We start from the raw sequence: 57,671 nt of genomic DNA on the forward strand, positions 1-57,671 counted from the left end.
AGTTTAGGATACTATGTTTAAATTCACAATGAATGAAAAAGGGATGTGCTATATAGTCTCTTAACTTATAAATTATTTTACTGTTCCTGCATCTTTATCATGTACACCATGACGATAATAATCAATATGTTCAGGTTCTAATAGTTTTTTACCTCTGATTACATCAGCAGCTCTTTCAGCTATCATTAATACTGGAGAATGGATATTACCGTTTGTCGTGCGTGGCATAACTGAAGCATCTACAACACGTAAATTTTCCATACCATGTACTTTAAATGTATCAGGATCTACTACTGACATTTCATCAGATTTTGGTCCCATTCTACAACTACAAGATGGATGTAATGCTGTTTCTCCATCACGTTTTACCCATTCGATAATTTCTTCATCTGTTTGAACTTCAGGTCCTGGTGAAATTTCTCCACCATTGAAAGGATCTAAAGCTTTTTGAGACAAGATATTTCTAGCGACCTTAATTGCTTCTACCCATTCACGTTTATCTTCTTCAGTAGATAAGTAATTAAAGACAAAATCAGGTTTTTCAAATGGATCTTTAGATTTGATCTTCAAGTGACCGCGTGAATTAGAGTACATTGGACCAACATGCACTTGGTAACCATGTGCTGTTGGCGCTTTAGTGCCATCATATCTTACTGCAATTGGTAAGAAGTGGAACATTAGATTTGGGTAATCTACTTCATTGTTAGAACGCACAAAGCCGCCACCTTCAAAATGATTGGATGCAGCAGCACCTTTACGACCTAATATCCATTGCAAACCAATAAATGGCATTTTCAATTTATTCAAACTTGGTTGCATTGATACAGGTTGTTTACATGCATGTTGTACATATACTTCTAAATGATCTTCAAAGTTTTCCCCAACACCTGGTAAATGTAAACGAGGTTCGATACCTACAGAACGTAAATGTTCTGAATCACCAATACCTGATAATTGTAATAATTGTGGTGAATTAATTGCACCACCTGATAAAATAACTTCTTTAGCATTAACTGTATGTTCTTTACCATTTTTCTTGAATGTAACACCAGTTACTTTATTTCCATCAAAATTTAATTTAGTAACAAAAGCACGTGTTTGTACGTCTAAATTTTTACGTTTCATAGCTGGATGTAAATAAGCTCTTGAAGCTGAAACACGGCGACCATTATGAACTTGGCTATCAAAAGGACCAAATCCTTCTTGTCGGAAACCATTAACATCTGGTGTTTTATTATAGCCCGCTTCTACACCTGCATTGAAAAATGCTTGGAATAGTGGATTTGTTGCTGGACCTCTTCTTAACTTAATCGGACCATGATGGCCACGATATGGGTCATCTTTACTTGAACCAAATGTTGTTTCTAAACGCTTAAAGTATGGTAAACAATGTGCAAAATCCCAATTCTCCATGCCTTCAGGTTTTGCCCATTTTTCATAGTCCATTGGGTTACCTCTTTGATAAATCATGCCGTTAATAGAACTTGAACCGCCAAGCACTTTACCACGGGCGTGACCTACTTTTCTACCATCCATATGTGGTTCTTCGTTAGTTTCATAAATCCAGTCATAAAGCTTATTGCCTGCTGGATACATTAAAGCAGCTGGCATTTGGATTAATAAATCCCAAGGGTAATCGCTACGTCCTGCTTCAAGTACAAGTACATTATTAGATACATCTTCACTAATTCTCGCACCTAATACTGATCCGGCACTGCCGCCTCCAATAATAATATAATCATACGCTTCTCTCATTTTTATAGCCTCCTGATATATATTTCTAAGATTCATAGTTAATTTTAGTGATTAACGTTACGCTTTACCGAACCAATTCACAGGCTCTGGATTTGTGTTACGAAGGATATGTTTCTCAACTTGATACTCTGCTAGACCTTCTTTTCCAAGTTCTCTACCAATACCTGATTGCTTATATCCGCCCCATGGTGCTTGCGCAAAATATGGATGGAAATCGTTAATCCAAACTGTACCCATTCTTAATTGATTAACGACACGTTCTGCTTTACCAACATCGTTAGTAAATACACCACCAGCTAGTCCATATATAGAATCGTTAGCTAATGTGATTGCCTGTTCTTCTGTATCAAAACCTTCGATTGTTACAACAGGGCCAAACACTTCTTCTTGAACGATACGCATTGAAGTATCACAATCAGTAATCACTGTTGGTTCAAAGAATAAGCCATCTTGTAAGTCTTCACGTTCTGGTCGTTTACCACCTATTGCAATAGTGGCATTTTCTGATTTAGCTACTTCCATATATTTCTCTATTTTTTCTCTATGTTCTACAGAGATTACTGGACCCATTTCAGTTTCTGGGTTAAAACCGTCGCCTAATTTAATGTTTTTGATTCTTTCAATTAATGCTTGTTCAAATTGGTTTTTAATTTTGTTATCTACTAAAATTCTGGCACCAGCTGAACAAACTTGTCCTGCATGGAAAAAGCCACCATTTAGCGCTTGATCAACTGCAAGCTCAAAGTCTGCATCACCGAATATAATATTAGGATTTTTACCACCTAGTTCTAAAGCAACATTCGTTACATGATCTGCCGCTTGTTTCATAATGTGTTTACCTGTCTGAATACCACCTGTAAATGATACTAAATCGACATCTTTATGTGCTGATAGTGGTTCTCCTACTTCAGAACCCTTACCTAATACTAGATTAATAACGCCTTTAGGGAAGCCAACTTCTTCCATCAATTCAAACACACGGATTGTTGTTAATGGTGTAATTTCACTTGGTTTCATTACTAAAGAACAACCAGTCGCTAATGCTGGCGCAATTTTCCAAGATGCTTGAAGTAAAGGATAATTCCAAGGTGTGATTTGTGTTACTACACCTACTGGTTCTTTAACGACTTTACTTTCTGTATTTGGGATTGGAGAATCAATAATTTCTCCTCCATCTTTATCTGCTAACCCAGCGAAAAAGTTAAATACATTTGCAATATCGTCCATATCAGCATAAGATTCTTCTAATGTCTTACCTGTATCTAACGTTTCAAGTTTCGCTAATTCTTCACGATGTGTTTCGATTAAATTAGCTATTGCTCTAACTTTCTTACCTCTATTTTCACTTGTTTCATTAGCCCATGTTCCTTCTTCAAAAGCACGTCTTGCTGCTAAAATTGCACGTTCACTATCTTCTGCAGTTCCTTCTGCTACTTCAAGAATAACTGCTTGATTATATGGATTAATAATCTCTCTCGTTTGCTTATTTGAGCTTTCCACCCATTCTCCATCTATATATTGAAGACGAGATAAATGATCTACAAGTTCCATTAAAATTACCTCCGTTAAGTTTGTTAAATTTTTATTTAACGAATTTTATGAACTTTATGTTATCATAGTAGTTGAAAAAGTGTCAAATGTGTTTAAATATGATAGGGGTTTATACATGCATCTTTTGAGTATGGAATGTAAACTATAGGAACTCACTATTTATTTTTCACTTAACTATATATGGACTTGAACGGAGGTGGACAATTGGTACATTCGACCAACCCTGATTATCAATTAGAAGAAGCTAAGGATATCGTTATTAATGCTATAGGCGAAACCATGGATCTATATGGCATCAATAGAAGTGTAGGAAACTTATTTGGAACAATGCTTTTTGAAGACAGTATGACACTTGATGAAATGAGAGAACAGTTACAAATGAGCAAACCCAGCATGAGTGCTGGTGTTAAAAGACTTCAAGAATTTGATATTGTTAAGCAACAATTCACACGTGGAAGTAGAAAACAACATTTTGTCGCTGAAAAGGATTTCTTTAATTTCTTTAGTAATTTCTTTTCTCGCAAATGGCGTCGGGAGATTGTTATTAATTCAGAAGGCGTTCACGATGCAGTAGCTATACTTGATAAGATTATTGATAACAGCAAAGCAGACGAAGCTACAAAATCGGAAGCAGAAGAAGTTAAACAACAATTACTTGATACTTTGCCTTATTATGAATGGCTAGACAATTTAAGTAATGCATTAGAATCTGGTGAAATATTTAAATATTTCCCAATTCCAGAAAAAAAAGACTAACAAAAATGTTACAAGCTTATTTTTAACATTTTTGAATAAAAGCTGAGACAGTTCATTATGTCTCAGCTTTAAGTATGTGTTCATACGTATTGAAATATCGCGAATACACTCACTTTACAAAGTTTGTCTAATCGCAGTTATTATAAAAAAGCGCACTAAAATCTTACGGTAAAATAAGATTTTGGTGCGCTTGTTACTTTTTTATTCATCATTTTCTCTACGTTCTCTTACTTGTGTTATGCGTAACGAACGTCTTTCTACTTCTCTATATTTTTCTGCTCTATCTTCAAGTTTCAATCTATCTTCGGACAATGTTCTTAAGAATGAAATCATCATCATGACAAATATAGCCAACAGAGGGACACTTGCCAATAAAGAAGCTGTCTTTAAGACTTCTAAAGCTTGTTCCCCACCTACTAACATCAATCCAAATGGTAATAGACATAGAGCAAAAGCCCAGTATAATCTATTTGCTTTTAATGGCTCGCCTATGACTTTCTTTTGAGAAGCCGCAGCCAATATATAAGAACCTGAATCAAATGTTGTTGCTAAGAATAAGAATGCAGATAACAAGAATAGCACAATGATTAAATTAGGGAACGGCAATTGATGCATAACTTCTATAATAGTAGCCTCTGTGCCATGCGTATTTAAGAAATGTATCACATCGAATGAACCAGTGATTTGTAAATAAACTGCATAGTTACCAAAGATACCAAAGAACAGTGCACATCCTAATGTTCCATAAATGATTGTCCCAAGCACAATTTCTTTAAGTGTACGCCCTTTAGAAATACGTGCAATAAACAATCCTATAAATGGCGCATATACAATCCACCATGACCAATAGAAAATCGTCCATTGTTGTGGGAAATTCGTTTCTTTACGACCACCTATACCACCAAATGGTTCAATCCATGTAGCCATTTGGAAGAAGTTTTTAATCATGTTACCCATGCCTGTAATAGAGGTTTCCATGATGAATACCGTTGGTCCAACAATAAATACAAAGCCTAATAATACAAAAGATAAAATAACATTTGCATCACTTAAAACTTTAATTCCCTTTTTCAAACCAGAGTAAGAACTATATGCAAAGACAGCTGTAATTGTGAATAGAATAATACTACGCATCAACATACTGTCTCCTATACCTGTTAATTTTTCTATACCTGCAGAAATCATTGGTACACCAAGTGCTAGTGAAGTAGCTGCGCCACCAAGTAGACCAAAGATAAATAGAATATCAACTATTTTTCCTATAATGCCATCTGTCTGACCTCTTAAGATCGGACGCATTGTTTGACTGATTTTGTAAACTGGTTTTTTCTTGATAAAAACAAGATAACCAATTGCTAATGCTGGCAGTACAAATGTAGCCCAAGCAATTGGGCCCCAATGGAACATGCCATACATAGTAGCGTAATTCAATGCACTATCCGTCATTCCTTTACCGCCATGTGGTGGATCTTGATAATAGAATGCCCATTCAATAACGCCCCAGTATAAGATATCTGAAGCAATTCCGGCACAAAACAGCATAGCTGCCCAACTAAAATTATTAAATTCTGGCTTATCTGTCGCTTTACCAAGCGTTACATTGCCATATTTACCAAATGCGATGTAGAGTACAAATATTAACGTTGCAAGTCCAATCAATAAATATACTGAGCCGAGTGTACTCGACACGACATCATTTAAATGCGTTATTATGTCCTGACTGGCCTTAGGAAAAACCATCATCGGAATAACTGCAATAAGTAATATCAGTGAAGACCCTATAAAGGTCGTCCAATCCATTACTTTTACTCTTTCTTTTTTCACAATAGACACCCCTTATTGTTAGTAAAATATGTAAAAAATTTGCTAATTAGTATAATTTTTTAGCAAAACCATTTATTAAATTACAAACATGAGCCTAACGAACTTTTAATAATAATGCAAATTACATTCAAAAATCACAAACTCAAAAGATGAATAAATATATAATTTTTATAACATCCACAGTCTTGAAATTCGTTCTAATCACAGTGTTAAGTTTAAATTTAACGAAATTAACAAATGGAACAAACTTTCTTTTTGTATCATTATTCATAAATAATGTATTAATATTAGTTTTATATTTTTTCAAAAAGTTGTTATTTTCTTTTTGATATCACAAATTTAATACGTTTTTAAGTTGCGATAGATTTTAATTTTGTTAGAATAATATTGTTTGTTATCAATATTTGACAAGGGAGTTTATATCATGTGGCATTATTATAAATTGTATTGGCAAAATGCGTTTAATTTTAAAGGGCGTGCCAGAAGAAAAGAACTGTGGTTCCCATTTTTGGTCAATGTGTTAATCTCTATCCTATTGGCTATACTATTAGATCATATTTTCAAAATACCTATGTCGATGAGTGACGCAATTAGCGCTTTATTTACAATTATTATCTTTATTCCAGATTTTTCAGTAGCTACAAGACGCATGCATGATATTGGCCGAACAATGACTTTTCCAATTATATTTAGTATCTTTTTCGTATTATTTTTTATTGGTTCATATACCACATACGGCGAAGGCATATTTTTCAATATCTTAGAAGGCTTTTTAGGCATTGGCAGTATTATTTTCTTCATTTTAAATATCGTCGCATTCTTTTACATGATTACTGACAGTGACAAAGCAGGTAATCAATACGGTCTACCACGTAAGTAATTAGAATAGACGCACATAAAGAACGGGACAGAAATCATGCTTTACAAGCAATTCCTGTCCCGTTTTTCCTTTTACAAAAAATATTAAGCCCATACTTTTCAGCTAAAATAGCTTATAATCCATATATAGTGTATTTATAATAAATGAGGTATTTATCATGAACAAAAATAAAATAATTAATTATTGGAATAAGCGTGCGTCATCCTTCAGTCAAGATAAACAAGCAGAACTAAAAAGTGTGCACGCAGAAAGATGGTTAGCTGAGATAAATCAGATTATAACAATTAGACCTGGTATGAAAATCTTAGACATTGGCACAGGTGCAGGTTTTTTGGCAATACTATGCCAGCAACAAGGCGCACAAGTTACTGGCATTGATCTTTCCCCTGAAATGATTCAATCTGCAAAGCAAAATGCTTTACGTTTTAATATGAATGTCAACTTTCAAGTCATGGATGCTGAGCATTTACACTTTGACGACGCATGTTTTGACCTAGTCATTTCTAGAAATGTCACTTGGTTATTGCCAGATACAAAAGCTGCCTACCAAGAATGGTTACGGGTTTTAAAACCAAATGCTACACTCATTAATATCGATGGAGATTATGGAAAAGTTGCTTTTACCGATTATAGTAATTTACCAAATCACCACGCACATCATGCTTTAGAAGACACGATGTTAGCGGAGAGCGAAAATATAAAGCAAAGTATTTCAATTAATCACTACAGCCGCCCTCAATACGATTTAAATATCCTTAAGCAAATAAATACGAAGTCCATTCATGTAGATACGACTATTTATCAACGTATTTATCAAACACAAGATGAATTTTATAATCCAACACCTATATTTTTAATAGCACTAACGAAATAATATGTGCCAATGAACAATAAAACATCGCTTATCCTATTAAAATATGAATAATTCGTTTCACTTAGAGCCTACAACTTGCGTTGGCATCTATTTTTTATCATACTATATATGAATAAAAGTAAAAGGAGTGGTAAGAATGAATAAAGAACAATTTGATAAAGTAAAAAATGGCAAAGGTTTCATTGCTGCGTTAGACCAAAGTGGTGGAAGTACCCCTAAAGCATTAAGTGACTATGGTGTAACTGAAGACCAATATAACAGTGAAGATGAAATGTTTAAACTTGTGCATGATATGCGTACACGAATTGTTTCATCACCTTCGTTCAGTTCTGATAAAATCATCGGTGCAATTCTTTTCGAACAAACAATGGATCGTGAAGTAGATGGTAAACATACTGGTGACTATTTAGCTGATAAAGGTGTCGTTCCTTTCTTAAAAGTAGATAAAGGTTTAGCTGAAGAACAAAACGGCGTACAGTTAATGAAGCCAATTCCAGACTTAGATAAATTATTAAGCCGTGCAAATGACCATAAAATTTTTGGTACAAAAATGCGTTCAAATATTTTAGAATTTAATAAAACTGGTATTGATCAAGTCGTACAACAACAATTCGAAATCGGAAAACAAATCATCTCTGCCGGTTTGGTACCAATTATCGAACCAGAAGTGAATATCAATGCTGATAACAAAGCAGAGATTGAATCATATTTAGCAAGTGCAATCTTAGCAGAGTTAAATAAATTAAATGACGATGAACTCGTAATGCTAAAATTAACAATCCCAACTAAAGCAAACCAATATCAAGAATTAATCGCACACCCTAATGTGGTTCGTGTCGTTGCTTTATCTGGTGGTTATAGCAGAGAGCATGCTAACGAAGTTTTAAAACAAAACAAAGACTTAATTGCTAGTTTCTCTCGTGCATTAATCAATGACTTAAATGTCAATCAATCAGATGAAGAATTTGATAAAATTTTAGCAGATACAATCGACTCTATCTATGATGCATCAGTAAACAAAGCTTAATGATTAATCAGTAATACCTTTATATTTCCCAGGAAAAGTAGCAAACATAAAAAACATTTAAAACACACACTGACCTTTAAAAGTTAGTGTGTGTTTTTATATAGTAATGTTTAAATGCAGTTCTATCAACGATTTACAAATTCAACCTATATTTATTGTCCTCTGTACGCAATCTAACGTACACATATGTCATTTATCAAAATAGTGAGTACTTTATTAAAAAATGTTTGCACCCCGAATCTATACCTTATTTCATCAATACTTTCTTAGTAAGTAAAATCAATGTAACTTTATGAGAAATCGATAAATAGTCTAGCCATAAATAACAACAAACTATATAATTATATTAATTTGCTAATTACCAATGATTTTAAGGGGAGGAAATATGAAAAATTATTTACATAGATGGATTATTGAAGCGCTAAGTTATATGGCTTTAGGTTTATTTGGCTCTTTGATTATCGGCTTAATTTTAGAAACGCTTGGAGAACAAACATTACTACCACAATTAAATCTGACATTTCTATCAGAAATCGGTAAAGTAGCAATGTCCATGACGGGTGCTGCCATCGGTGTGGCGATTGCTTACGGTTTAGGCGCAAAACCACTTGTTACATTTTCTTGTGTTATTGTAGGTACCTTAGGTTATACGACTTTTGATGGGGGTCCAGTAGGCGCTTATATTGCTACAGTTATCGTTGTTGAACTGAGTAGATTATATGCTGGAAAAACTAAAATCGATATTATTTTATCTCCACTACTAACGATATTAATAGGTGGGTTTATCGCAAAAGCTTTCGGCCCAGCATTAAATCAATTTATGACAGGCTTAGGTAAAATTATTATTGCATCTACGGAGCAACAACCTTTCATCATGGGCATCTTAGTTGCTGTTATCTTTGGTTTAGCTTTAACTGCACCGATATCTAGCGCAGCATTAGCGTTGATGTTAGACTTAAATGGTCTCGCTGCAGGGGCGGCAACAATCGGATGCGCTTCACAAATGATTGGTTTTGCAGTCACTGGTTATAAAGATAATGGTTGGGGTGGTGTGCTTTCAATAGGTATTGGTACAAGTATGCTGCAAGTCCCTAATATCATTAAGCATCCAATGATTTTACTACCACCTACTGTTACCAGTGCGATTGTCGCACCTATTATGACAACGTTCTTTCCTATGACGAATAACGCTGCAGGTGCTGGTATGGGGACGAGTGGACTCATCGGTCAAATTATGACGATCAATACAATGGGTGGTTCTATACAGACTTGGTGCTTAATCATTACTTTCCATATTTTATTGCCAGCCATCATTAGTTTCCTTCTTTATAAACTTTGTTTAAAAAAACAATGGATAAGTCCTGGCGACCAACTCATTCACATTGCAAAGTAGAAATGATATTTAAAATAAGACAAAGCCTGAGACGCATAAATGTCTCAGGCTTTGCTTTATTTTGATTAATTTAATTATGCTTAAATTTCACTCATCATTTTCATGCGTAATCTTTGCCAAAATCAACATAACTATTTTCAACAATAACGTTGTGATCATTGCTTTATTTCATTCTACTCTTTATCCACATGTGCATTTACAGGCACATTCGTAGTAGATTTTCTTGTTTGTGTTATATATAAAATCGCTGCTATAACATACCAAGCCAATACGATAAGCCATTCAGAAGGCCATGCCAACGATGATGGCATGCCTGGCAAATAGATGACTATAAACAAAACACTTAAAATAATAGCTATACTACCAACGAGTTTGCCATTTTTTATACGATAAGGTCTAGCTAAATCAGGTTGCACTTTGCGTAATTTCATAAATGAAATCGCTACGAGTAAATAGCCTAATACCACGCCAATACCGCCAGCATTAACGATCCATACAAGTGCTGCTCTACCTAAAAGTGGTGCAACGAACGCTAATACACCAAGAAATAAAATACCGTGTGTAGGTGTTTTATACTTAGGATGAATAAATGCAAACCATTTAGGAATCATGTGATTTTTTGCCATAGCATACAAAATTCTACTACCGCCAATGATAAAAGCATTCCAACTTGTAATTATGCCAGCTACACCGCCTAATACAAGTAAGACACCAAATCCACTATGGCCAAATAAGTTGGCCATTGCATCTGCTGTTGCCAAATTACTGTTGCTTAAAGCTTTAGGTGATAAGCCTGTTGCCACACCAAATACAATGAGCAAATAAAAAATTACAGAGGCGATAATAGATAATATTAAAATACCGCCGATTTTTTTCGCAGGTGCTTTAACTTCTTCTGCGATTTGCGGAATGACATCAAAACCAACAAATAGAAATGGAATCATCATTAATACAGACATTGTTCCACTAACCCCATTTTCAAATGGTTGTAAATTGTTGAAATTACCATTAAAGCCCGCTCCAAATACAAGCAATAAACCAACACCTACAATAAAAATTGTAAAAACAGTTTGCATAATTGCTGCAGGTTTGACACCAAAATAATTAAGTGAAGTTAAAATGACACTTCCAATCGAGCCAATGATAACCCATGTGAAATATACATCCCAACCTGCGATATTCCACATCAATCCTTGATGTTGAAATGGAATGACGTAGTCGATCACGGTAGGCAATGCAACCGCTTCAAATGTAATTACAGAGACATAGCCAAATAATACGGACCAACCTGATATAAAGGCAATTCCTGGAGTGAAGGCTTTTTTAACAAATACAAAGCCTCCACCAGTTTCTGGAATTGCAGCAGCTAATTCTGCATATGTAAGTCCGATAACAATGACTAAAAATCCACCGAGTAAAAATGCCACAATACTTCCTATAAAACCTGCTGTTGATACCCATTCTCCTGACAATACGACCCAGCCCCATCCAAGCATTGCGCCAATTGCCAAAAATAAGACATCAGCAATATTCATCGTCTTATTAAATTGAGATTTCATTTTACATACCCCATAACATTCATTGAATTAAAAGTGAATGAGTTTAAATTTCCAATATTGGTTTCAATCTAATCATCACTTTCTTGTTCGTTTAGATTCAAAGTTTTGCTTTATTTACGACTAGTACTTCTTCGCTTGCACTTTAAATACCTATGGATAAATATTTCGTTTCTAAATATGGCTCTATACCTTCAATACCACCTTCTCTACCATAGCCACTTTCTTTCAAGCCACCAAATGGCGCATGGGCAGCTGAAGGACCACCATCATTCCATCCAACAACACCATATTCTAATTCATTATAAAGTTTTAGTCCTGTACGATAATCATTTGTAAAGAAATAAGAAGCTAAACCAAATTCTGTATCGTTTGCCATTTTTATTGCTTCATCTAAATCTTCATAAACCATAACTGGTGCAACAGGACCGAAAGTTTCTTCATGCATTACTTTCATATCTAAATTCACATTAGAGATAACAACTGGTTTTAGGAAATTTCCTTTTAATGCTTGTATATCATCCACTGTCCGTGATAATTTCCCACCTTTAGCTTGTGCATCTGTGATATGTGTCATTACTTTTTCAACTGCAGCCTTATCAATTAGCGGTCCAATTTTAACGTCCTCTTGAAAACCGTCACCGACAGCTAGTTCGTTAACTTTCTCAATCAAGCGCGTTGTATATTGATCAGCAATATCTTGATGTACGAAGATACGATTTGCACAGATACATGTTTGACCAGCATTTCTAAATTTAGAGGCAATGGTGCCATCTACGGCGCTTCAACATCAGCATCTTTATGCACAATTAAAGGTGCTAAACCACCTAGCTCCATCGTTACATTTTTTACACTTTGCGCAGATTGTTCAATCAGTGATTTTCCTACAGCAGTCGATCCAGTAAATGTCACTTTATTAATCAGTTTATGAGAGGTGAAGATATCACCTGCATCTTTACCAGACGCAATAATATAAGATATCGCACCTTCAGGTATGCCTGCTTCATGTGCTAGCGCAACAAGTTTAATGGTTGTTAATGGTGTTTTGACAGCAGGTTTACAAATAATCGTACATCCAGCTGCCAATGCAGGCGCCATTTTACGCGTTATCATCGCTGCCGGGAAATTCCAGGGTGTAATTGCACCTACGACACCTACTGGAAATTTATCAATCATTATTTTTTTAGATGGCGTGTTTGCTGGTATCGTACGTCCATATACTCGCTTAGCTTCTTCGGCATACCACTTAACATAAGCATTAGCATAGATGACCTCCCCTTTGGCTTCTGCTAGTGGTTTTCCACCCTCAAGTGTAATCAGTTTCGCAAGTTCATCCTGATGTTCATCAATGAGATTCGCCCATTGATACAATTTTGCTGAACGTTCGTGTGCATCCACTAATTTCCATTCTTCAAATGCTTTATGTGCACGTTCAATTTTCGAATTAATTTCATCATGGCTCGTGTAATTCAAACGTTCTATAACTTCATTTGTAGAAGGGTTATAAACTTCTAATTGACCCATTTTTATTCTCTCCCTTACATTTATTTTTGTTATGAGGTATGACTTATCTATACCCTCTATTTAAAAATAAAATTTTAAGCGTTTGTATGTGCTTCTGTTATGTCCACATTTTTAAAAGTCTCAGATAATATTTCTAATCCTTGTTGTAATTCATCGTCTGAAATAACGAGTGGTGTTAAGAAACGTAAAACATTACCTTTAATACCAGCAGATAATAATAACAAACCATTTTCATTTGCCGTTTGAATAATTTTTCCAGTTAATGCTTTATTGGGTTCGCCAGTTTGATCATCGATGATTTCGCAGGCTACCATAGCGCCAAGTCTACGAATATTCGTGATAAATGAATGTTGTTCTGCGTTGTGATATAAGAAATCTTCAAGTTGCTTTCCAATTTTTTCTGCTTTATTGTTTAAATCTTCCTCTTCAATGATTTCAATGACTTTTAAAGCAGCTTCACACGCTAAAGGATTACCAGCATATGTGCCACCTAGTTCCCCTGGAGATGCACTATCTATGATTTCCGTTTTGCCAACCACACCACTTAAAGGAAATCCTGCAGCTAATGATTTAGACACAGTTATTAAATCAGGTTCTATATCAAAATGTTCAATCGCAAATGTTTTTCCTGTTCGAGCAAAACCTGTTTGAATTTCATCCGCCACAAAAATAATGTCGTGATCTTCACATATTTTTTTAACTGCTTTCACGAATTTTTTGTCCGGAATAATAAACCCACCTTCTCCTTGAACAGGTTCCATCACGATACAAGCTACTTCACTAGGATCTACTGTTTCAACAAAGAAATCATGTAACTTATTAATCATTTGATCAATATAAGCTGTTTCGGATAAAGATTCGGATTTTTCTGAAATATTAGGATATGGTGCTTGGTAAACTTCTGGTGCAAAAGGACCAAACCCAAGTTTATAAGGTCTCACTTTACTTGTCATAGACATTGTTAAATTTGTACGGCCATGAAAGCCTCTTACAAAAGATACAACTGATTGCCTTCCAGTGTGTTTTCTAGCAATTTTTACAGCATTCTCTACAGCTTCTGCACCTGAATTAAGTAAAATCACTTTTTTATCAAAATCACCAGGCGTAATTTCAGTTAATTTTTGTGCTAAGTTGAGATAACTTTTATACATGATGACATTGAAACCAGGATGTATAAACTTGTCCAATTGTTCTTTTAAATGTTTGGTTATCTTAGGATGTGTGTGTCCAACATTTAATGTACCAATAGCTCCCGCGAAATCAATGAAACGTTCACCGTCTACATCTGTGACCGTAGCACCTTGTGCATAATCTGCCACATGCAGATTGCCGTTTCCAACACCACGTGCTACATATTTATCACGTTGTTTTTTATAGCTTTCGAATTGATTTGTCATCAATAACCCCTCCTCTTTGTCCCCACGTAAGACGCATGGTTTTCTAAAATTTAAGGGATTATTGGTATAGTGTAAAGTACCAGTTATGATAATTTAATGGAACCAGATCATTCCCAAACGACTTCCTTTAATCTCTGAACTGCCTGGGGAATCTGGTCTTGCTTGATTTTTGAAAAACCTATGATAAGCGTTTTATATGCATTATTTTTTTCAAGCGCTTTCACGGAAAATCGATTTAACGTATAAAGCTCAAGTTTCTTTTCTTTAGCACGCGATTCAATTTCTTGGTAAGAAAATGGTGTGTTCACTTCTATAATAAAATGCAAACCAGCTTGTGTATCTTTAATTCGAATGTCATTTTTAAAGCTATTTGATAAGTGTGTGATGAGTGCTTCTCGTTTTTTTCCATATATCTGATGCATCTTTTTCACATATTTTTCATAATAACCTTCTTTGATCATTAAATTTAGTGTAAGTGCATGAATCGTTGAAAAATCAGGAATCATATTTAAATTAAAGCAATCAAATTTCTTCACTAAATTTATAGGCAAAATCATATCATGCGTAATCCTGGCATCAAAGTTTTTGAAAAAGTACCTAGGTAAATCACGCGTTCATTTTTATCAAAACTAAACAGTGAAGGTATATTATCTGTTTCATATTTGAATTCACTATCATAATCATCTTCTATGATATAACTTTGCGTTTGACTTGCCCAATTCAGAAGGTCAATTCGACGCGATACAGGCATGATTATCCCCATTGGAAATTGGTGTGAAGGTGTCACTATCGTGGCATCAGGTTGAGCTTGTTTAATATCTTCAATAGATATCCCCTTACGGTCTAAAGCAATCGGTTTTAACTGCGCAGATGTTTGATTGATTAATGTTCTAAACCTTGAGTATCCAGGGTTTTCCACTGCTATTGTGATTTCATCTGGTAATAATTGAATTAATTTGGTTAACAGTGTATTAGTTCCAGAACCAATGACAATTTGTTCCGGATGACATTGGATGCCTCTTTGATAAGACACTAATTTAGCAATCGATTGTCTTAACTCTATTGGACCTTTAATTTGAGGTATCGAAGACAATTCATAATCATAATTTTGAAATACACGTTTAACGAGTTTGGTCCATATTTCTACAGGAAATGCTGAAATATCGGTACTCATATGTGAAAATGAATAATCGTATGTAGCTTCAATATGATGTTCTTGCACATCCAGAGATATTTGCGCATTTGGATCGATAATCAATTTTTCTAAAGGCTCAATAAAATAGCCCTTTCGCTCTTCAGTATAAATATAGCCTTCAGCTAATAACTGTTCATATGCTGCTTTTACACTATTCACACTAATATTTAAATGTTGAGCCATATCCCTTTTGGAAGGCAACTTTTCATGACTCTCATATTTGAATGCGAGAATATCCTCTTTTAATTGTCTATATAATTGACGATAAATAAATTGACCGCTTTCTCGTTGCATCCAATCTCCCCCATTTCACTTCATCCATTCTCCTGTTATTTCATATCACTCATTATAATGAAAACGAGGACGGTATTGAAATCAAAGCGTAAATTTGATTTCATATTCCGCCCTCGTCAGACTAATCTTATGATTTAAAAACAACAATATGTTATTGAAACTTCAGTGGCACAATCGATTGCTACATTGATAAATACATGCAATCGTATGCACTGTCACTTCAATGTTCTCTATATTTTTATAGAATTGGTGACGCTAATTTAGCAATCGCTTGTTTGAATTTAATCCAATTTGATCGCTGTTCATAGCGTTCCTCTGTCAATTCCTTAGATACTTTCATATCTTCTATAAAAGCAGCTTTAAGCTCTTTGACAATGTTTTCATCATACATAAATGCATTAATTTCGAAATTCAATTCAAAACTACGTATGTCCATGTTTGATGAACCTACACTTGCGACTTCATCATCAATAATCATCATTTTCGAATGGATAAATCCATTTTCATACGTATAAACTTTGACACCATCTCTAATCAACTGCGCAACACTTGTAATTGTGGCCCAGTAAACAAAAATATGATCTGGTTTATTAGGAATAATTAACCGCACGTCTACTCCAGCTTTTGCGGCTATACGCAATGCATTGATATAACCTTTATCTGGTATAAAATACGGGCTGTGCATATAAATAGATTCTTTGGCGTTCATGATCATTTTCATATAGCCAAATTCTATCTGATGCCAATTATCACTTGGGGCACTAAGCGCAATTTGCATCGGCACATCTCCACCTTGCTTTGCATTATCTGGGAAATACTTATCATTAAACTCCAATTGTTCACGGTGTGATTGAGAATTCCAATCGTGGATAAAACTGAGCTGTAACGCGTCAACACCATCACCTTTAACCCTTAAATGTGTATCTCGCCAATAGCCAAAGTTTTCATCTAAACCTAAATATTCATCACCAATATTAAATCCGCCCACATAACCAGTCATACCATCAATCACTAAAATTTTACGGTGATTTCTATTGTTTAATCTAAAATTTACTAATGGAATTTTAGCTTGGAAGAAAGCCTCAACTTGTCCACCAGCTTCTTGGAATTTTTTGAATTTTGATTTATGTACCGTTTTAGACCCTACTGCATCATAAAGTATTTTAACTTCTAATCCTTCTTCAGCTTTTTGTTGCAAAATATCGACAATTTCAGAACCCAACTTATCTAATTTCAACACATAATACTCTAAATGAATATACGATTTTGCATTGCGTAAATCTTCTTTCATTTGGTCAAATAACGCATGCCCGTCAGTATAAATATCAACATTATTATCGTAACTTAAAAATGTTGGTTCTTTCGTTAGCAATGTATTAACAATATCTGCATGTTTTTTAACTAATCGATAATCTGAATGATTAATCTTGTTGGTAGCATCTGATAACTGCGTCTTCATTCGTTCCTTCATGTCATCTATCTGATTATGATGAAAACCTTGTTCACGTTTTTTTCGCACTGCTCGTCCAAAGAATATATAAATAACAAATCCTAAAATAGGTACTACAAATAGTAAAAATAACCAAGCCCAAGTCGCTGTTGCATCTCTACGATCCCTGTCTAAAAATACAATAATAAACGCAAGCACTATATTAATAACAAAGAAAAATGCAAGTATACCTCTATAAATCGGGCTTACACTTGGATCAAAAATAAGTTGCATAATGACACCTCATCGTTTTTTATTAGATTTTAATGAAACTATATTCCTCATTTAATTGACGAAGATATAGTTCAACTTATCAAATCCAATTATTTTAAAAGCTCATTGAAAAACAAAACATGTTGTAAAATATCGTACAATATTTGCATTATACTGTCTATTGTCCTATTGTTTTTTCTATTGTGCGATTACGACCTGCTTGTGAGCCGAATAATGTGATTAATAGTGCAGTGATTAATAAAATACTTAATGAACCTATCCATTGACCTGTGACATCATGTAGTATACCAAACAGTAAAGGTCCTATTGCTGCAAAAAGGTATCCTACAGATTGGGCCATGCCAGATAACTTCGCCGACGTTTGACTATGTTCCGTTCTCAAACTAAAGAATGTATTCACAAGTCCAAACGCTAAACCACTTGCAACACCAACTAAAATCGTAGCAATTAAAGCAAGTTGCGGTGAAAATAACATTATTGAAACACCCACCACAAAACATAAACCAGTCATAAAAGTTAATAAAAATTGTGATTTCATTTTAGTAGCAAATATAGGGGTAATAAATGTTAACGGTATAATAGCGATTTGCATAATTGATAAATACATCCCCGCTTCACTGATAGTCATGCCACTTTGAGATAAATATGCTGGTAGCCAATTAATCAGAGAATAAAAAATAAGTGACTGTCCGCCCATAAGTATTGTTATTTGCCATGATAATGGCGACTTCCAAACATTGACACTCTCTTGAGGTAATGATGCTGTTGTTTCTTCTTTATTTTTCAATTGAAATGCCCATATAATAATTGTAATCAATGTAATGACACCAATCGCACTAATGGCAATATTATAATTAAACGCTTTGACAAACGGTGCCGTTCCATATGAAGATAATCCTCCAAATACGTTCATAACGACAGTATAATAACCTGTCATCACACCTATATGTAATGGGAACTTCGCTTTGATTACTGCAGGTGCAAGTACATTACCAAAACCAATACCAACGCCTATAAGGATGGTACCTATATATAACCATGAAACACCTGTGATAGAACGTACGATTACGCCAATCAGTATTAGACATAAAGCTACAAAAATCGTTCGTTCTAATCCAAACCGATAACTTGTTTTTGCTGCAAATAGTGAAATGATTGCGAATGCGATTAATGGGACGACTGTAATTACACTAACAGCACTGTTAGACATCGCCAAATCATTTTTTATATCAGGTAGCGCAACTCCGATTGAAGTAATTGGCGCCCTTAAATTTGCACCCACTAACAAAATACCTATAAATAATAGCCAATTAAATGGTTTTACTTTTCTATAATTTTCCATTTTGCTCACCTTACATCATAAATTTTTCTAAACAACATTATATATGGTACAATATGTACGTTATAATGTAAATAGGAGCGATTCACATGTATCATATTCAAAATATTATTGCCAAAAATTTAGCAACTTATCGTAGTAAACACCAACTTAGTTTAGATAAAATGGCCAATCTGACTGGCGTTAGCAAAAACATGTTAAGCCAAATTGAAAAAGGCACATCTAATCCAACAATTACAACATTATGGAAAATTGCTAATGGGCTTCATTTACCCCTGTCACAACTGACATCAACAATGCACGAGCCTGTAGATTTTGTAGATGAATCTGATATTATTCCTATTGTTGAAGATAAAGTTAAGATCTTTCCATACTTTCCTTACAATGAAAGAAAGCATTTCGAAATGTTTAAAATGGAAATTCAACCAGGTGGTAAAATGGTTTCTGATCCACATCATATACAATCTGAAGAGTTTATCATCGTTAACTCAGGTACTTTAAAAATTGAAGTTGGTCAAACTTCTTATACAATTACCAGTAACCAAGCTTTTCGTTTTAATAGTGATGTAGCACATCGTTACTATAATCCAACTGATGAAGTTGTTATACTCACCGCCACTATTCATTATCAAGCACAATAGCAATCAAATTAAAATCTTATCCAACATTAGATACTATCAATGCTACATACACAGTGGAAAATAAAAATATATCAAAAAAGCATGTAACGGCAGTATCATATTTGCGCTTGTTATGTTTACAACGTTCAACATCAATAATTATCTTATTCCATTTGTCATGCACCAAGAACTTCCTGAAATCACAGCGTTAAGTGCCCAATTACCTATGACTACAATCATTGCAATAATTACAGGATTGATCATATATATGATAGCCAAATCCAAAATCATTCGTACATATATAAAATGATAATTTAATTTTGAAAGCAGTGTAAAAAACTCAGCTGCTTTTAAATATTTCGTCGCTTCAATGAATCAGCTTACGTACCATTTCAAATAAAAAATGCAAATCTATTCTAAAGTAAAGCCCCTCAGTTGATAGCATTAAATAGCTATGCAACTGAGGGGCTCTCTTCAAAAATGAAAATGCATTTTTTTATTATATGAAGTTATACTTTAATAAACATCTCTTTACATTTAATCAGATTATGATACATGTTCGTGAATATTTATATTCGAATTGCAACTTTAGTTATTGTGGAAATGTGTAACTTAAATCCCAACCGATGTCGTATTTATCAACCAACTTGGCATATTTCGCTCCCCAAAACATAGTGTCTAACTCCATTTGAACATCGCCTTCGTCTTTCAATTGTTCATACACTTCTTCGATTGCTGTTTCACTATCAAATTCCAAAACAATATAAACATTTCTATCTTGTAACATTGTGTCATCGTCTTTGGGTATATCTGACAACATGAATAAGTTTCCATCAACGTCTAACTGCGCATGAATGACACGATTAGGATCATCTGCAACACTTTCATTCGCTTCACCATACGTCATTGTAGCTTTAATTTCCCCGTTCAGCGCCTTACTATAAAATGCCAAAGCGTCTTTACATTGACCGTTAAAAAACAAATACGGCACTGTCGATTTCAACATAATATCCCTTCTTTTTAAATATTATTTTCTAATATCAAACATACCCTTTGAACATAAATTTAGACAACTGAAGTTTTAACAATACCTTTGAATTCCATATTTAATTATAATTTTCATTCTTATAAAAACTTTTCAATATAAAATGCTGACTCTTCAATTGATTTGAACTCCGTATTAATGACTGTAGCATTTAATTTAGCAAATATTTCTTCGGCATACATCAACTCTTCTTTAATTCTATCGACACTATTATAATCTGTAGGTCCATGTAAACCTAAAACTTTCACACGTTCCGTACGAATATTTAAGATATAAGTAGGACTCGCTGTCAGACCAAATACTTTTAAATTTTTATTTCTAAAGACCTCATCTGGAATATCAACTTCTGGAACTAAAGGAATATTAGCTATTTTATAACCTTTATTCGCTAAATACATACTTAAAGGCGTCTTTGACGTACGAGAAACACCTAAAATTAAAGCGTCAGCTTCTCCTATATCCGTGAAATGTTTACCATCATCATATTTAACAGAATATTCCATTGCCTCAATTCTTTTAAAATAGTTGTCATCCAACTTGCGCAAAGCACCACTTTCTAAAATAGGTGAACAATTCGTATGTTCTTGAATAATGTTAATTAAATCAGACATATAGTCAACATACGGAATTTGTTGTTCTTGAGCATATGCCTGCCCCTTTTTATTAAATTCTGGATTAACTAAAGTCGTTATAACAACTGCACCACGCGCTTTAGCCAATGAAAGTACATTGAGTAGTTCATCTTGATTTTTTATAAAAGGAAATTTTTTAATTTCTATACGCGTGACATCTGGAAATTGTGTTAATGTCGCATGAATCATTCGCTGTGCTGTTTCACCTATAGAGTCAGATACAACGAATAGCGTTAGCTGTTTCTTTTCATTATCATTTAACACGCAATCTACCGCCTTCGACTTCACTTTGAGCAGTTGATAATAAGGCACCTGGCACTCTAAATGGAGAACATGATACATAATCCAAATCTAGTTGATTAAAGAATTGAATTGATTTGTGGTCACCGCCTAATTCTCCACATACGCCAATTTTTATCGTTGGATTTGCCGCTTTTGCTTGTTCTGTTGTTTGTTTAATTAACTGTCCAACGCCATCTATATCGAGTGTTTGGAATGGATCTATCGTTAATATGCCTTGTTCTGAATAGGCATTAATAAATTTACCAGCATCATCACGTGAGAAGCCAAACGTTAATTGTGTTAAATCATTTGTCCCAAAACTAAAGAAGTCACATTCTCGTGCTAAATCGCCAGCAATCAGACATGCTCTTGGCGTTTCAATCATCGTTCCAATCATGTAATGAACGCTTGCTCCCATTTCAGATTGTAAAGCTTCAATGCGTTCAACAACTTGCGACTTTAACGTTGTAAATTCTGAAACAGTAGATACAAGCGGAATCATAATCTCAGGTTGACAATGAATGCCCTGTTGTTTAAGTTTCAATGCACTTTCCATAATAGCTTCTGCTTGCATAATATAAAGTTCAGGGTAAGTAATCGCCAAGCGACATCCACGATGCCCTAGCATAGGATTAACTTCATTTAAACTTTCAATATAATGTTCTAACTCTGAAACAGTGACATTGAGTTGACTTGCCACACTATTTTTTTCTTCAGTTGATTTAGGTAAAAATTCATGTAAAGGCGGATCAAGCAAACGAATAATTGTTGGACGTTCTCCAGATAACTTCAAGATAGTTTCAAAATCTTCTTTTTGATATTCCTTAATTTTATTTAAAGCATTAATTCTTTTATCCTGTGTATCAGATAAAATGAAACGTCTCATTTCAATTAAACGTTCAGGACCAAAAAACATATGCTCGGTACGAACTAAACCAATGCCCTTCGCACCAAATTGGTAACCTGCTTGAATATCTTGTGGTGTTTCGGCATTCATGCGTACATCTAATCTTGCTATTGCTTCTGACCATTGCATAAATTGTTCAAAAGCTTTACTTCTTTCAGCTTTAATCGTTTCAACTTCACCTAAATAAATATCACCTTTAGCACCATCAACTGAGATAATGTCTCCTTCATTTAATGTTCCATTAGGATATGTTACTTTTTTATCTATAACATTAATTTCAACGTCTGAACATCCAGTCACACAACATTTACCCATTCCTCTGGCAACAACTGCCGCATGAGAAGTCATACCGCCATGTGTTGTAACTATCGCTTCACTTGCGACCATACCTTCTATATCTTCAGGCGAAGTTTCAGGTCTCATCAATATCACTTTATCCCCCTGCTCTGCTTTCAATTTTGCAGTTTCCGCAGAAAATACGATTTCACCACTCGCAGCACCAGGGCTAGCAGGAAGTCCCATTTTCGAAACAGCTGTAGCTTTCTCAAGGGCATTATCATCAAAATTAGGATGCAATAATTGGTCAATTGATTTTACTTCAACATTCATAACTGCTTCATTTTTAGAAATTATACCTTCTTCCACTAAATCTACTGCAATATGAATCGCTGCATTAGCAGTTCTTTTACCACTTCGCGTTTGTAAAACATATAATTGCTCGTTTTCAATAGTAAATTCAATATCTTGCATATCTTTATAGTGTTTTTCTAATTGTTGGGAAACTTCTATAAATTGTTGATGGACTTGAGGCATTTGTGCTTTCAATGTACTGATATCTTTTGGCGTTCTAATACCAGCAACAACATCTTCCCCTTGGGCATTTAACAAGTATTCACCAAATAATTTTGCTTCACCAGTCACTGGATTACGCGTAAATGCAACACCTGTACCACTTTGTGCACCACTATTACCAAAGACCATCTCTTGGATATTAACTGCTGTGCCAATATCGTGTGGTATTTCATTTAATTGGCGATATACACGTGCGCGATCATTATCCCATGATTTAAAAACTGCTTCAATTGCTTCTGTTAATTGCACAATCGGCTCTTGTGGGAATGGTTTATATACTTCTTCCAAATAAACACCTTTAAAATAATCACATATTTCTTCTAAACCTTCAGCTGGGATATCTGCATCATTTTGATAATGGTGTTGTTCTTTATATTGATTAAAATATGTATCAAATGACGTCATCGGTATGCCGTATACTACTTCGCCAAACATTTGTAACAGTCTACGGTAACAGTCATATGCAAAACGTGCATCATTTGTCTTTTCTGCTAACGTTTTAACATTAATATCATTCAGCCCTAAGTTTAAAATAGTATCCATCATTCCAGGCATGGAAATTTTTGCACCACTTCTTACAGACACTAATAAAAGTGATTCTTTAGAAGAAAATGATTTTTGTGTACGTTGAGAAAATGCTTCTAATTGCTCATGTAATTGTCCAATTAATTCATCTGAAAGATGAGCGCCTTGCTTTAAATACTCAATACACGCTTCAGTAGTAAGGGTGAAACCATCCGGTACAGGTAACCCTAAACGTTTCATTTCAGCTAAATTAGCCCCTTTACCTCCCAATAAATCTTTCATAGCTTTGTTACCTTCATCAAATGCATAAATATATTTCGTCATACAGATTCACCTCAAATTTTTAATATGTCATACTAATTATTATTGAGTATGTCATATTACTTTATAAAAAACAACCAAATTTTTACGATTACTTTTATCGTTCACTTTCTTTAATCTGTTCAGTTAAATTAAATCCATATAAAAAAACCCTAAGCAATACGATTTCACGATATGCTTAGGACTTTTAATTTTTAATGTATGACATAATTAAAATAAAAATACATTTAACTTTAATTACTAAAAATATTTTTAATTTTGTTCCAATCATTTTTGTTAAACTTTTTTATAAAACGCTCCGATTGTTTTCGTTATTAACACCATATTGCAATCTGTAATTTGACAGCATCAGAGTACTTTTTAGGATTTAACCCTGTTTCTTTTTCACATTTTTCTAACCTATACAATAAAGTATTTCTATGGATGTACAATTTTTTAGAAGTTTGCGTTATATTTAAATCATTTTGAAAGAAAGCTTTTAGTGTATCTATACTCTGCTGATCCACATTACTTAATATCCTTTTTTTAAATCGTTCTCTTATATTTTTATCAATTTGATATAAAAGTGTTTTTTCTTCCACATCTTCAAATGAAGTCACGATCTTTCCATTTTCAGCTAACATAAATACCAACTCACACTCTTCATATGCATTTCTAAAGTCTTTTAATCTTTTAAACATAAGACTTGAGGCAATTTGGACTTTCAGCTCTAAGTTTTGAAATATTTGGTATATATTATTGATTTTATTATCTAAAGCTTGCATCGAATGAGCAGTAGCAAGAATAACGATGCGGTTATAATTCGTAAATGCAATTGTAAATGAACTAGCATCTATCCTGCTCGTTAATGAACGAACAATACTATTTCTAGAAAATATCTGTTTTTCGATATCGATAATGATACATTTTCTATAAGTTAATAAATCAATATTAAGTTGTTTCATTAAATATTGAATAAAGGATTTTGATGATTCACTTTTTAATAACTCCTCTATAAATAATTCTTGACTTCGTATTTGTCCCTCCAATTCGTACGTAAAATAATTTTGATAAAGTAACAATTCTGTAGACATTTTAACTAAGTCTGCTACATGTGTTATTTGATTAGGATTGCCTGTAATACCAATAACACCAACGATATTATCTTGGAAAATTATGGGTAAGTTTATACCTGCCTGAGTACCTTTAAAATGCAAACTATCTTCCTGGTTGATTACCACTGTTTTTTCTTGTTTCAACACTTCAATAGCACCTTCGTGAAGCGTACCGATACGACTTTTATCGAAAGATGCAATAATTACTCCATTAAAATTCATAATATTAATATTAGTTTTGGTTCTTTTAGCTGTTTCTTTAACGATTAGCGTTGCCATTTCTTCAGTCAATATATCCAATTATCTCACCACTTGTTATTTATATACAAATTCAAAGTATTATTTTTGTATAGTTTAACCCTTTTTTCAATATAATAAAATCGTTAAACTTAAAACAACACATTTTAGAAAGCGCTTTCTTAAAAGGAGAAATTCACAATGGAAATCATATTAGCACCTGATTCATTTAAGGGAAGTATGAAGGCAAGCGAAGTAACAAAGTATATGAAAGATAGCATACTGGAAATTTTCCCTGAATCTACCATTCATGATTTACCAATCGGTGATGGTGGTGAGGGCACAATGGAAGCATTAGTAAATGCAACAAATGGGACGTTTACTACGGTCAGTGTAACCGGACCTCTTGGTGACAAAGTAACAGCTCAATACGGGGTTTTAGATAATCATACTTGTGTCATAGAAATGGCAGAAGCTTCAGGATTAAAGCATTTAGCCCAAGAGGCATTAAATCCTTTATCTACAACAACATATGGTACAGGTGAATTAATTTTACACGCTTTGAATCAAGGATATAAAAATTTCATACTGGCGATTGGTGGTTCAGCTACAAATGATGCTGGCGCTGGCATGTTACAAGCTTTAGGGGCAGAGTTAAAAGATAATCAAAATCACTCAATAAATTTTGGGGGTGGCGAACTACAAAGTTTAGCTCAAATTGACTTATCAAATTTTGATCCTCGAATAAATCATTGCAATTTTATTATAGCAACTGATGTTCAAAATCCATTAGTAGGACCTAATGGTGCATCATTTATTTTTGGGAAACAAAAAGGTGCATCTGCACAAAATATGCAACAACTTGATGATAATCTCACGCATTGGGCTAATCTAGTTGAACATACCACAGGCGTTAGACTACACGATTTACCTGGTGCTGGTGCAGCAGGTGGTTTAGGAGGTGCATTCAAAGCGTTTTTCCCAAGTTACTTTAAAGAAGGTATTCAGGTAGTTATGGAATATATACAATTCGAAAAATACTTAAAACAAGCAGACTTAATTCTTACTGGAGAAGGAAAAATTGATAAACAATCTTTTTATGGAAAAGCACCAATCGGCATTGCACAATGTGCCAAAAAATATGATATTCCAGTTATTTTTATAGGAGGATCAGTAGAAGTTGATGCAAAAGACCTAAAAGACAGTGGTATTCTCAGCGCTTTTAGTTTAAGTAACGGACCTATGTCATTAGAAGAAACATTTTTAAAATCGGAAAAATTGATAAAACAAACAACCAAGAATATTGTAAAAACATTTTTCCATAACCAATAACATATTAAGGGGATGTTAGTTATGAGAATTAAAGATACAATAGAAAAAATACCTGGAGGATTGATGGTAGTCCCATTACTTTTAGGCGCTACTATAAACACCGTTGATCAATTACATTTAAGCCCTATAATGAATCTACTTAAGTCACTCGGTTCACCCAAAACTGAACAAGGCTATTACGAAATGCTTCAAATCGGGGGATTTTCACAAGAACTATTTAAAGATAGTGCACTTGTCTTAATTGCACTTTTTATCTTTTGTGTAGGAAGTCAAATGAATTTAAAAATTGGCGGTAAAGCCTTAAAAAAAGGTATGCTATTAACAACAACAAAATATTTTTCTGGGTTAGCGGTAGGACTCTTATTAGGCTCAATATTTGATCCTTGGAGTGGATTATTCGGTTTGTCTATAATAGCTGTAATTGCAGCAATGACAAATAGCAATAGTGGTATGTATGCTGCTTTAACCAGTACTTATGGGAATCGTTCAGATGTAGGTGGTCTGTCCATACTTGCTATTAATGATGGACCATTGTTAACTTTGATTTCATTGGGATTTATTGGTACAACCTTTCCAATCATTTCATTTATTTCTGTACTTTTACCTTTAAGTATAGGTATGATATTAGGAAATCTTGACCCTAAAATATCAGAATTTTTACGTCCTGGTGAAACCATACTCATCCCCTTTTTCGCCTTTTCTTTAGGTGCTGGTATGAATTTAGCTGAATTCTTTAATTTTTCCGTATTATCAGGAGGCTTAACGTTAGCACTATTGACCTTTATTTGTACCGCATTTACTGGTATCATTGCCTTTAAAATATTTAAAGAAAAGAGTGTAATTGCACCAATTTCTGAATCATCTACAGCAGGTAACGCAGTATCTACACCTGCTGCAGTAGTTGCTGCTGCTTCTACAGCGCTCGCAAATGGTAATCTGAGTCAAAGTGAGTTTGCTATGATTGAGAAAGTAGCACCTATCGCGACAGCACAAATTTCAATTTCAGCTATTACTACAGCAATATTGTGCCCAATAGCAGTCATATTGGTCGATAGGTATCAAAAAAGTAAAGGAATATATGGAACAAAGGAATATGTTGCTCACTCGGCCAAAACACATTCTAATGCGCAAATAAACACACGCTTTTATGAAAGCGCTTCATATAAGGAGGAAGATCGACCTTGAATACAGAGATATTATATGGAAAGTCAAACCTTAAAATAGAATTACCTGAAAATAGCGTCTTAATAGAGCCAAAACCTATACCTGCACTCGATAATGATATACAAGCCATACGCGATGCATTAAGGAATCCTATCGATTCGGATCCGCTTGAAGATTTAGTACAATCCAATCAAACAGTTTCAATCGTTATTAGTGACATCACTCGCCCTACGCCGAATCATATACTTGTACCACTTATTGTAGAGTCCCTTGCACATGTACCTTTAGAAAATATTGTCATCATCAACGGCACTGGTACACATCGAGATCAAACCGAAGATGAATTAATACAAATGCTAGGTGAAGATATCGTAAACAACATTAGAATTGTACATAATCATTGCAATGATAAACAAACTTTAAAAAAAGTTGGTCATAGTAAATACGGATGTGATGTTTACTTAAACAAAGATTATGTAGATTCTGATTTCAAAATTGTAACTGGCTTTATAGAACCACATTTCTTTGCTGGATTTTCAGGAGGTCCAAAAGGAATTATGCCTGGTATTGCAGGTATAGAAACAATCATGACATTTCACAATGCTAAAATGATCGGTGATATTCGTTCTACTTGGGGGAATATGACAGATAATCCAGTGCAAGATATGACTCGAGAAATTAATGCCATGTGCAAACCTGACTTCATGCTCAATGTAACATTGAACAAAGAAAAAGAAATTACAGAAGTCTTTGCTGGAGAACTGTATAAAGCACATGATTTGGGATGTGCTTATGCTAAAAAACACGCTATGTTCAAATGTGACCATCGTTTTGATGTCGTTATCGCATCTAATTCTGGTTATCCACTTGATCAAAATTTATATCAAACAGTCAAGGGAATGAGTGCTGCTCATAAAGTGGTTAAAGAAGGAGGCAGTATTATCATGTTATCTGAATGCAGCGATGGTTTCCCAAATCATGGTAATTATGCAGAAATACTGAAGATGGCAGACACCCCAGAAGCACTTGTCAAAATGATTAATGACCCAAACTTCGCCATGCTAGACCAGTGGCAAGTACAAAAACAGGCTGTGATTCAGACTTTTGCAGATGTGTATTTATATTCCAAATTAACTGATCAACAAGCAAAAGATGCTATGTTACATCCTATTTCAAATATTGAAGCAACATTAAAATCTTTAGAACAACAATATGGAAAAGACATGAGTATTGGAGTTATGCCACTAGGTCCCCTTACTATACCGTATGTAGAATCATAATTTTCAATGAGTCCAAAAATATTCAAGGAGGAAATTTAAATAATGACTAAATTACAAGATAAAGAAGTTAAACTTGAAATGATTTTAAAAGAAATGGAAACAGTCGTTATTGCTTTTTCAGGTGGTGTTGATAGTAGCTTAGTCCTAAAAAAAGCAATTGATGTACTAGGTATCAATAATGTAAAAGCAGTGATAGTTAAATCAGAATTATTTAGAAACGAAGAATTTAATCAAGCTATTCAACTCGGTAACACGTTAAATGCAGATATCTTAGAGACTGAAATCGAAGAATTAAAAGAACCACACATCATTAAAAACACACCCGACAGTTGGTATTACAGCAAATGTTTATTATACGCAAAACTAGAAGATTTAAGAAAAACATTTGGATTCAATTATGTGTTAGACGGCATGATTATGGACGATATTTCAGATTTCAGACCTGGTCTTAAAGCGAGATCTGAATATGGTGTGAGAAGCATTTTACAAGAAGTTGAACTTTATAAAGAAGAAGTGCGAGAACTTAGTAAATCAAATGGCTTACCTGTTTGGAATAAGCCAGCACTCTGTAGCTTAGCTTCTCGCATTCCATATGGTGAACCACTTAGTTTCAACAAAGTTAATAAAGTTAATGAAGCGGAAAAATTTATTTTGAGTTTAGATATTAATAACGTTAGAGTACGTTATCATGACAACATTGCGCGTATCGAAGTTGATGAAACGGATATTGTTCCAATTATTCAACATAGAAACCAAATTTCACTACGCCTTAAAGAACTGGGTTTTGACTATGTCACAATTGACTTAGAAGGCTATCGTACAGGTAGTATGAATGAGGTCATACAATCTTAATTTTAACGCTATAATATAAAGGTGGTTTAACTATGACAGGTAAATATGATTCCATTGAATCATTATTGCAAGCTGTAAAAACAGATCAACTATCAATATCTGAGGCTAAAGTAGAATTAAATCAATATGATGAATTAGGTTTTGCAAAAATTGACCTGCATCGTAGAAAGCGCCAAGGATTTCCAGAAGTAATATTTGGCGAAGGTAAAACTGAACAACAATTAGTGAAAATCATCCACTCATTAATATTACACGAAGAAACAATATTAATTACTCGTGTCAATAATGAAAAAGCCAATTTTATTTGTGAAACATATCCTCAATTGGTATATCATGCAACAGCACAAATCGTTTGTACATCATTAGAGCATATTACCAAAACACAACGTCAAGCTGCCATCATTTGCGCTGGCACGTCTGATCTTCCTGTAGCGGAAGAGGCTGCTATAACAGCAGAAGTAATGGGGATATCCGTAAAAAGGTTTTACGATGTTGGGGTCTCTGGTATCCACCGACTTTTTGCTCATATTGATGATATTCGCAACTGCAACGTATCTGTAGTAATAGCTGGCATGGAAGGTGCGTTAGCAAGCGTAGTTGCTGGCTTAGTTGACCACCCTGTCTATGCCGTACCGACTAGTGTTGGTTATGGTGCGAATCTAAATGGTGTCACAACATTGTTATCAATGATTAATTCATGTGCACCTGGTTCTAGTGTACTTAATATTGATAATGGCTTCGGTGGTGGTTATAATGCTGCTATGATTGTCAATATGTTGGAACAACATTCAGGGATGGAGTGAATGATATGACAAATACAATATATTTAGATTGTCACGCTGGTATTGCAGGTGATATGTTGCTATCTTCTCTAGTAGATTTAGGTGCAAATATAGCTTACATTGAATCTCATTTACAAAAGTTGCCACTTAATGATTTTAAGCTGCGCTTTTCTAATCAAAACAAGCAAGGTATTCAAGCTAAGCATCTAAACATTGATTTTAGTGAAACGACACATCATAGAACAGCTGCTGATATTACAAATATGATACAGGATAGCGATTTACCTGAAAGAGTTAAAGTACGAAGCCAAAAAGTCTTTGATACGATTGCTCATGCAGAAGCTAAAATTCATGGGATGTCCGTCGAAGAGGTGCACTTTCATGAAGTAGGCGCAATGGATTCCATTATCGATATTATCGGGGGCTGTCTTGCTTTAGAAAATTTGAAAATTGATGAATTACACGCTTCTCCAATTCCAACAGGTGGAGGTAAAGTAAATATCGCTCATGGATTATATCCTGTTCCTGCACCTGCAACGGCAGAAATTTTAAAAGGCATACCGCTCGCTTCTTTTGATATTAATAGCGAATTAACGACACCAACCGGAGCAGCTTTCATTAAAGCATTAACATCTAAAATTGGCCCTTTACCTTCTGTCACAATAGAGCAGATTGGTTATGGATGTGGCACCAAAGACTTTGATTTCCCAAACATATTGAGAGCAATTCAATTCAAAACTAAAGATAATACACCAACGCAAGTCCAAGTAATAGAGAGTCAGATTGATGATATGTCTGCTGAAATGCTAAGTTACTTTCTTGAACAAGTTTTAGAAGATGGTGCATTAGATGCATACTTCACACCTATCACTATGAAAAAAAGTAGGCCAGCCACTCAAATCACAGTCATTTGTAAGATAGAAAATGCACAATTTTTCGAAGACTATGTTTTAAAAAATACATCGACATTAGGTATTAGAAGTTACACGGTTAATCGTAAAGTACTCCATAGACAATTCGAAACAATTCATACAAATTATGGAGCGATTTTAGTAAAAACAGCAATGTTAAACGGCAAAATAATTAAGGCAAAACCAGAATTTGAAGATGTGCGAAACGCCGCAATTCAAGCCAACAAACCATTCTTACATGTATATAATCATATTAATCAAGAGATTCAAAAACATATACAGATTGATTGAACTACTTAAAAAGTTATGACACATAAATCCTAATATAATAAGCCTATAACTGAGATTCTGTAAAATTCAGTTATAGGCTTATTTCATTTTAGCATTTAATATGATTAATTATTTTTTGTGTTTTCTGGCTTTTGAGCATCCGGATTGGTGTATTTTGATGGATTGTAATCGGCACCTTTCGTATAATCAGCAGAAGCATCCCATAATAAAAATTCATTTATATCATGATCTTTTAACGCTTGTACTTGTGCAGTTACTTCTGTTTTGTCATAGACTTTATACTGCCCTTCTCCTAAATAAGATGCTGTAAAATCTTGAAGCCATGGACGAGATTTAACCTTTTTATGATCGATACCTTTGAGTGCTTCTTTTTCCTTATCAAGATAACGATCCACTGTTTTATAAGGTTCTGTATCTGGAGCTTCTAATCCAAAATCACCTGGACTCCAATGAGAAGGATAAATCATCGATGAAATGACATCTACATTCTTTGCGATTTTAGGGAAACTTTGCCCAATACCTGGTGTTTCTTTAACAGTAGCTGCGTAACCAAAAACATCAGCGGATGTTTGAACATCGTATGATTTCAAATCTTTACGTGCTGTTTTTAAAAAATTAGTAATCGTATCCACACGTTGCTCAACATGATTTAAATCACTATTTTTATATTTTCCATTTGAATACTGCAGTGATTTATCCTTATTTTCAAATCCCTCAGGAAATCGAACATAGTCAAATTGTACTTCTTTAAATCCTGCTTTAGCCGCTTCTTTTGCAACTGCAATATTATAATTCCATACTTTATCATTAAAAGGATTTGAAAAACTATCTCCACCTTCATTTTCCCAAACATTACCATCAGACGTTTTAAATGACCAATCCGGTTTTTTTTGAGATAATCTAGAATCTTTAAATGTAACAATACGTGCAATTGGATAAATATTGTTTTTTTCCATCGCTTTCATGATTTTTTTCACATCAACACTATTCACTGTATTACTGCTAATCAATTTATTGTCACTTTTAAAGTCCATCGTTATATTTCCTTCATCATCTTTAACATCAATTACCATGGCATTTAATTCTGTTTCATTTATAAATTGAATGAGCTCTTCAAAGTTTTTACCATTTGCTGAATTAGGTGTGACATAGATACCTTTCACACCGTCTTTTGGATAGTCAATATCACTATATGTATGCTTATTCGATTTGCTTGTGCTTTCTTTTCCTCCATTTGTTTCTTTTTCATTGTTAGAACCACTGTTACAAGCTGACATCATTAATACAGCCACAAGTAGCATCACTATAAATTTCCAAACCCTCATTAAATTATCTCCCTTCCCCTTAATCATTTCAACGACAAAAACATTTCAATGACAAATAAGTATTACACTACACATATTATAGTATTTTAATATTTTAAACAACGTAATTTCAAAACTTTTATTTACAAAAAAGACAGAAATAGTGATCAACTGACGTATTGACGACTTATTTCTGTCTTTTAGCTGTTATTTTTAATATTATGAAATCAACTGTGTCCAAATTTTATTTAATTGAAGGTCCTATGCTTAAATTTGCACTCGTTAATGCTTGCTCTAAGACATCTAGTACATGAATACTGTGTTCTAATTGTCTTGTTGCAAATATAGTATTTTGTTCCCGAATCACTTTTTCGATTTTCACAAATTCTTCATACATTCGATGCTTGTGTGCATTTACTTGATAATACTGTGTACCACCAGTGTGATATTTTAATTCGAATGCATTCAACTCGTTTGTAGGACCTTTAAGATTAATTGTAGCTTTGTCTCCTTGAATATAAGATTGATTATCAGAACTAGAATCTTTAGCTCCGATACAAACCACTTTCATATCTTCATATTCTAATTGTAAGATTCCAGAAGTATCGATATTTTTTTCAATATTTGCAAAGTATGTCACTTTATTAGGTTTACCAAATAAGCCTACTGCTAAATGGATATTGTAAACATTTATATCCATTAATGCGCCTCCGCCCTTACTTGGGTCAAATGCTGGTTGAATAATGTCATTTTTAAAATCATCAAATCTTGAAGAATACTGAGAATAGTTAAACTGAGCAATTTTGCAATTCCCAATTTCTGGTATGCTTTGCTTTAGTACGTCATAATTACTTAAATACAAATTTGTAATAGCTTCAATTATAATCACATGTTGTTGCTCGGCTAAATCTTTTAGTGTGATGAGCTCTTCTGCAGTTAATGTAAATGGTTTTTCACAAATCACATGCTTATTTTGCGCTATTGCTTTACGTGCGTATTCAAAGTGAAGATGATTGGGAACAGCCAAATAAACAGTATCTATCTTTTCATCTTCTATAAACGCTTGATAATCTTCATAGACTTGTTTAATATCAAATTGCTTTTGCAATTGAGCTACATTCTCAGGATTACGTCCAGTAGTCACTATGCTTTGTATATGAATTTCAGGTACCTCTGACATCACTGGCAACGCTTCTTTTACAATTTTTCCGGCTCCAACTATACCTATATTCATAAATTTCCCCTTTTTTATCATAAAAATTTATTGTCTATATTGAAATAACTATGACTTTTTCGAATCAAAAATCAAATCATCCATTACGATCATAAAGGCTGTAATATTTATCTGTTCAGCCTTATAATGCATAATACGTCATAGTTTGTTTGTCCATTTTATCATCTGTATATAATTATATTTGAATGTTTCAGGACAATTTTAAATGTTGAGTTAATATCACTTTATTACGTGGTCTTGTACTATTTCCCAAGAAATAACTGCTTGTGTACAAATCATTTACCACTACATTGATTTTAGCAAATGTTCACTCTTGTTATTAACTTAAAATTAATTCAACGAGTTCTTCTGCTGACGTTTTACCGAAATAGTAAGGAATATCAATTTCACTTAAAGCATCAAGCAAATCTGCTTTAACAACTCGAACACCAATAAGTTGCTGTTCAACTTCTTTAATCTCACCTTGTCCGAAAAAATCACCATAAATACGACATGCAACAATACGACCTTGTTCAACGGCTAGTGTGATATCAATGGTGCCTGCAGCTAATTTCGCATCTCTATTATATTCATAACGTGGAGAACGTCCATAGTTCCATTCCCAATTCTTGTATTTTTTTGCCACCATTTCATCTATTACATGCCAGTCTGCTTCACTTAATTCGTAACGTTTAACGTCATTGATATCGTCTAAGCCCAATAATTGTTTAATCATTAAGTCTTTAAACTCATGTATAGTAATATTTTGATATTCAATTGCTAAATTGTCACGAATACTTCCAACTCTCGACCTAACAGATTTAATTCCTTTAGATTCAATTTTTTTACGGTTCGGTTTCAACACTTTAATCATTGCTTCGTAATCAACATCTAATAAGAGTGAGTAACCACCATAGATACGTCCATTGATCAAAGTCATTGCAGCACCAGAAATTTTCTTTCCATTAATCTCTAAATCATTACGCCCACTTTGAACGACTTCAGTAGCACCTAAATTATGTAACGCCTTAATTGCTGGCTCATAAAACTTTTGAAAATCACCATATATCGAATTATCATTTTGTAAAAGACAGCACATATTCACAGCACCACGATCTACATAAACTGCGCCACCTCCAGTTTCACGACGCATCACTTGTATACCGTGTTCATCTATATAATCTTGATTAATCTCTACTGCTGTATTTTGAAAACGACCTATTTCTACTTTTGGATCGCAATAATAAGGTAATAAAATATCATCATCTAAAAAAATATTTTGACTTACATAGACTTGCATTGCAGTATTAACTGCACCGTCTGTTATATATTCACCATTTCGAATCGGTTCAATTAAATACATAGTTTTCTCCTACTTTGCTAATTTATTATTTGCTTCTAAAACTAATGTCGAAATATCATCCGTTAAATGTATTGTTCGTTCACGTATATTTTGAGGTATCCTATATGCTTTTTTATTTAATGTCATAAATAATGCATCAGAATTCTGTCTTGTCATACGTTGAAAAGGATGTTTCACAAACTGAGGTGTAGTATAACCAATACCGATTTCTAAATATAGAACTTTTCCTTCCTTATGATTTTCAAGAAACTGATTGTAACGAGATAATTGTGCCTCAAAATCTGCATCTTCTACCATACCGACTTGTGCTTTTCGCTTATTAATTTCCATAGGTGCATCACATTTGGGACAATGTGGTACAAGTTCGCGCGGCACTTCCATATTTGATTGCTCTTGGATCATTTGACGGATTGCCTCATCGTCTCTATAGGTTTGTGGATGACAATGTTGACTACACTGCCATAGAATATATTCACCTTGGATATGAAATACTTTGTCCAAATCATAACCAGCAACTGCAAACGCATTATCTGCATTAGTGGTAATAATATGATGCGCTTTGTTTTTTAGTATTTCTTTCAGCGCAACATAGGATGCACCTACTGGTTGATCTAAATAATTCAATGCAACAAATCTACTTTGAAATGCCCAGTATTCTTGCCAACTTTCAAATGTATGAAGACTTGCTTGCAACATATCAAAAAATCCATATTTTTCTATAAAATCCGGAAAATTTTGGGTAAATCTTTTTCCTATATACGTAAACCCATCTGAAGCAGACATACCTGCTCCTATGCCTACAACTACTGCATCTGCTTCATCTATAGCTTGTGCTAATACATCAGATTGACTACTTTGATTTGTTGACATAACACGCCATGTTGTTTCAGTCATAACGTTTTAGCTCCTCCTTATATAATTGTGCATCTGTATCAGTGAACACGTTAAAAATAATCTTCGTATCATCCATATGATGCTCTTTTTTATAATCCAATACAGTGTTAATGGCTATCTTTGCAGCTTCTGCTTGAGGAAAGCCAAACACACCTGTAGAAATACAGCAAAACGCTATACTTTTTAGCGAATGTTGTTTTGCAATTTCTAAACAACTTCGATATGCGCGTGCCAACAAATCTTTATTCATATCAGATACAGGTAATTTGCGAACTTGTGGCCCTACTGTATGAATTACATATTGGGCTGGCAAATTATATGCTGATGTTATTTTAGCTTTTCCTATACCTTCTTTTTTCCCTTGTGCTTCCATAATTTCATGACATGCCAAACGTAACTGTACCCCAGCTTTAGTATGAATGATGTTATCAATACAATTATGATTAGCTTCAAAACAACCTAATAATTGACTGTTTGCTGCATTCACTATCCCATCTACTTTGAGTTGAGTGATATCTCCTTGCCATAAAAATACATCATCACCAATCATTGGCGACAATGTATCAATATGAGTAACATGTTGACGATTCATCGTTTGTAAAAATGCATCTTGTACATCTAAATAAGTGTCAGCAATAGGTCGAGGTAATCTTACATTGGCGAGCCCTCTATACATTTCCCAACGTGATGTTTCATCTTCCGGTAAATTTAAAGTTGTTTCACCATTTGCTTCACGCCATAAATATTCAATTAAATAAGATAAGCGCTCTTGTTGTTGCATATATTATGCCTCTGGTAGTGCGTTAAATGCTGCTTCATCAACATTTTCTAATTTAACTAACCAATTCTCTTCTGGTTTTTCTGAATTCAAAATTGTTGGTTCATCTTCTGCTTTTGTATTTCGTTCTACAATCGTACCAGCTAATGGAGATTGAACATCTAACACTGTCTTAGAAGCCTCAATACTTACTATTTCGTCATCTACTTTCACTTCATCGTTACCTATAAATTCTACGTACCCAACTGTACCTATATCGTCTTGTAACTCTGGCGTCATACTATAAACATATTGTGCGCCTACTTTTTCTACCCATAAATAATTCGCTAATTTTTTCATAATAAATACTTCCCTTCATAAATAATTTATAAATATATTTCTGCAAGCAATTCAATAGCTCGACAACGTGCTTCAATACTCGGTATCAAAGGCACCACCATGACTTCATCTGCATTAAAATCTTGTATCATGCGATCTATTTGTGGCTTCGCACTTTCTTTGGTGCCAACAATGATGCGTGCACGACTTTGAGCTATTTGTCGCTCATCTTTCTCTGTACAATGATAAGATTGTGCTGTTTCAGGCGAGGGCATACGTTCAAATTCAGCAAACTGTTCCTTACCTAATAACCATATATCTAGACTTTGGCCCAAAGTTTCTGCTTCTTCTACTGTATCAGCTAATGCAATAAAGACAGTAATCATCACAGATGGCGCCATATTTAATGACGATGGTTGAAATGCGTCTCTATACATTTTCACACTATCTTTTGCTTTAGCTATTGCTTTAGCATTAGGTAATAGAAAAGTACCTAATGTATAACCTATACCTTGTGCCCCCGCCTTTTTAGCCGATGCTACACTGGTGCTCAGCAACCACATGCTGGGCATGAATTTCGTACTTGGTTGTGCTACAACGCGATGATGTCGCTGCTGCGTCTGTTGTTCTGTTAAATAATGTCTCACATCTTCAATAGACTGCCCGTAGTCTAAAAAGTGTGATTTTGTTTCATTCATCGCCGATTTCACTTGAGCAGTACCTGCATTATTGCCAATACCTAAATCGACACGTCCAGGATGAAGTGCTTCTAACATACGGAAGTTTTCAGCAACTTTATATGGGCTGTAATGAGGTAACATCACCCCACCTGACCCCAGAGAAATGTTTTTTGTTTTATTTAAAATTTGCATCATTAATAATTCAGGACTACTACATGCAAATGCTGGTACATTATGATGTTCTGTTAACCAAAAACGTTTATAGCCGAGTTTGTCAGCTAACTGTGCTAATCGAACAGTGTCTTGTAAAGCTTCTTCGGCAGATTTGCCTTCGTCAATCACAGCATAATCTAACACATTAAATTGAACCACGTGAATTACCACCTCCACCAATCATACATTATACAATACGCTTTGTTAACGATTGTTCTTAAAGCAAGTATATTTGAGTATCTTATGACTTTCAGTTAAGATAAATGCAACGTAACATCACTATACACTCTACTTAATACAACATGCGTCCACTTTAAATTGTCTACACCTTATAGGATAACGGATATAGAGAATTTTTGTTAGATTTTGCTTAAAAAATTTCTACTTTTTAATCGTTTTGACCCTTTTATATTTAAGTGTTACTTTAAAATTATTAATAACAACGAAGATAGAGGTTATAATTATGAATATGAATTACAATGCATTATTAAAGCCACTAACATTGCCAAATGGTATTGTCTTAAACAACCGTTTTGTTTTATCTCCAATGACAACTAATTCTTCTACACAAGACGGACATATCACAGAAGCAGATATTAATTATGCACGACGTCGTGCACACTCAGCACCACTTCAAGTTACTGGCGCCGCTTATATTGAACCTTATGGACAATTATTTGAATATGGTTTTAGCATTACTGATGATAGTTGTATCCCTGGCTTAACAACTTTAGCTAATGCTATGAAACAAAATGGCAACAAAGCAATACTACAACTTACGCATGCCGGTCGTTTTTCAAATCAAGCTATTTTAAACTTTGGTCAAGTATTTGGTCCAAGTGCGATGACCTTAAATTCTCCAATTAAGCATGAAGTTTTATCTATGACTACAGACAAAATCAAATCCGTTATACAGCAATATGCAGATGCAACATCACGTGCAATTAAAGCAGGGTTTGATGGTGTTGAAATTTCAGCTGCACAACGTTTATTAATCCAAACTTTTTTCTCGACTTTCTCTAACTTAAGGACCGATGAATATGGTAGCCAAAATTTAGAGAATAGATCACGCTTTGAATTAGAAATATTAAAAGCTGTTCAAAATGTTATTGATCGAGAAGCACCTTCACAGTTTATTTTAGGTTATCGTGCCACACCCGAAGAAACACGTGGTAGTGATGTAGGTTACACTGTTGATGAGTTTAACCGTCACTTAGACTGGGTGTTAGAAACTGCCAATATTCAATATTTAGCGATTGCAAGTTGGGGACGTCAAATCTATCAAAATAAAGTACGTTCTGAAGGAAAATATAACGGAGAATATGTCAATGCGGTCGTTTATAAATATCTCAACGGACGCATTCCTCTCATTGCTAGCGGAGGTATTAATTCTCCTGATAGTGCTTTGGACGCCTTACAAAATGCGGATATGGTGGGCATGTCATCACCATTCGTCACTGAACCAGACTTCGTTACTAAATTAAAAGAACAAAGACCAAATGACATTGATTTACATGTAACTCTGGAAGATATAGATGAATTAGCTATCCCTTATGCTGCTTTTAAAGATATTGTAAAAATGATGGATTATGGTGAAGGTTTAAAGAAAGAAACTCGAGATGAATTGCGTAAACTTGAAACAAATTATGATGAAGTAAATTATAAAGAAGTAGATCATAAAAATGGGACATAAGGCTTCCACGATATAAAAATTATGATTCTAAAAGCACACACGATGAAAATCATCATGCATGTATTCAACAAATTCAATACTTAATAACTAGTTACAAAATGCACTAAAATGCGCTTTGATATTTATTTCAATCATGTTTTGTTAAACATTTTTTAAAAAAGCAGGCTCGAAAATTAATGTTCGAATTTTCGAGCCTGCTTATTTATACTATTTTCACAAAGTGTATTGGCAAATGTTTAATATAAACCTTTTAATTCATTACTTGTGTCAATAAATATATTTTTAACTTGTTGATAGTTACTCAATGCTGCTTTATACGTTTCACGACCAATACCTGATTTTTTATAACCACCAAATGGTGCGCCTTCAGGCACTTGGTTATACGTATTTATCCAAATTCTGCCTGTTCTAACTGCTTTAGCAATATTCAATGCGCGAGTAATATCTTGTGAGAATACCCCACCTGCTAAACCATAGTCAGAATCATTAGCAATTTTAATCGCTTCTTGATCGTCTTTCACTTTAATTACTGTTAAAACTGGACCAAATATTTCTTCTTGCGCTAATTTATTTTGGTTATCACTAACTGCAATCAGCGTTGGTTCTATAAAGTATCCTTTATCTAATCCATTTTCAACAATACGTTTGCCTCCAGTTAACACCTCAGCATTTGATTGTTCAGCATAATCGATATATGACAATATTTTATTCATCTGTTCATCACTCGTTTGGCTGCCCATTTGAGTATCTTCATCTAATGGATCACCAACCTTAATATTTGAAAATGCCTCTTTTAATCTAGAAATTAACGTGTCGTATATACCTTCTTGAACCAATAAACGTGAGCCTGCACTACATACTTCACCTTGATTAAATAATATACCGAGTTGGATACCTTCAACAGCTAAATCTAAATTTGCATCATCCAAAATAATATTGGCACTTTTACCACCAAGTTCTAATGTGGCAGGGACAATACGTTTTGCACCTGCATCGGCAACTTGATAGCCGACATCTGTTGAACCTGTAAATGATAATTTATCTACACCTTCATGATTAAAAATAGCATTACCTGATTCTGAACCTTTACCAGTTACAATATTAACCACACCTTGTGGCAATACTTCTTGAAAAATCTTTCCTGCTTCTAATAAACTTAAAGGCGTTGAGGAAGATGGCTGAATAACAATTGTATTCCCTGCAGCAATGGCTGGTGCAATTTTCCATGCTGCTAAGAGCATTGGGAAATTCCAAGCTACTACAGCACCAACAACGCCAATAGGTTCATGACGTACGATACTCATAGTATCTTTATCAATATCATTAACCGAACCTTCATGTGTTTCAATAACACTTGCAAAATAGTTAAAATGTCTTGCAGCGTATGGTATATCAATCGTTGAAGTTTCACGAATCGGTTTACCATTATTCAAGGTTTCCACTGTTGCAAGTTTATCTTTATTTGCCATCAATTTTTCACTGATTTTTCTTAATAAATTCGCACGCTCTGTTTTAGAAGTTAAACTCCATGATTCAAAGGCGCTTTGGGCTGATGATACAGCTTTGTCGATATCCGTTTCGTCAGCTTTGGAAATATTTGATAGTATCTCCCCTGTAGCTGGATTAACAACTTCTAATGTTTCTCCACTATTACTTTTTACAAATTCACCATCAATTAACAATCCATAATTCTCATCAACATAATCTTTTATATTTACTGTCATGACAATCTCTCCTTTGTTTTGGTGTTATTGATAATAACTTTATTTAAACCTATAGTTAACCTAACGTCACAATTCCATTGTAAACGAATATGTGCTGTTTTTAAAAAATTTCCAATTATCACCCGTTTTGTTGGGCAAAAGCTTTGCCTATCGCATCTAATTTTTCTGGTGCATCATGTACATCCATGTGCACTTCTACAAAATGTATCATGTTAGGAGTTTGATTGATTTCATTTAATGCTGTTGCTAACGCATTACTTGTTGTAACATCATGTATCTTAACTTCCGTATCTTTCATACCAAACACGAACGGTAACTGCTTGTAGTCCCACATTTTGATATCGTTGTATGGTGCGCTTTCACCATGAATTTTACGTTCCACTGTATAACCATCGTTATTTATTACAAAAATAACTGGTTTTAAATCCTCACGTATGATTGTTGATAATGCTTGAACAGTTAACTGTAGTGAACCATCACCAATCAACAGCACATTTCTACGTTGTTTGTCTGCAATTTGTGTTCCTAAAGTCGCAGGTAAAGTATAACCGATTGAGCCCCATAATGGTTGTCCTATAAATGTATTATCTTTAGAGAAAAGTAAGTCATAAGCACCAAAGAATGATGTTCCTTGTTCAGCAAGTATAACGTCCTTGGGTTGAATAAATTGTTGCATTAATTTGAAATATGTTGACTGTTTTAATGGCTCATCACTTAATTCAACTGTTTCGTTGGTTAATTGATAACGCGGATAGCTTACGTCAGCCGTATAATCAATTCCCAATAAACTATCTAGTAAATCTGCAAGTCTTACTTCTTCATCGCGTAATTCATCTACTTTGAAATGATGATGATTAATCATGATTACATTTTCTAAATTGAATTTATAAGAAAATCCAGCTGTAGCAGAATCCGTAAGTTTTGCTCCAATATTCAAAATTACATCACTATGATCTACATAAGCTTTAATTTGTTCATCTGCGATCTTTCCATCATAAATACCCATATAATATTGATTTTCTTCATTGAAAGCCCCTTTACCTAAGGACAATTGAGCAACTGGTATATGTGTTTGGTTAACAAATTGTTCTAGTTTGTCATGCAGCCCAAAACTATTGATTTCATGACCAGTAATAATTAAAGGCTGCTTCGCATTTTTCAATTTGTTTTCTATTATGTCTATATAACTGTCAACATCTTGTTTGACTGGCGCCGTATATTGATACGGTGTTTGTACTTCAATATTTACAGCAGCTACATCGATAGGTAAGTGTATATGCACGGGACGTTTTTCATTAATTGCTGCATTGATTAATCTTGGAATTTCAGTTTGTGCATTTTCTGGAGTAATATATCCTTGTGCTGTCGTGATAGGTTTATACATTTTTCGATAATCATCAAATGTGCCTTCACCTAATGAATGGTGAACATATTTACCAGCACGTTCAACTTCACGAGTTGGTGCTCCTGTGATTGCTATGACTGGTACACGTTCTGCATAAGCACCTGCTATACCGTTAACCGCACTTAGCTCTCCCACACCAAATGTTGTTACCATAGTACTAATGCCTTTGATTCTTGCATAGCCGTCTGCTGCATAACTAGCGTTAAGTTCATTTGTGTTACCAATCCATTCCATATCATCTCGATTGATAATATCATCTAAAAATGTAAGATTAAAATCACCAGGCACGCCAAATACTTTATCAACACCAACTGAGCGAATTGCATCCATCAAATATTGTCCTACTCTTTTTTGCATACATCATTTCTCCTTTAATGTGTTTCATTTTCATTACACATTAAATATAACTTGTTAAATAAATTAGGTCAAGTTTGTTGACTTATTTATACCTCCAAACAAAATAAAGAGACTTGCTTTCTAAAATCTAGAAAACAAACCTCTGATATAAATAATTGTATTCAGTAAATGTAACTTCGCTATACTATTGACAAAAATACTTAAAAAATTATTCTTGGTCGCCTTTCAAATATTTTACTGATTGAAATCCTTCTCTATACGAAGCAAATTCTTCCATAATTGCATACCAATCATTGCCTACTTTTTCTTGAATTTCTTTAAACATATCATTTTGCGCTTTATTTAATTTACGAACTAAGTTCCGGCCTTTTTCTGTTGGATACAACGTTTTAATACGCTTGTCCTCTGGCGCTTGTTTTTCTACAATGAATGCCTCATCTCTTAGTTTTTTTAAAGTTGCATGGCTACCTTGTTTTGAAATTTCTAGATTTTTCAATAAATCTTTAATCGAGATACCAGGGACTTTTTCAATAAAAAATAAAAATCTATGGTGTTGGCGATTCAAACCATAATCTTTAATGATTTCATCCGCTGTCGTAATAAATGTTTTATATGCAAAGTAAAATAGCAAATTTTCATAGTCATTATTTTTTATTTCCATAAGTCACAATCCTTTTTAAATATGTCTTAAAATTTTGGGAGGTAAATTTATTTCAACGCTTTAATAAAACGTTCAACGCCGTCTTTAGCAGTTTGGGGTGCGCAAGCCACATTCATTCTTAAAAACCCTCTGCCTTCTTCACCATACTTTGTCCCAGGTTCAAGCGCGACTTTACCTTTTTCTAGTAATTTTGTCATTATTTCTTCTTCAGTCAAGCCAGTTTCTCTATAATCAATCCATAACAAATAGGTTGCTTGAGGCTTTTTAATCTTTATTTGTGGTATAGCTTTGGTAATTTCTGAAATAACATAATCCATATTTGAAGAAACAATATTTATGAGCTCATTAAGCCAATCTTCTCCATGGTTGTAAGCAGATTCTAGTGCAACTGCTCCAAATGGACTAATGCGGTTAATACCTAAACCATGTGTCGTAAAATTAGCCGCTAATGCTTGTCTAACATCTTTATCAGGCGAAATAATCAGAGCAGCATGAATACCTGCTAGATTAAATGTTTTTGTAGGTGCAGTGCATGTAATGATTTTTTGTGCTTCTTTATCAGACGCTAATTTATCAAGAGGAATATGTTGATAACCTGGAAATACCAAATCGGCGTGGATTTCATCTGATAATATTAACACGTCATATTTAACACAAAGTTCAATCACTTTTTTTAAAGTGTCTTTAGACCAAACAATCCCGCCTGGATTATGTGGGTTGCATAAGATAAACATTTTCACGCCTTGCTTCAACTTTTCTTCAAAGTCTTCAAAGTCAATTGAGTAATTTCTATCATCTTCTATCAAAGCACACGTAATTAATTGTCGAGTCATACCTGAAGGTAAATTGGAAAAAGGTGGGTAAACTGGAGGCGTGATTAAAACACTGTCTTTTGGAGCTGTAAATGTCTCAATAATTGACGCTATCGCAGGAACTACGCCAGAATGCGCAAGAATCCAATCTTTCCCAACATGCCACTCATGACGTTTGTTAAACCAAGATTGAATTGCATTTTTACAGTGTTCATCTAAATAAGAATAGCCAAACACGCCGTGATCGACACAATTTTTTAATGCATCAATTACTGGTTGAGGTGCCTTAAAATCCATATCTGCAATCCACATTGGCAGTATGTCTGAAGCATCATCAATATGATACACATCCTCCATCGTATCCCATTTAACTGATCTCGTCTGTTTTCTATTAACAACTTCATTAAAATTATAAGTCATTACAACCACTCCTTTATCTTAAATCACTTTACTGTTGATTCTTTTTCTCAAAAAAACAATATAACCCAAAATGACATATACCACGGCCAATGACACAAAAATAATTTCACATATCAACATGAATTGTAATAAGGTTTGTATTGGGCTCGGAAAACGCATATGATACATAAAATTAAAATAAGCAGTCGCTGTTGTTACCCATGGAAACGTTAAAGCAGCAAATGAAAATTTAAAATTGATAGCCATTAACTTAGGAATAAACGTTAATGAAACTACAAAAAGTAATTGGGATATGATAAAGCCAAATATCGTCAATATGAAGTCATCAAATTTTGCACTAATTAAAAAGCCATTAAAACAAAGTGCTGCTGGAGCCGCTATGATGACTGCCATTGGAAATTGGTTTTCGTTATATAAGCGCCAAGTTTTTTTGATTAAAATAATCGCTATTAATATTATAAAACAAAAAGTTGCTATATATACCGTGAATTCACCTAAAACTGGATTAAATTCTTTTGCAGTTTCAGATATTACACCTATTCCTACAAATGTGACAAACCAACTCGTATTCGGCAAAACACTACCTTTGTTATGTAATATTAGATGATAGTAAATGAAACCTGCGATAATGATGAATTGGATGATAATGGTTAACCACCATAACCATATTAGTATACCTAGATTGACGTTTAAGTGATGCTTTATGATGTAAATGATTGTCATTAGAGCCATTGGAAAAGTTGGGAAAGTAGCACAGATATTACGATCGCTCAATTCATCCCGTACTGTATTGGGATATAATATGCATTTTTGTATAAATAACAATAAAATGATACAACTCAATATAAAAAATAACACCGCTAAGCCATGCCAAGTCATATTAAACAGCAAATTACTAAGTGACGCGATCCCTAATGCTAATCCACAAATAGCTGTTGGTAATACTTTTATCAATTTATAAAACATAATTTTTAATCCTTTTATATTATATAGTTATATGATTACTATACTATGTCCATACTATTTATGTGTAAAATAAGATTATTATTTCATAATCGTTTTTTCATTTGACTTAATTTACTATGCCTTTATCTGTACATTGATTCAATTGGTACGCATAGTTGAATGTCTCATTTATATCAGTATATTAATCTTCAATAACGTCTAGTCCTTTGTCTCGCAATTCCTTTATGCCTTTGAGCATTTGATTAATTTCGTCATCCGAATGTCTTTCCCATGCGCTTAATTCCGCGACAATTTTCAGTGGTTCACTAGAGCGATAAGAAAGCGTTGGATTGCCAGGAAATTTTTTATCTGTGACATTCGGATCGTCTTCGAACTCTCCTAATGGTTCAACAACATAAATATGCTCTTCTGCTATATCTTTAGACAAAGCAACTGCAAGTTCAGCTCCCCATTTTGCTGCTTCTAATGTACCAGTGAAATATATATGATTCATAATTCGGTCCTGATAATTAGATTTATACAAAGGATATAATAAATCACCAATCTCCAATTCAGCTTTCGTCCCATGTAAATATAAATTTTGCCCAAACTGCGCTTTTGTACTGTTCATCGTGTAGCCCCCTTCATAATCATTAAGCTGTTAAATTATTATATGCAATATCTATTGGAAAATACAGACTATAATATCTGAAATTCTCATAGTATAATTAAAGCAAAGGACATTTTAAATTTTTATAACTTTATATCATTTTTGAACAATTGCTAATTATAAAAAATAATGAATAACATAGCGGTATTTAAAAAACTTCTCCTTTTTTATATCTAAACAAAAGCGGGGCTACTAAACTTCAATTCGTTTAGATAGCCCCGTTTTATATACGATAATGATATTTAACTTACTAAGCATTAAACCCACTATTTAAATGGACTAACTCATCTGCTTTATCTGTAAAGACGCCGTCTACGCCCCAATTTGACAATTGATTTGCCCTCATTTTACTATTTACAGTCCATACATTTAACTCATAACCTGCATTTTTAATTGAACGCACGCGTGCTTGACTCAGTTTTGCATCTTCTATATTGACAATCGTTGATCCACAATAATCTAAAAGTGTTCTCCAATCACCTGTAAAAGCTGCTGCTTTAAAAAGAACTGCCCGCTTAAATTGTGGCATTAATTGCTGTGATAATTTCAATAAAACAATATTAAAACTAGATAATAAAACGTCCGAGCTTGAATTTAATGCTTTTAATTTTTCTGCAATTTGTTTAACCATACTTTCTGATAAAGCACTGCCATTTCCACCAGTTACACCCTTTAATTCTATATTTAAATTCATTTTATATTTATTAGCAAATGCAATCACATCATCAAAAGTCGGTAATTTTTCTTCTGCATACTTTGCATTAAACCAATTACCAGCAGATACATTTTTGATTGCATCATAATTTAATTGTGTAATTTCACCTATCATATCTGTTGTTCGATCTAAAAAATCGTCATGAATAATGACCAGCTGTTCATCTTTTGTAATTGCAACATCAAGCTCAATCCATTTTAATCCAGTCACATTTGCTGCTGCTTCAAATGCTGCCAACGTATTTTCAGGAGCTTTACTTGATAATCCTCTATGAGCATAAACTGTAAACATATCATCTTCCCTTTCAATGTGATTTTAGTGTAATTATGATATGTCATGAACCATAATTCAAATTATCTAAGTTATTATCGACAAAAAATCATAGTTTACAGTCGAAAATCAAACAAAAAGTCGCCTTCTACATCCTTAAAAGGATTTCAAAGGCGACCAATATGTGTCGTATATTATGATTTTGAATTTACATATGAAGTTGGATCAACAGAATATCCGTTACCCACGCCACCTGACATACGTTGGAAATGTAGATGAGGTGCAGTAGAATTTCCTGTGCTTCCTGATAAACCAATTTGTTGTCCTTCTTTAACTTCTTGGCCAGATTTAACATTTAAAGAATTCATATGCATATACCATTGATAGTTATCACTGTTTTTCTCTTGGATTGTAACTTGGTTACCACCACCATAATTACTCCAACCACTTTGAATTACAGTACCATCTGCTAGTGAATAAACAGGTGTATTTTCATCCATAGCATAGTCAACGCCATAGTGTGCACCACCGCCATGGTAGCTACCATAAGGTTGTAATTGACGGTTTTTAGTTAACCAATTGGATGAATGCGTACTATTATTACTACTACTGTTTGACGCTGCTTCTGATTGTGTATTGTTTTGTTGTGGTGCAGCTTGTTGTTGTGGTGTTGAATCATTACTTGATGTAGCGTTTTGTTGTACATCATTAGTACCATTATTTTGTGTGTAATTCGTTTCATAATTGTTATTTGTTGATGCGTTATTTTGTGTATTATTTTCTACATTATTTTGTGCATTATTTGCTGTATTGTTTACGTTATTAGAATTACTTTGTGCTGTTTGTTCAGATTCAGTGCTTTGGTTCGTTGTTGCACTATTATCAACATCATTGTTTTGTGATGGTTGGTTAATGTCATAACCTTCTGATTGTACTTCTTCATGACTTTGGTCATCAGTGTAGTTATTATCATCTGAAGCATTTACATTTTCAACGTTTGAAGTGTTAGCACTTTGATTATTCATTGGGAAATAATAGTAATGATAATTCCCTTCATTATCTATTAAATAGAAATAATATTGTTGTTGATCAAACATAGATTGATCCCAGTTTCCATCTAATGTGTGATGATAGTTCCCATTATCAGCTTGATCGATATAACCATAGTTAAAAATATCACTATTCGCGTGATTGCTTGTATATTGTGTATTTGATTGATTGTTTTCTGAAGCGTGTGCTTCTCCCTGTGCGACACCAATTGCACCTAAAGATAACGTAGCAATTGTTGCTGTAACCATTTTTTTCATAATTAATAAGTCCTCCCAAAATTTTTACATACATAATAGTATCAGAGAAACTGTATAAAGAGAATAGCAGAAACTGTTTTTTAATTTGTTAGTAATTTGTTTGTGATGTAACGTAAATTTTTTGAAAATTCCTTCTAGATAAGCAGATAGCGTTTCCATTACTTTTAATTGAACCCTATACATCTATATTACAGTTGTTGTAAATCGACTATAACAGTTAACTTTTTACACTTAACCTCCTAATTTCATATCCATTTTTTTCTTAAATATTACAAATTACTTTATCAAAAATTAAAAGCAGTGTCTTTTTGGTATGCTATATTACGTGCTAACATAGAACTATTAATTAAAAGTGAGGGATTCAACATGTATGAAGTTCATAATAATTATGCAGTAAAAGGATCAAAGACATATATTAAAGTAATTGTGGCTCTTTTTATTTCTGGATTCACCATATTTTCAATACTTTATAGTGTTCAACCATTAATCCCTCATTTCACAAAATCTTTTAATGTGAGCGAAACAAAGGCAAGTTTAGCTTTATCATCAGCAACTTTAACACTTGCCTTTGCCATGCTATTTTTCGGAGCCATATCTGAAGTGTTAGGCCGTAAACCTATAATGATTTTTTCCGTTCTTTCTGTATCCTTACTCGCCTTAATCCAACCATTTTTAACAGATTTCAATACCTTTTTAATTGTACGATTGATACAAGGCATATGTTTAGCTGGTTTACCATCAATCGCAATGGCATATATTGGTGAGGAAATTTCTTCGCACAATCTACCTGAAGCGATGGGCATTTATATTAGTGGAAACGCTTTTGGTGGTGCCTTTGGAAGAATATTCACCGGCTTTATTTCAAGTATTTATGGATACCAAACTGGCCTAATTTGCATAGGTGTTATCAGTGTCATTGCAGCCATTTTATTTACATTTTTATTACCATCATCTAAACATTTTGATAAACAGCGTTTTTCTGTCAAAGCATTATTAATTAGTTATTATAAACATCTAACAAATATTCGATTACTCAAACCTTTTATGATTGGCTTTCTGCTACTTGGTTGTAACATAGCTGCCTTTAACTATATTGGTTTCGTGTTATCAGAAAAGCCATACAATTTACATGATAGTATCATTAGTTTTATATATTTATTGTTTTTAATAGGTATGATTTCCTCAATACTAAATGCAAAATTACGTACTAAATTAGGTACTTTAAATGCTTTGAAATTTAGTGTTTTATTGTTAATTTTTGGTATTAACATCACTTTATTACCACCGCTAACATTCAAAATTATTGGCTTAGCCTTTAGTGTTTATGCTTTTTTTAGTGGTCATGCAATCGCAAGTGCAGTAGTTACCAGTCGTGCGGAAGATCATAAAGCACAGGCTTCTAGCCTCTACTTATTGTTTTATTATATGGGGTCTTCTGTAGGAGGTACTTTAGCCGGTGTGTTTTATAACTATATTCAATGGCCAGGTGTCGTTTTAATGATTACTAGTTTTATGATTATTGCATTCGTTATTTCGCTTACCATTAAGCAAAAATAGGCTTGAAAATCTAAAATTTTAAGATTTTCAAGCCTATTTATATATTCAAACTTTTACTATTGTATTGTTGTTTCCATATTAGATTCAAATTCATCTAGTAATTCACGTGCTTCGTCAGTCGTATTTGTGCTCATCAGTTGATGTCTTAACTCACTTGCACCCCTGATACCACGCACATATATTTTAAAGAATCTGCGCAACGGTTTAAACAAGCGTGTTTCTTCTTGTGAATATTTGTCGAACAAATCAAGATGAAGTCTTAGCAAGTCTAAAAGTTCCGCACTCGTATGTTCTCTTGGTTCTTTTTCAAAGGCATAAGGATTATGGAAAATTCCTCGACCAATCATAATGCCATCAATACCATACTTTTCTGCCAGTTCAAGTCCTGTTTTTCTATCTGGAATGTCACCATTTATCGTTAATAATGTGTCTGGTGCAATTTCATCACGCAGTTGTTTTATTTCGCCGATTAATTCCCAGTGTGCGTCTACCTTACTCATCTCTCTACGTGTACGAAGGTGGATGGATAGATTCGCAATATCTTGTTTGAAAACATGTTTCAACCATTCTCTCCACTCATCAATTTCAGAATAACCTAATCGCGTTTTAACACTTACAGGTAGTCCTCCTGCTTTAGATGCTTGAATAATTTCAGCTGCTGTTTCTGGGCGTAGTATTAAACCTGAACCCTTACCTTTTGTTGCAACATTCGCAACTGGACAACCCATATTCAAATCAATACCTTTAAAACCCATCTCTGCCATACCAATACTCATTTCACGAAAATGTTCAGGTTTATCTCCCCAAATGTGTGCAACGATGGGTTGTTCGTCTTCTGTAAACGTTAAACGGCCACGTACACTGTGTACACCTTCAGGGTGACAAAAGCTTTCCGTATTTGTAAACTCAGTGAAAAAGACATCAGGTCTTCCCGCTTCACTGACCACATGACGAAAGACTACATCTGTTACGTCTTCCATAGGCGCCAAAACAAAAAATGGACGCGGTAATTCACGCCAAAAATTTTCTTTCATATATTTTTTAACCTTCTTATCTATTATTATCTCGAATTTTTATTCATGACGATATTACCACAAAAATAAGACTTATACAAAAAGATTTAAACACTCCAAAAAGCAACTCCCAACTAAGACTCATTACTTAAATAATTGAAACGTCACACACAATCACTAAAAAGTCTATTGTACGCTTGAATGACTCAGAAAGCAGTTCAAGATATACACATGGAAACAATCTATATTATTATTTCTTCATATCTTTAGCAAAAACATCAAAGTTATAAGACAAATTTCATTTAATTCCTAGTCCGATAACTATACATACTACTAAATAAACCTACACATAAAATAACAGCAGCAAAAATCAATGCTGCATTGAAGTTCCCTTCGTTTCCAATTAATAACCCAGATAATGCAGGTGCAATCATTTGTCCCAAACTGTATATAACAGTCAATATCGCAACTAAGTTCAATCTACTATTATTCTGATACATTAAAGCTTGTGCTTTGGACATAAATAATGTAGTAAGCCCTAAAAACGTTGAACCAAATAATAATGAACTTAATATTAAACTCAACATACTTTCTGATAATATCGGTAAAATAACACTTATTATTTGTAAAATAAAAGCTAAATACGTTGCCTTACCATGACCTAAAACATCGGCCAACATAGACCAAAGAATAGTTGATGGTATTGCACCTAATCCAACAAACATCCAACTTAATGCCGCATAATCTGACAACGAGGGTATTGATTTAACAATAGCCACTAAAAAAGTGCCCGTAATAATATATCCGGCTCCTTCACAAAAATACGCAATGGAAAAGCCCCAAATAAATTTTTTCTTTAATTTATTAGATACATCAGCTTGATTTTCGTTTGTTTTATGACTTTCGTATTCAGCAACATCATTTTCATGCATACCAAATATAATAAAAATCGCCATGATTAATGAAAAAATACCGAGCAAAACCCAAGTCGATTTCCATGTATTAACTGAAGTAAATAAAAAAATAAAGATACTACTTGTAAAAATGCCTAACCCTACACCACTATATAGCAAACCAGAAATACGTTCTTTTCGAACCATTTTTAATGCTTCTAACGCAACATTCGATGCCAATACAAAAACAGTACCACTAGAAACACCAGCAACAAATCTAAAAATTGCCCATGAGATATAACTATCAAAAACACCCATGAATAGTGTTGAAATTATATTGATAATTAAATATATTTTAAGATCCACTACCTTATTAAATACAATAATCCAAATTGGAATCATTGCTCCAATAAGATATCCTAAGTAGTTATATGTAGCTAACATACCAGCACTTGGATTATCCATACCGCTATTAAGCTGCATAAAAGGCATAATGGGGGTATATGCAAAACGTCCAATTGCCATAACAATAAACAAACACAACATACCTAAAATAAGTTGCTTATATGCTCGTCTCATACTTTACACACCTTTCAACAAATCAATTACATTATACACTTTTTATAATTTTTACATATCCCTTTTATTAATAATTAATAATATTATCTTTAACCCCCTTTTAATTTTGAATTAGTAAGTATAAAATAGGCTTTATTATTATTTTGAATTTTCAGACTTTTTATTAGGAGGATTGTTATGAAACAACAAAACATTCTTTGGAAAGATTGGAGATTACATGGCATTGTTTTAATCATTATGATCATTTCTGAAGTAATCGGCGCACATAAAATACCATTAGGTATAACATCAATCCTTTTATTACCAGTAGTTTATGCAGTATTACTCGGTTTGGGCGTATATTTCACACCTATTATCAGTAAAAGACAAGCTAAGAATTCTGAACCAATGGTCTTTATTTCTGTAGCATTACTCATAGCAAAATTCGGGGTAGAGGCTGGACCTGCACTTCCTAAAATCATTGCTGCTGGACCCGCTTTAATACTTCAAGAAGCCGGTAATTTAGCTACTATTATTATTTCATTACCGCTGGCTATACTTTTAGGTTTACGTAGAGAATCTATAGGCATGACACATTCAATAGGAAGAGAACCCAATTTAGCACTTATCACTGAAAAATATGGTATCACTTCTCCTGAATGGCGAGGCGTCATGTCCATGTATATATTCGGAACAATATTTGGAGCAATATTTTTTAGTGTTTTCTCCGGTATTCTAATCTCTGTTTTACCATTTAGCCCATTAGCATTTGCAATGGCGACAGGCGTAGGAAGTGGTGTTATGACTGCTGCTGCACTAGGTCCCTTAGTTGAAATGTATCCTGACCAAGCTAGTACAATCACAGCATTTTCTGGTGTGAGTAATTTACTCACATCTGTCACAGGGCTTTATGTAGGTATATTAATTGCTCTACCATTAACTCGAAAATACTACAGCTTTATTATGCATATCAAATCAAAATTCACAAAAGATAAGGAGCAATGATAATGAATTCGAAAGTTAAAAACTGGATACTCACATTATGTGTGGTAGGCATTATTTCACTCTTTAGTAATTGGATTGGTTATAATGTAATGCCTATAGTAGCTTTACCTGGCATCCTTACGTTAATGGGTATTTCATTAATAGGTTTAATCTTACGTGATATTGTTCCTCTAAACATACCTAGTATTGCTTATATTGGTATAATTGGGCTCATCATTACAATACCTGGCATACCTGGATCATCACACATTGTTGAGTGGACTGAAAAAGTAGATCTGTTGTCATTAGCTACACCAGTTGTTGCATATGCAGGCGTTTCTATAGGAAATTCGTGGGCCGATTTTGCTAAGTTAGGTTGGAAAACAATTGTCGTCGGTATCGTAATCTTACTCAGTACATACGTAGGTTCTGCCCTTGTAGCAGAAATTGTTTTAAGAATTCAAGGTTTAGCATAATTTACACATAATAATATCCCCATACAAACAATTCAACCTGTTGTTTATATGGGGATATTAAAATTAATCATTCTTTTAAATATAATAAATAAACACTATAAAGTTCAATAAAAAGAGTACAATAGCTGGAATTGCTTTTTTAATTGGGTCCTTGCCTAAGAAAATCAATGAGATTGCACCAACAAACATCGTTGCACCTAATAATATACTTGATAATAATGCAATCACGCTATACAACACACCTATCAACATGCCCAGGCCACCTACAAATTCAAAAATTCCTGTAATTTGATTAAAGATAGGTGGGTAGCCAAGACGCGCAAAATCTTGTTTCATTGCACCAGATAAAATTTTAGACCCTGTCATGATAAAAAATATTCCCAAAATGATTTGCAATATAATGATAATAATACTCATTTTAACGACCCCTTTTCATTTTTATCTTAGTCACGCGCTACCAAACCAGAAATCATATAAGGCGTGATGCGTTTAATATAATCTTCAGGTAACATTTCATTATTCTTTTGATACCATGTTTCAGCTGCTTTATAGATACTTGCACTTATCATGTTTGCAGCCAATTGTCGTGTGCTATCATCTTCAAAATCAATATCAGCCAACAATTTATACAATACATTTGCAATATGTTCTTGAACAATATGATCTATCGTCTCTGGATAACTTCTATGACATCTTCTATTTAAAGACAATTGAAACTCTGCCACTACTTTAAAGATATCGACAATTGTTCTTTCATTCAATGGATTATCTTTAAAATATTCATAATTTAAATTAATTAATAGTTCTTCAGCAAGCGCTTTTTCTAACAAATCATAGATATCACTAAAATGATAATAGAACGTAGCTCTATTGATAAGTGCCTCTTGTGTAATATCTTTCACAGTTATACTTTTAAAATCTTTATCACTAGACAATTGGATAAAAGCTTGCATAATAGATTTTCTCGTTTTAATGACGCGCAAGTCTGATTTTGATTGTACCATTCGACTCCCTCATTTTCTCCCAACATTAGATACTAAATGTTGAATATTCAACATTTTCTACAATTTGTTGGTACTTATTATTCATATTACTACTTATCATAAGAGTATATCAATTTAATTAAACTACGGAGGTACAATTATGAAAAAAAATATGGTGTGTGATATTTATTCGGGTGTTTGCAAACCGAGTGAAGAAAAAGAAGTAGAAGACATTAACTTAAATAACCAAAGTCCTAATTTAACTTTATATTATGTAACTGATCCTATGTGTTCACATTGTTGGGCTTTCGAACCAATTTTAAATAAACTATTAGTACAATACGGTCATTTGTTTAATTTTCAAATGATTATGGGCGGCCTTTTAGAAGCTTGGGGGGATGGGCCTATTGACCCTGCAAATGGCATTTATAAACCGGCTGATGTGATACCACATTGGCAAGAAGTAGGTCAATATTCACGCATGCCTATCGATGGTACGATTATGGAAATAGATCCTGTGCAATCTTCATACCCAGCATCTCGGTTGTATAAAGCGATTCAGCAATTAGATTCTCCGGCTACTGCTATTGAATTTATTAGATTAGTTAGAGAAGCTGTTTTCGTCTTTAACCAAAATATTTCTGATGACAAAATACTTAAATCAATTGTACAAACTTTATATAAAAATAATAAATCAATTAATATTGAAATTATTTTTGATTTAGCAAATAGTACGCAAGGTCAGCAATTACTATCAAACGATTTTAACTTGGTACGTGAATTAGGTGTTCGAGGTTTCCCTACAGTTGTCATAGTAAATAACGATAACCAAGGTACTAAAATTGTAGGCGCTAGAGATTTAAATGTTTATATAGATACACTTAAAAAACTTAGCAGCAATGAAAAAACCGTTTCAAAACCTTTGCCAGATTTAGAATTATATTTAAAAAAACAACATCGCTTATTTTCTAAAGAAATTGAAGTTATGTATGACATTAAACAAGACGAAGTACCAAATTTTGTTAAACAAAATTTAAATCCTTCAGTTTACATAGCTAAAAATATACTTGGTGAAAATTATTATGAATTTATTTTATCGTAATATGTCACAACCTTACTGACGTTGTGAACGAAACAGTTGACGGTCATAGAACACTATATGTACATGCACAATTAAAATGTGAGTAATTCATAAAAAACGTTAATTTAAAGTGTCAATTACGCAATTATATCGCCTTTTTAGTTTTTCA

General features: G+C 33.7%; 50 protein-coding genes and 1 pseudogene (1 of these 51 running past the window's edge). 17 read left to right on the forward strand and 34 right to left on the reverse strand.

Annotated elements, in window-relative coordinates; all coding sequences use genetic code 11:
* Window positions 1-72: 72 nt before the first annotated feature.
* Both betA and betB read right to left on the reverse strand, forming a co-directional pair.
* The gene (betA, locus tag KA824_RS00005; protein WP_107383834.1) at window positions 73-1,755 is read right to left on the reverse strand and encodes a choline dehydrogenase; all 1,683 of its coding nucleotides are present in this window, start codon (window positions 1,753-1,755) and stop codon (window positions 73-75) included.
* A 57-nt stretch (window positions 1,756-1,812) separates the two neighbouring features.
* Window positions 1,813-3,306, reverse strand: coding sequence for a betaine-aldehyde dehydrogenase (gene betB / locus KA824_RS00010; protein ID WP_107385780.1), 1,494 nt, complete (start codon window positions 3,304-3,306; stop codon window positions 1,813-1,815).
* 204 nt (window positions 3,307-3,510) lie between these two features.
* On the opposite strand from betB, the gene cudC reads away from it, so the two are divergent.
* Complete coding sequence (cudC, locus tag KA824_RS00015; RefSeq protein ID WP_107383832.1) at window positions 3,511-4,062, forward strand: choline uptake/conversion transcriptional regulator CudC; 552 nt, start codon at window positions 3,511-3,513, stop codon at window positions 4,060-4,062.
* 201 nt (window positions 4,063-4,263) lie between these two features.
* On the opposite strand, the gene KA824_RS00020 is transcribed toward cudC, so the two are convergent.
* Window positions 4,264-5,886 carry a BCCT family transporter gene (locus KA824_RS00020; protein WP_107383831.1) on the reverse strand — a complete coding sequence of 541 codons (1,623 nt, stop codon included), beginning with the start codon at window positions 5,884-5,886 and terminating at the stop codon, window positions 4,264-4,266.
* Window positions 5,887-6,310: 424 nt separating this feature from the next.
* Between KA824_RS00020 and KA824_RS00025 the strand changes: the two genes are divergently transcribed.
* The 4 genes from KA824_RS00025 (at window position 6,311) to KA824_RS00040 (ending at window position 10,060) form a co-directional block, all read left to right on the forward strand.
* Window positions 6,311-6,766: a DUF805 domain-containing protein gene (locus KA824_RS00025; protein ID WP_119517555.1), complete on the forward strand. Its 456-nt coding sequence runs from the start codon at window positions 6,311-6,313 to the stop codon at window positions 6,764-6,766.
* Between the two features lie 157 nt (window positions 6,767-6,923).
* Entirely contained in the window at window positions 6,924-7,640 is a 717-nt protein-coding gene (locus KA824_RS00030) for a class I SAM-dependent methyltransferase (RefSeq protein WP_107504461.1), read from the forward strand.
* 136 nt (window positions 7,641-7,776) lie between these two features.
* Window positions 7,777-8,667 carry a fructose bisphosphate aldolase gene (locus KA824_RS00035; RefSeq protein WP_107383828.1) on the forward strand — a complete coding sequence of 297 codons (891 nt, stop codon included), beginning with the start codon at window positions 7,777-7,779 and terminating at the stop codon, window positions 8,665-8,667.
* A 385-nt stretch (window positions 8,668-9,052) separates the two neighbouring features.
* A complete protein-coding gene (locus tag KA824_RS00040) occupies window positions 9,053-10,060 on the forward strand; it encodes a PTS sugar transporter subunit IIC (protein WP_107504460.1) in 1,008 nt (335 codons plus the stop codon).
* A gap of 173 nt (window positions 10,061-10,233) precedes the next feature.
* Here KA824_RS00040 and KA824_RS00045 read toward each other — a convergent pair whose 3' ends face one another.
* The 7 genes and pseudogenes from KA824_RS00045 to KA824_RS00070 form a co-directional block, all read right to left on the reverse strand.
* Window positions 10,234-11,619, reverse strand: coding sequence for an APC family permease (locus KA824_RS00045; RefSeq protein WP_107385776.1), 1,386 nt, complete (start codon window positions 11,617-11,619; stop codon window positions 10,234-10,236).
* 142 nt (window positions 11,620-11,761) lie between these two features.
* A pseudogene (locus KA824_RS00050) lies at window positions 11,762-13,140 on the reverse strand (NAD-dependent succinate-semialdehyde dehydrogenase).
* A gap of 74 nt (window positions 13,141-13,214) precedes the next feature.
* The gene (gene gabT / locus KA824_RS00055) at window positions 13,215-14,537 is read right to left on the reverse strand and encodes a 4-aminobutyrate--2-oxoglutarate transaminase (RefSeq protein ID WP_107383825.1); all 1,323 of its coding nucleotides are present in this window, start codon (window positions 14,535-14,537) and stop codon (window positions 13,215-13,217) included.
* Window positions 14,538-14,644: 107 nt separating this feature from the next.
* Window positions 14,645-15,094 carry an aminotransferase-like domain-containing protein gene (locus tag KA824_RS12815; RefSeq protein ID WP_245335980.1) on the reverse strand — a complete coding sequence of 150 codons (450 nt, stop codon included), beginning with the start codon at window positions 15,092-15,094 and terminating at the stop codon, window positions 14,645-14,647.
* Window positions 15,091-16,026: a MocR-like pyridoxine biosynthesis transcription factor PdxR gene (gene pdxR, locus KA824_RS00060; protein WP_245335981.1), complete on the reverse strand. Its 936-nt coding sequence runs from the start codon at window positions 16,024-16,026 to the stop codon at window positions 15,091-15,093. Before pdxR ends, KA824_RS12815 begins: the two co-directional genes overlap by 4 nt.
* Before the next feature lie 238 nt (window positions 16,027-16,264).
* Window positions 16,265-17,749 carry a cardiolipin synthase gene (cls, locus tag KA824_RS00065; RefSeq protein WP_107385773.1) on the reverse strand — a complete coding sequence of 495 codons (1,485 nt, stop codon included), beginning with the start codon at window positions 17,747-17,749 and terminating at the stop codon, window positions 16,265-16,267.
* 157 nt (window positions 17,750-17,906) lie between these two features.
* The gene (locus tag KA824_RS00070; RefSeq protein ID WP_119517551.1) at window positions 17,907-19,091 is read right to left on the reverse strand and encodes a CynX/NimT family MFS transporter; all 1,185 of its coding nucleotides are present in this window, start codon (window positions 19,089-19,091) and stop codon (window positions 17,907-17,909) included.
* Window positions 19,092-19,177: 86 nt separating this feature from the next.
* On the opposite strand from KA824_RS00070, the gene KA824_RS00075 reads away from it, so the two are divergent.
* Entirely contained in the window at window positions 19,178-19,729 is a 552-nt protein-coding gene (locus KA824_RS00075) for a helix-turn-helix domain-containing protein (RefSeq protein WP_107385772.1), read from the forward strand.
* A 571-nt stretch (window positions 19,730-20,300) separates the two neighbouring features.
* Here KA824_RS00075 and KA824_RS00080 read toward each other — a convergent pair.
* The 4 genes from KA824_RS00080 to KA824_RS00095 form a co-directional block, all read right to left on the reverse strand.
* Window positions 20,301-20,714 (reverse strand): VOC family protein, encoded by a 414-nt coding sequence (locus KA824_RS00080; RefSeq protein ID WP_107383820.1) that lies wholly within the window; start codon window positions 20,712-20,714, stop codon window positions 20,301-20,303.
* A 119-nt stretch (window positions 20,715-20,833) separates the two neighbouring features.
* Window positions 20,834-21,649, reverse strand: coding sequence for a pyruvate, water dikinase regulatory protein (locus KA824_RS00085; protein WP_107383819.1), 816 nt, complete (start codon window positions 21,647-21,649; stop codon window positions 20,834-20,836).
* Entirely contained in the window at window positions 21,639-24,275 is a 2,637-nt protein-coding gene (gene ppdK, locus KA824_RS00090; protein ID WP_107504458.1) for a pyruvate, phosphate dikinase, read from the reverse strand. The genes KA824_RS00085 and ppdK overlap by 11 nt, the downstream gene beginning before the upstream one ends.
* 311 nt (window positions 24,276-24,586) lie before the next feature.
* On the reverse strand, window positions 24,587-25,666 hold the full coding sequence (locus KA824_RS00095) for a CdaR family transcriptional regulator (RefSeq protein WP_107385769.1): 1,080 nt from the start codon (window positions 25,664-25,666) through the stop codon (window positions 24,587-24,589).
* Window positions 25,667-25,804: 138 nt separating this feature from the next.
* Between KA824_RS00095 and KA824_RS00100 the strand changes: the two genes are divergently transcribed.
* The 6 genes from KA824_RS00100 to larC are packed head-to-tail and all read left to right on the forward strand — an operon-like array spanning window position 25,805 to window position 32,215.
* On the forward strand, window positions 25,805-26,935 hold the full coding sequence (locus KA824_RS00100; protein WP_181187272.1) for a glycerate kinase: 1,131 nt from the start codon (window positions 25,805-25,807) through the stop codon (window positions 26,933-26,935).
* 21 nt (window positions 26,936-26,956) lie between these two features.
* The gene (locus KA824_RS00105) at window positions 26,957-28,120 is read left to right on the forward strand and encodes a 2-keto-3-deoxygluconate permease (protein ID WP_181187273.1); all 1,164 of its coding nucleotides are present in this window, start codon (window positions 26,957-26,959) and stop codon (window positions 28,118-28,120) included.
* Complete coding sequence (gene larA / locus KA824_RS00110) at window positions 28,117-29,379, forward strand: nickel-dependent lactate racemase (protein ID WP_181187274.1); 1,263 nt, start codon at window positions 28,117-28,119, stop codon at window positions 29,377-29,379. The genes KA824_RS00105 and larA overlap by 4 nt, the downstream gene beginning before the upstream one ends.
* A gap of 42 nt (window positions 29,380-29,421) precedes the next feature.
* On the forward strand, window positions 29,422-30,231 hold the full coding sequence (gene larE, locus KA824_RS00115) for an ATP-dependent sacrificial sulfur transferase LarE (RefSeq protein ID WP_154409512.1): 810 nt from the start codon (window positions 29,422-29,424) through the stop codon (window positions 30,229-30,231).
* Window positions 30,232-30,263: 32 nt separating this feature from the next.
* On the forward strand, window positions 30,264-31,034 hold the full coding sequence (larB, locus tag KA824_RS00120; RefSeq protein ID WP_107385765.1) for a nickel pincer cofactor biosynthesis protein LarB: 771 nt from the start codon (window positions 30,264-30,266) through the stop codon (window positions 31,032-31,034).
* Window positions 31,035-31,039: 5 nt separating this feature from the next.
* Entirely contained in the window at window positions 31,040-32,215 is a 1,176-nt protein-coding gene (larC, locus tag KA824_RS00125; protein ID WP_107385764.1) for a nickel pincer cofactor biosynthesis protein LarC, read from the forward strand.
* 104 nt (window positions 32,216-32,319) lie between these two features.
* On the opposite strand, the gene KA824_RS00130 is transcribed toward larC, so the two are convergent.
* From KA824_RS00130 to KA824_RS00160, 7 genes are all read right to left on the reverse strand, one after another.
* Complete coding sequence (locus KA824_RS00130) at window positions 32,320-33,540, reverse strand: putative glycoside hydrolase (protein ID WP_119517548.1); 1,221 nt, start codon at window positions 33,538-33,540, stop codon at window positions 32,320-32,322.
* Between the two features lie 223 nt (window positions 33,541-33,763).
* A complete protein-coding gene (locus tag KA824_RS00135; protein ID WP_107517873.1) occupies window positions 33,764-34,753 on the reverse strand; it encodes a Gfo/Idh/MocA family protein in 990 nt (329 codons plus the stop codon).
* Between the two features lie 319 nt (window positions 34,754-35,072).
* The gene (lplA, locus tag KA824_RS00140; RefSeq protein ID WP_103211410.1) at window positions 35,073-36,095 is read right to left on the reverse strand and encodes a lipoate--protein ligase; all 1,023 of its coding nucleotides are present in this window, start codon (window positions 36,093-36,095) and stop codon (window positions 35,073-35,075) included.
* A gap of 9 nt (window positions 36,096-36,104) precedes the next feature.
* On the reverse strand, window positions 36,105-36,989 hold the full coding sequence (locus tag KA824_RS00145) for an SIR2 family NAD-dependent protein deacylase (RefSeq protein WP_107385762.1): 885 nt from the start codon (window positions 36,987-36,989) through the stop codon (window positions 36,105-36,107).
* A complete protein-coding gene (locus tag KA824_RS00150) occupies window positions 36,982-37,770 on the reverse strand; it encodes a protein-ADP-ribose hydrolase (protein WP_119517546.1) in 789 nt (262 codons plus the stop codon). The genes KA824_RS00145 and KA824_RS00150 overlap by 8 nt, the downstream gene beginning before the upstream one ends.
* Window positions 37,771-37,773: 3 nt before the next feature.
* Complete coding sequence (locus tag KA824_RS00155) at window positions 37,774-38,106, reverse strand: glycine cleavage system H family protein (protein ID WP_019469141.1); 333 nt, start codon at window positions 38,104-38,106, stop codon at window positions 37,774-37,776.
* 26 nt (window positions 38,107-38,132) lie between these two features.
* Complete coding sequence (locus KA824_RS00160; protein ID WP_107385761.1) at window positions 38,133-39,137, reverse strand: LLM class flavin-dependent oxidoreductase; 1,005 nt, start codon at window positions 39,135-39,137, stop codon at window positions 38,133-38,135.
* A 304-nt stretch (window positions 39,138-39,441) separates the two neighbouring features.
* Here KA824_RS00160 and KA824_RS00165 point away from each other — a divergent pair, with 304 nt between their 5' ends.
* Window positions 39,442-40,671: an NADH-dependent flavin oxidoreductase gene (locus tag KA824_RS00165; RefSeq protein ID WP_181187275.1), complete on the forward strand. Its 1,230-nt coding sequence runs from the start codon at window positions 39,442-39,444 to the stop codon at window positions 40,669-40,671.
* 236 nt (window positions 40,672-40,907) lie between these two features.
* Here the strand turns inward: KA824_RS00165 and KA824_RS00170 are convergent, their stop codons facing one another.
* The 8 genes from KA824_RS00170 to KA824_RS00205 all read right to left on the reverse strand — a co-directional run bounded on the left by KA824_RS00170 (window position 40,908) and on the right by KA824_RS00205 (window position 49,957).
* Entirely contained in the window at window positions 40,908-42,395 is a 1,488-nt protein-coding gene (locus KA824_RS00170; RefSeq protein ID WP_019469144.1) for an aldehyde dehydrogenase family protein, read from the reverse strand.
* Between the two features lie 118 nt (window positions 42,396-42,513).
* A complete protein-coding gene (locus KA824_RS00175; protein WP_210133232.1) occupies window positions 42,514-44,157 on the reverse strand; it encodes an alpha-keto acid decarboxylase family protein in 1,644 nt (547 codons plus the stop codon).
* A gap of 208 nt (window positions 44,158-44,365) precedes the next feature.
* Window positions 44,366-44,818: a MarR family winged helix-turn-helix transcriptional regulator gene (locus KA824_RS00180; RefSeq protein ID WP_019469146.1), complete on the reverse strand. Its 453-nt coding sequence runs from the start codon at window positions 44,816-44,818 to the stop codon at window positions 44,366-44,368.
* Window positions 44,819-44,865: 47 nt separating this feature from the next.
* A complete protein-coding gene (locus KA824_RS00185) occupies window positions 44,866-46,050 on the reverse strand; it encodes a MalY/PatB family protein (protein WP_181187277.1) in 1,185 nt (394 codons plus the stop codon).
* Window positions 46,051-46,068: 18 nt separating this feature from the next.
* On the reverse strand, window positions 46,069-47,016 hold the full coding sequence (locus KA824_RS00190) for an SLAC1 family transporter (protein ID WP_107504449.1): 948 nt from the start codon (window positions 47,014-47,016) through the stop codon (window positions 46,069-46,071).
* Window positions 47,017-47,197: 181 nt separating this feature from the next.
* Window positions 47,198-47,626, reverse strand: coding sequence for an NAD(+)--rifampin ADP-ribosyltransferase (gene arr, locus KA824_RS00195; protein ID WP_107385757.1), 429 nt, complete (start codon window positions 47,624-47,626; stop codon window positions 47,198-47,200).
* Between the two features lie 289 nt (window positions 47,627-47,915).
* Window positions 47,916-48,671, reverse strand: coding sequence for a glycerophosphoryl diester phosphodiesterase (locus tag KA824_RS00200; RefSeq protein ID WP_107385756.1), 756 nt, complete (start codon window positions 48,669-48,671; stop codon window positions 47,916-47,918).
* Window positions 48,672-48,844: 173 nt separating this feature from the next.
* Window positions 48,845-49,957: a M23 family metallopeptidase gene (locus KA824_RS00205; protein ID WP_181187278.1), complete on the reverse strand. Its 1,113-nt coding sequence runs from the start codon at window positions 49,955-49,957 to the stop codon at window positions 48,845-48,847.
* Between the two features lie 366 nt (window positions 49,958-50,323).
* Here KA824_RS00205 and KA824_RS00210 point away from each other — a divergent pair, with 366 nt between their 5' ends.
* Window positions 50,324-51,514, forward strand: coding sequence for an MFS transporter (locus KA824_RS00210; protein ID WP_019469153.1), 1,191 nt, complete (start codon window positions 50,324-50,326; stop codon window positions 51,512-51,514).
* A 56-nt stretch (window positions 51,515-51,570) separates the two neighbouring features.
* On the opposite strand, the gene KA824_RS00215 is transcribed toward KA824_RS00210, so the two are convergent.
* A complete protein-coding gene (locus tag KA824_RS00215) occupies window positions 51,571-52,548 on the reverse strand; it encodes a tRNA dihydrouridine synthase (protein WP_107386335.1) in 978 nt (325 codons plus the stop codon).
* Window positions 52,549-52,829: 281 nt separating this feature from the next.
* Entirely contained in the window at window positions 52,830-53,999 is a 1,170-nt protein-coding gene (locus tag KA824_RS00220) for a YbfB/YjiJ family MFS transporter (protein WP_119517541.1), read from the reverse strand.
* Window positions 54,000-54,176: 177 nt separating this feature from the next.
* On the opposite strand from KA824_RS00220, the gene KA824_RS00225 reads away from it, so the two are divergent.
* Together KA824_RS00225 and KA824_RS00230 are read left to right on the forward strand one after the other, a co-directional pair.
* Window positions 54,177-54,983: a DUF3100 domain-containing protein gene (locus KA824_RS00225; RefSeq protein ID WP_040030330.1), complete on the forward strand. Its 807-nt coding sequence runs from the start codon at window positions 54,177-54,179 to the stop codon at window positions 54,981-54,983.
* Window positions 54,984-54,985: 2 nt separating this feature from the next.
* On the forward strand, window positions 54,986-55,438 hold the full coding sequence (locus KA824_RS00230; RefSeq protein WP_154409514.1) for a hypothetical protein: 453 nt from the start codon (window positions 54,986-54,988) through the stop codon (window positions 55,436-55,438).
* 75 nt (window positions 55,439-55,513) lie between these two features.
* On the opposite strand, the gene KA824_RS00235 is transcribed toward KA824_RS00230, so the two are convergent.
* On the reverse strand, window positions 55,514-55,855 hold the full coding sequence (locus KA824_RS00235) for a DoxX family protein (RefSeq protein WP_040030332.1): 342 nt from the start codon (window positions 55,853-55,855) through the stop codon (window positions 55,514-55,516).
* A 26-nt stretch (window positions 55,856-55,881) separates the two neighbouring features.
* Entirely contained in the window at window positions 55,882-56,442 is a 561-nt protein-coding gene (locus tag KA824_RS00240; RefSeq protein WP_119535390.1) for a TetR family transcriptional regulator, read from the reverse strand.
* Window positions 56,443-56,581: 139 nt separating this feature from the next.
* On the opposite strand from KA824_RS00240, the gene KA824_RS00245 reads away from it, so the two are divergent.
* Window positions 56,582-57,523: a DsbA family protein gene (locus tag KA824_RS00245; protein WP_181187279.1), complete on the forward strand. Its 942-nt coding sequence runs from the start codon at window positions 56,582-56,584 to the stop codon at window positions 57,521-57,523.
* A gap of 137 nt (window positions 57,524-57,660) precedes the next feature.
* Here the strand turns inward: KA824_RS00245 and KA824_RS00250 are convergent, their stop codons facing one another.
* Window positions 57,661-57,671, reverse strand: the 3' end of a protein-coding gene (locus tag KA824_RS00250; protein ID WP_070704587.1) for a hypothetical protein. The gene runs 316 nt beyond the window's last position; 11 of the gene's 327 nt are visible here — the last part of the coding sequence; its start codon lies beyond the right edge, outside the window; its stop codon occupies window positions 57,661-57,663.

The sequence above is a fragment of the Staphylococcus sp. GDY8P198P genome, from assembly GCF_017891615.1.
Lineage (GTDB): Bacteria > Bacillota > Bacilli > Staphylococcales > Staphylococcaceae > Staphylococcus > Staphylococcus cohnii.

Excerpts from the sequence above, each read along its gene's own strand:
- KA824_RS00145 (WP_107385762.1), bottom strand. The coding sequence starts at position 36,989 with ATGACTGAAACAACATGGCGTGTTATGTCAACAAATCAAAGTAGTCAA.
- betA (WP_107383834.1), bottom strand. The coding sequence starts at position 1,755 with ATGAGAGAAGCGTATGATTATATTATTATTGGAGGCGGCAGTGCCGGA.
- KA824_RS00025 (WP_119517555.1), top strand. The coding sequence starts at position 6,311 with ATGTGGCATTATTATAAATTGTATTGGCAAAATGCGTTTAATTTTAAA.
- ppdK (WP_107504458.1), bottom strand. The coding sequence starts at position 24,275 with ATGACGAAATATATTTATGCATTTGATGAAGGTAACAAAGCTATGAAA.
- larB (WP_107385765.1), top strand. The coding sequence starts at position 30,264 with ATGACAGGTAAATATGATTCCATTGAATCATTATTGCAAGCTGTAAAA.
- KA824_RS00175 (WP_210133232.1), bottom strand. The coding sequence starts at position 44,157 with ATGCAAAAAAGAGTAGGACAATATTTGATGGATGCAATTCGCTCAGTT.
- KA824_RS00205 (WP_181187278.1), bottom strand. The coding sequence starts at position 49,957 with ATGAAAAAAATGGTTACAGCAACAATTGCTACGTTATCTTTAGGTGCA.
- KA824_RS00245 (WP_181187279.1), top strand. The coding sequence starts at position 56,582 with ATGAAAAAAAATATGGTGTGTGATATTTATTCGGGTGTTTGCAAACCG.
- KA824_RS00040 (WP_107504460.1), top strand. The coding sequence starts at position 9,053 with ATGAAAAATTATTTACATAGATGGATTATTGAAGCGCTAAGTTATATG.
- KA824_RS00220 (WP_119517541.1), bottom strand. The coding sequence starts at position 53,999 with ATGAGACGAGCATATAAGCAACTTATTTTAGGTATGTTGTGTTTGTTT.
- KA824_RS00225 (WP_040030330.1), top strand. The coding sequence starts at position 54,177 with ATGAAACAACAAAACATTCTTTGGAAAGATTGGAGATTACATGGCATT.
- gabT (WP_107383825.1), bottom strand. The coding sequence starts at position 14,537 with ATGACAAATCAATTCGAAAGCTATAAAAAACAACGTGATAAATATGTA.
- KA824_RS12815 (WP_245335980.1), bottom strand. The coding sequence starts at position 15,094 with ATGATTTTGCCTATAAATTTAGTGAAGAAATTTGATTGCTTTAATTTA.
- KA824_RS00170 (WP_019469144.1), bottom strand. The coding sequence starts at position 42,395 with ATGACAGTAAATATAAAAGATTATGTTGATGAGAATTATGGATTGTTA.
- arr (WP_107385757.1), bottom strand. The coding sequence starts at position 47,626 with ATGAACAGTACAAAAGCGCAGTTTGGGCAAAATTTATATTTACATGGG.
- KA824_RS00235 (WP_040030332.1), bottom strand. The coding sequence starts at position 55,855 with ATGAGTATTATTATCATTATATTGCAAATCATTTTGGGAATATTTTTT.
- pdxR (WP_245335981.1), bottom strand. The coding sequence starts at position 16,026 with ATGCAACGAGAAAGCGGTCAATTTATTTATCGTCAATTATATAGACAA.
- KA824_RS00150 (WP_119517546.1), bottom strand. The coding sequence starts at position 37,770 with ATGCAACAACAAGAGCGCTTATCTTATTTAATTGAATATTTATGGCGT.
- KA824_RS00045 (WP_107385776.1), bottom strand. The coding sequence starts at position 11,619 with ATGAAATCTCAATTTAATAAGACGATGAATATTGCTGATGTCTTATTT.
- KA824_RS00135 (WP_107517873.1), bottom strand. The coding sequence starts at position 34,753 with ATGAATATAGGTATAGTTGGAGCCGGAAAAATTGTAAAAGAAGCGTTG.
- KA824_RS00185 (WP_181187277.1), bottom strand. The coding sequence starts at position 46,050 with ATGACTTATAATTTTAATGAAGTTGTTAATAGAAAACAGACGAGATCA.
- KA824_RS00105 (WP_181187273.1), top strand. The coding sequence starts at position 26,957 with ATGAGAATTAAAGATACAATAGAAAAAATACCTGGAGGATTGATGGTA.
- KA824_RS00080 (WP_107383820.1), bottom strand. The coding sequence starts at position 20,714 with ATGTTGAAATCGACAGTGCCGTATTTGTTTTTTAACGGTCAATGTAAA.
- KA824_RS00210 (WP_019469153.1), top strand. The coding sequence starts at position 50,324 with ATGTATGAAGTTCATAATAATTATGCAGTAAAAGGATCAAAGACATAT.
- lplA (WP_103211410.1), bottom strand. The coding sequence starts at position 36,095 with ATGTATTTAATTGAACCGATTCGAAATGGTGAATATATAACAGACGGT.
- larC (WP_107385764.1), top strand. The coding sequence starts at position 31,040 with ATGACAAATACAATATATTTAGATTGTCACGCTGGTATTGCAGGTGAT.
- cls (WP_107385773.1), bottom strand. The coding sequence starts at position 17,749 with ATGCAACTTATTTTTGATCCAAGTGTAAGCCCGATTTATAGAGGTATA.
- KA824_RS00070 (WP_119517551.1), bottom strand. The coding sequence starts at position 19,091 with ATGGAAAATTATAGAAAAGTAAAACCATTTAATTGGCTATTATTTATA.
- KA824_RS00035 (WP_107383828.1), top strand. The coding sequence starts at position 7,777 with ATGAATAAAGAACAATTTGATAAAGTAAAAAATGGCAAAGGTTTCATT.
- KA824_RS00100 (WP_181187272.1), top strand. The coding sequence starts at position 25,805 with ATGGAAATCATATTAGCACCTGATTCATTTAAGGGAAGTATGAAGGCA.
- KA824_RS00155 (WP_019469141.1), bottom strand. The coding sequence starts at position 38,106 with ATGAAAAAATTAGCGAATTATTTATGGGTAGAAAAAGTAGGCGCACAA.
- KA824_RS00230 (WP_154409514.1), top strand. The coding sequence starts at position 54,986 with ATGAATTCGAAAGTTAAAAACTGGATACTCACATTATGTGTGGTAGGC.
- KA824_RS00165 (WP_181187275.1), top strand. The coding sequence starts at position 39,442 with ATGAATATGAATTACAATGCATTATTAAAGCCACTAACATTGCCAAAT.
- KA824_RS00180 (WP_019469146.1), bottom strand. The coding sequence starts at position 44,818 with ATGGAAATAAAAAATAATGACTATGAAAATTTGCTATTTTACTTTGCA.
- KA824_RS00190 (WP_107504449.1), bottom strand. The coding sequence starts at position 47,016 with ATGTTTTATAAATTGATAAAAGTATTACCAACAGCTATTTGTGGATTA.
- KA824_RS00200 (WP_107385756.1), bottom strand. The coding sequence starts at position 48,671 with ATGTTTACAGTTTATGCTCATAGAGGATTATCAAGTAAAGCTCCTGAA.
- KA824_RS00240 (WP_119535390.1), bottom strand. The coding sequence starts at position 56,442 with ATGGTACAATCAAAATCAGACTTGCGCGTCATTAAAACGAGAAAATCT.
- betB (WP_107385780.1), bottom strand. The coding sequence starts at position 3,306 with ATGGAACTTGTAGATCATTTATCTCGTCTTCAATATATAGATGGAGAA.
- KA824_RS00030 (WP_107504461.1), top strand. The coding sequence starts at position 6,924 with ATGAACAAAAATAAAATAATTAATTATTGGAATAAGCGTGCGTCATCC.
- KA824_RS00130 (WP_119517548.1), bottom strand. The coding sequence starts at position 33,540 with ATGAGGGTTTGGAAATTTATAGTGATGCTACTTGTGGCTGTATTAATG.
- KA824_RS00215 (WP_107386335.1), bottom strand. The coding sequence starts at position 52,548 with ATGAAAGAAAATTTTTGGCGTGAATTACCGCGTCCATTTTTTGTTTTG.
- KA824_RS00075 (WP_107385772.1), top strand. The coding sequence starts at position 19,178 with ATGTATCATATTCAAAATATTATTGCCAAAAATTTAGCAACTTATCGT.
- larE (WP_154409512.1), top strand. The coding sequence starts at position 29,422 with ATGACTAAATTACAAGATAAAGAAGTTAAACTTGAAATGATTTTAAAA.